The organism is Pseudomonas sp. 22189, from assembly GCF_052045635.1.
Classification (GTDB): Bacteria; Pseudomonadota; Gammaproteobacteria; order Pseudomonadales; family Pseudomonadaceae; genus Aquipseudomonas; species Aquipseudomonas parakoreensis.
The window spans coordinates 1-54,766 of the sequence record NZ_JBQEPG010000030.1 but is presented as its reverse complement, the minus strand read 5'-3'; the positions used below and the strand labels follow the sequence as shown (position 1 = coordinate 54,766).

56 protein-coding genes and 3 pseudogenes (1 of these 59 cut by a window edge) are annotated in these 54,766 nt (G+C 57.9%); 28 read left to right on the top strand and 31 right to left on the bottom strand.

Going from position 1 to position 54,766, the window contains the following annotated elements:
* Window positions 1-234: the beginning of a glycosyltransferase family 4 protein gene (locus ACTJKS_RS24390; protein WP_262948022.1), read on the bottom strand. It extends 966 nt beyond the left edge of the window; 234 of the gene's 1,200 nt are visible here — the first part of the coding sequence; the start codon lies at window positions 232-234; the stop codon falls past the left edge of the window.
* A 54-nt stretch (window positions 235-288) separates the two neighbouring features.
* Window positions 289-1,041: a sulfate transporter CysZ gene (gene cysZ, locus ACTJKS_RS24385; protein WP_262948020.1), complete on the bottom strand. Its 753-nt coding sequence runs from the start codon at window positions 1,039-1,041 to the stop codon at window positions 289-291.
* Between the two features lie 311 nt (window positions 1,042-1,352).
* Here cysZ and trxB point away from each other — a divergent pair, with 311 nt between their 5' ends.
* Window positions 1,353-2,315 (top strand): thioredoxin-disulfide reductase, encoded by a 963-nt coding sequence (gene trxB, locus ACTJKS_RS24380; protein WP_003221727.1) that lies wholly within the window; start codon window positions 1,353-1,355, stop codon window positions 2,313-2,315.
* 117 nt (window positions 2,316-2,432) lie between these two features.
* Here trxB and ACTJKS_RS24375 read toward each other — a convergent pair whose 3' ends face one another.
* The 6 genes from ACTJKS_RS24375 to ACTJKS_RS24350 all read right to left on the bottom strand — a co-directional run bounded on the left by ACTJKS_RS24375 (window position 2,433) and on the right by ACTJKS_RS24350 (window position 5,492).
* The gene (locus ACTJKS_RS24375; protein WP_108181697.1) at window positions 2,433-2,771 is read right to left on the bottom strand and encodes a HopJ type III effector protein; all 339 of its coding nucleotides are present in this window, start codon (window positions 2,769-2,771) and stop codon (window positions 2,433-2,435) included.
* Entirely contained in the window at window positions 2,764-3,060 is a 297-nt protein-coding gene (locus tag ACTJKS_RS24370) for a DUF1244 domain-containing protein (RefSeq protein ID WP_007968038.1), read from the bottom strand. Before ACTJKS_RS24370 ends, ACTJKS_RS24375 begins: the two co-directional genes overlap by 8 nt.
* 68 nt (window positions 3,061-3,128) lie before the next feature.
* Entirely contained in the window at window positions 3,129-3,500 is a 372-nt protein-coding gene (gene folX / locus ACTJKS_RS24365) for a dihydroneopterin triphosphate 2'-epimerase (protein ID WP_041073935.1), read from the bottom strand.
* On the bottom strand, window positions 3,501-4,061 hold the full coding sequence (gene folE, locus ACTJKS_RS24360) for a GTP cyclohydrolase I FolE (protein WP_262948016.1): 561 nt from the start codon (window positions 4,059-4,061) through the stop codon (window positions 3,501-3,503).
* Window positions 4,062-4,082: 21 nt separating this feature from the next.
* On the bottom strand, window positions 4,083-4,793 hold the full coding sequence (gene folM, locus ACTJKS_RS24355; RefSeq protein ID WP_108181699.1) for a dihydromonapterin reductase: 711 nt from the start codon (window positions 4,791-4,793) through the stop codon (window positions 4,083-4,085).
* Window positions 4,794-4,922: 129 nt separating this feature from the next.
* Entirely contained in the window at window positions 4,923-5,492 is a 570-nt protein-coding gene (locus ACTJKS_RS24350; RefSeq protein WP_108181700.1) for an antibiotic biosynthesis monooxygenase, read from the bottom strand.
* Between the two features lie 210 nt (window positions 5,493-5,702).
* Here ACTJKS_RS24350 and ACTJKS_RS24345 point away from each other — a divergent pair, with 210 nt between their 5' ends.
* Window positions 5,703-6,662 carry a MerR family transcriptional regulator gene (locus tag ACTJKS_RS24345; protein WP_142579860.1) on the top strand — a complete coding sequence of 320 codons (960 nt, stop codon included), beginning with the start codon at window positions 5,703-5,705 and terminating at the stop codon, window positions 6,660-6,662.
* 3 nt (window positions 6,663-6,665) lie between these two features.
* Here ACTJKS_RS24345 and ACTJKS_RS24340 read toward each other — a convergent pair whose 3' ends face one another.
* Together ACTJKS_RS24340 and ACTJKS_RS24335 are read right to left on the bottom strand one after the other, a co-directional pair.
* The gene (locus ACTJKS_RS24340) at window positions 6,666-7,271 is read right to left on the bottom strand and encodes a hypothetical protein (RefSeq protein ID WP_025109427.1); all 606 of its coding nucleotides are present in this window, start codon (window positions 7,269-7,271) and stop codon (window positions 6,666-6,668) included.
* A 55-nt stretch (window positions 7,272-7,326) separates the two neighbouring features.
* Window positions 7,327-7,803, bottom strand: coding sequence for a PAS domain-containing protein (locus ACTJKS_RS24335; RefSeq protein ID WP_108181702.1), 477 nt, complete (start codon window positions 7,801-7,803; stop codon window positions 7,327-7,329).
* A 152-nt stretch (window positions 7,804-7,955) separates the two neighbouring features.
* Here ACTJKS_RS24335 and ACTJKS_RS24330 point away from each other — a divergent pair, with 152 nt between their 5' ends.
* Complete coding sequence (locus ACTJKS_RS24330; RefSeq protein ID WP_262948012.1) at window positions 7,956-8,411, top strand: flavodoxin; 456 nt, start codon at window positions 7,956-7,958, stop codon at window positions 8,409-8,411.
* Here the strand turns inward: ACTJKS_RS24330 and ACTJKS_RS24325 are convergent.
* On the bottom strand, window positions 8,401-9,288 hold the full coding sequence (locus ACTJKS_RS24325; protein ID WP_262948011.1) for a LysR family transcriptional regulator: 888 nt from the start codon (window positions 9,286-9,288) through the stop codon (window positions 8,401-8,403). The two genes, ACTJKS_RS24330 and ACTJKS_RS24325, sit on opposite strands and share 11 nt — an antisense overlap.
* Before the next feature lie 94 nt (window positions 9,289-9,382).
* Between ACTJKS_RS24325 and ACTJKS_RS24320 the strand changes: the two genes are divergently transcribed.
* The 5 genes from ACTJKS_RS24320 to ACTJKS_RS24300 all read left to right on the top strand — a co-directional run bounded on the left by ACTJKS_RS24320 (window position 9,383) and on the right by ACTJKS_RS24300 (window position 13,376).
* Window positions 9,383-9,769: a CidA/LrgA family protein gene (locus tag ACTJKS_RS24320; RefSeq protein ID WP_041073952.1), complete on the top strand. Its 387-nt coding sequence runs from the start codon at window positions 9,383-9,385 to the stop codon at window positions 9,767-9,769.
* Window positions 9,759-10,445, top strand: a complete 687-nt coding sequence (locus tag ACTJKS_RS24315) for an LrgB family protein (protein ID WP_108181704.1) — start codon at window positions 9,759-9,761, stop codon at window positions 10,443-10,445. The genes ACTJKS_RS24320 and ACTJKS_RS24315 overlap by 11 nt, the downstream gene beginning before the upstream one ends.
* 131 nt (window positions 10,446-10,576) lie before the next feature.
* Entirely contained in the window at window positions 10,577-11,359 is a 783-nt protein-coding gene (locus ACTJKS_RS24310; protein ID WP_108181705.1) for a class II aldolase/adducin family protein, read from the top strand.
* Complete coding sequence (locus tag ACTJKS_RS24305; RefSeq protein ID WP_108181706.1) at window positions 11,359-12,261, top strand: alpha/beta fold hydrolase; 903 nt, start codon at window positions 11,359-11,361, stop codon at window positions 12,259-12,261. Before ACTJKS_RS24310 ends, ACTJKS_RS24305 begins: the two co-directional genes overlap by 1 nt.
* Before the next feature lie 203 nt (window positions 12,262-12,464).
* Window positions 12,465-13,376 carry an SDR family oxidoreductase gene (locus tag ACTJKS_RS24300; RefSeq protein WP_086793807.1) on the top strand — a complete coding sequence of 304 codons (912 nt, stop codon included), beginning with the start codon at window positions 12,465-12,467 and terminating at the stop codon, window positions 13,374-13,376.
* 355 nt (window positions 13,377-13,731) lie between these two features.
* Here ACTJKS_RS24300 and ACTJKS_RS24295 read toward each other — a convergent pair whose 3' ends face one another.
* A complete protein-coding gene (locus ACTJKS_RS24295; RefSeq protein ID WP_047291777.1) occupies window positions 13,732-14,526 on the bottom strand; it encodes an IclR family transcriptional regulator in 795 nt (264 codons plus the stop codon).
* A gap of 165 nt (window positions 14,527-14,691) precedes the next feature.
* Here ACTJKS_RS24295 and hmgA point away from each other — a divergent pair, with 165 nt between their 5' ends.
* The 4 genes from hmgA to ACTJKS_RS24275 all read left to right on the top strand — a co-directional run bounded on the left by hmgA (window position 14,692) and on the right by ACTJKS_RS24275 (window position 19,469).
* Window positions 14,692-15,996, top strand: a complete 1,305-nt coding sequence (gene hmgA / locus ACTJKS_RS24290) for a homogentisate 1,2-dioxygenase (RefSeq protein ID WP_108181708.1) — start codon at window positions 14,692-14,694, stop codon at window positions 15,994-15,996.
* 3 nt (window positions 15,997-15,999) lie between these two features.
* Complete coding sequence (gene fahA, locus ACTJKS_RS24285; protein WP_262948010.1) at window positions 16,000-17,304, top strand: fumarylacetoacetase; 1,305 nt, start codon at window positions 16,000-16,002, stop codon at window positions 17,302-17,304.
* 12 nt (window positions 17,305-17,316) lie between these two features.
* Window positions 17,317-17,952 (top strand): maleylacetoacetate isomerase, encoded by a 636-nt coding sequence (maiA, locus tag ACTJKS_RS24280; protein ID WP_047291784.1) that lies wholly within the window; start codon window positions 17,317-17,319, stop codon window positions 17,950-17,952.
* Between the two features lie 146 nt (window positions 17,953-18,098).
* Window positions 18,099-19,469 (top strand): MFS transporter, encoded by a 1,371-nt coding sequence (locus ACTJKS_RS24275; protein WP_108181711.1) that lies wholly within the window; start codon window positions 18,099-18,101, stop codon window positions 19,467-19,469.
* Window positions 19,470-19,520: 51 nt separating this feature from the next.
* On the opposite strand, the gene ACTJKS_RS24270 is transcribed toward ACTJKS_RS24275, so the two are convergent.
* Complete coding sequence (locus ACTJKS_RS24270; RefSeq protein WP_041073965.1) at window positions 19,521-20,324, bottom strand: SirB1 family protein; 804 nt, start codon at window positions 20,322-20,324, stop codon at window positions 19,521-19,523.
* A gap of 172 nt (window positions 20,325-20,496) precedes the next feature.
* Here ACTJKS_RS24270 and ACTJKS_RS24265 point away from each other — a divergent pair, with 172 nt between their 5' ends.
* A complete protein-coding gene (locus tag ACTJKS_RS24265) occupies window positions 20,497-21,516 on the top strand; it encodes a Glu/Leu/Phe/Val dehydrogenase family protein (protein WP_108181712.1) in 1,020 nt (339 codons plus the stop codon).
* A 178-nt stretch (window positions 21,517-21,694) separates the two neighbouring features.
* Here the strand turns inward: ACTJKS_RS24265 and ACTJKS_RS24260 are convergent.
* The 5 genes and pseudogenes from ACTJKS_RS24260 to ACTJKS_RS24240 all read right to left on the bottom strand — a co-directional run.
* Window positions 21,695-21,949, bottom strand: a pseudogene (locus ACTJKS_RS24260) (YebG family protein); the annotation flags it as partial.
* A 188-nt stretch (window positions 21,950-22,137) separates the two neighbouring features.
* Window positions 22,138-22,908, bottom strand: coding sequence for an SDR family NAD(P)-dependent oxidoreductase (locus tag ACTJKS_RS24255; RefSeq protein WP_108181714.1), 771 nt, complete (start codon window positions 22,906-22,908; stop codon window positions 22,138-22,140).
* Window positions 22,909-22,921: 13 nt separating this feature from the next.
* Window positions 22,922-24,070, bottom strand: coding sequence for an NADH:flavin oxidoreductase (locus ACTJKS_RS24250; RefSeq protein WP_262948009.1), 1,149 nt, complete (start codon window positions 24,068-24,070; stop codon window positions 22,922-22,924).
* The gene (locus ACTJKS_RS24245; RefSeq protein WP_108181716.1) at window positions 24,067-25,311 is read right to left on the bottom strand and encodes an AfsA-related hotdog domain-containing protein; all 1,245 of its coding nucleotides are present in this window, start codon (window positions 25,309-25,311) and stop codon (window positions 24,067-24,069) included. Before ACTJKS_RS24245 ends, ACTJKS_RS24250 begins: the two co-directional genes overlap by 4 nt.
* A gap of 139 nt (window positions 25,312-25,450) precedes the next feature.
* Entirely contained in the window at window positions 25,451-26,005 is a 555-nt protein-coding gene (locus tag ACTJKS_RS24240) for an acyl-homoserine-lactone synthase (RefSeq protein ID WP_108181717.1), read from the bottom strand.
* Between the two features lie 155 nt (window positions 26,006-26,160).
* Here ACTJKS_RS24240 and ACTJKS_RS24235 point away from each other — a divergent pair, with 155 nt between their 5' ends.
* From ACTJKS_RS24235 to ACTJKS_RS24215, 5 genes and pseudogenes are all read left to right on the top strand, one after another.
* A complete protein-coding gene (locus ACTJKS_RS24235) occupies window positions 26,161-26,880 on the top strand; it encodes an autoinducer binding domain-containing protein (RefSeq protein WP_108181718.1) in 720 nt (239 codons plus the stop codon).
* Window positions 26,881-27,202: 322 nt separating this feature from the next.
* Window positions 27,203-27,445: pseudogene (locus ACTJKS_RS24230) on the top strand (phosphate-starvation-inducible PsiE family protein); the annotation flags it as partial.
* A 134-nt stretch (window positions 27,446-27,579) separates the two neighbouring features.
* Window positions 27,580-28,029, top strand: coding sequence for a phosphate-starvation-inducible protein PsiE (locus ACTJKS_RS24225; RefSeq protein ID WP_262948007.1), 450 nt, complete (start codon window positions 27,580-27,582; stop codon window positions 28,027-28,029).
* Window positions 28,030-28,229: 200 nt separating this feature from the next.
* Window positions 28,230-29,711 (top strand): ATP-binding protein, encoded by a 1,482-nt coding sequence (locus ACTJKS_RS24220; protein ID WP_262948006.1) that lies wholly within the window; start codon window positions 28,230-28,232, stop codon window positions 29,709-29,711.
* Complete coding sequence (locus ACTJKS_RS24215) at window positions 29,711-30,604, top strand: HNH endonuclease (protein WP_262948004.1); 894 nt, start codon at window positions 29,711-29,713, stop codon at window positions 30,602-30,604. The genes ACTJKS_RS24220 and ACTJKS_RS24215 overlap by 1 nt, the downstream gene beginning before the upstream one ends.
* Window positions 30,605-30,910: 306 nt before the next feature.
* Here ACTJKS_RS24215 and ACTJKS_RS24210 read toward each other — a convergent pair whose 3' ends face one another.
* Genes ACTJKS_RS24210 through ACTJKS_RS24200 form a run of 3 tightly spaced genes read right to left on the bottom strand, consistent with a single transcriptional unit; the run spans window position 30,911 to window position 33,796 of the window.
* On the bottom strand, window positions 30,911-31,597 hold the full coding sequence (locus tag ACTJKS_RS24210) for a hypothetical protein (RefSeq protein ID WP_262948003.1): 687 nt from the start codon (window positions 31,595-31,597) through the stop codon (window positions 30,911-30,913).
* On the bottom strand, window positions 31,590-32,723 hold the full coding sequence (locus ACTJKS_RS24205; RefSeq protein WP_262948001.1) for a hypothetical protein: 1,134 nt from the start codon (window positions 32,721-32,723) through the stop codon (window positions 31,590-31,592). Before ACTJKS_RS24205 ends, ACTJKS_RS24210 begins: the two co-directional genes overlap by 8 nt.
* On the bottom strand, window positions 32,720-33,796 hold the full coding sequence (locus tag ACTJKS_RS24200; RefSeq protein ID WP_262948000.1) for a hypothetical protein: 1,077 nt from the start codon (window positions 33,794-33,796) through the stop codon (window positions 32,720-32,722). Before ACTJKS_RS24200 ends, ACTJKS_RS24205 begins: the two co-directional genes overlap by 4 nt.
* A 415-nt stretch (window positions 33,797-34,211) precedes the next feature.
* Between ACTJKS_RS24200 and ACTJKS_RS24195 the strand changes: the two are divergent.
* Window positions 34,212-34,472, top strand: a pseudogene (locus ACTJKS_RS24195) (phosphate-starvation-inducible PsiE family protein); the annotation flags it as partial.
* Here ACTJKS_RS24195 and ACTJKS_RS24190 read toward each other — a convergent pair.
* From ACTJKS_RS24190 to ACTJKS_RS24180, 3 genes are all read right to left on the bottom strand, one after another.
* A complete protein-coding gene (locus ACTJKS_RS24190; RefSeq protein WP_108181719.1) occupies window positions 34,469-34,786 on the bottom strand; it encodes a DUF3509 domain-containing protein in 318 nt (105 codons plus the stop codon). The pseudogene ACTJKS_RS24195 and the gene ACTJKS_RS24190 overlap by 4 nt on opposite strands.
* Window positions 34,787-35,081: 295 nt before the next feature.
* Window positions 35,082-36,383 carry an HAAAP family serine/threonine permease gene (locus ACTJKS_RS24185; RefSeq protein ID WP_108181721.1) on the bottom strand — a complete coding sequence of 434 codons (1,302 nt, stop codon included), beginning with the start codon at window positions 36,381-36,383 and terminating at the stop codon, window positions 35,082-35,084.
* A gap of 86 nt (window positions 36,384-36,469) precedes the next feature.
* Window positions 36,470-37,846, bottom strand: a complete 1,377-nt coding sequence (locus tag ACTJKS_RS24180) for an L-serine ammonia-lyase (RefSeq protein ID WP_262947999.1) — start codon at window positions 37,844-37,846, stop codon at window positions 36,470-36,472.
* A 135-nt stretch (window positions 37,847-37,981) separates the two neighbouring features.
* Here ACTJKS_RS24180 and ACTJKS_RS24175 point away from each other — a divergent pair, with 135 nt between their 5' ends.
* Entirely contained in the window at window positions 37,982-38,929 is a 948-nt protein-coding gene (locus ACTJKS_RS24175) for a LysR substrate-binding domain-containing protein (RefSeq protein WP_047291811.1), read from the top strand.
* Window positions 38,930-39,129: 200 nt separating this feature from the next.
* Window positions 39,130-39,534, top strand: a complete 405-nt coding sequence (locus tag ACTJKS_RS24170; protein ID WP_007968091.1) for an HPF/RaiA family ribosome-associated protein — start codon at window positions 39,130-39,132, stop codon at window positions 39,532-39,534.
* A gap of 214 nt (window positions 39,535-39,748) precedes the next feature.
* Here the strand turns inward: ACTJKS_RS24170 and fecA are convergent, their stop codons facing one another.
* The 3 genes from fecA to ACTJKS_RS24155 all read right to left on the bottom strand — a co-directional run bounded on the left by fecA (window position 39,749) and on the right by ACTJKS_RS24155 (window position 43,676).
* Window positions 39,749-42,082 carry a TonB-dependent Fe(3+) dicitrate receptor FecA gene (fecA, locus tag ACTJKS_RS24165; protein WP_108181723.1) on the bottom strand — a complete coding sequence of 778 codons (2,334 nt, stop codon included), beginning with the start codon at window positions 42,080-42,082 and terminating at the stop codon, window positions 39,749-39,751.
* A 176-nt stretch (window positions 42,083-42,258) separates the two neighbouring features.
* Window positions 42,259-43,191, bottom strand: coding sequence for a FecR domain-containing protein (locus ACTJKS_RS24160; RefSeq protein ID WP_222016473.1), 933 nt, complete (start codon window positions 43,189-43,191; stop codon window positions 42,259-42,261).
* Window positions 43,188-43,676: a sigma-70 family RNA polymerase sigma factor gene (locus ACTJKS_RS24155; protein WP_262947998.1), complete on the bottom strand. Its 489-nt coding sequence runs from the start codon at window positions 43,674-43,676 to the stop codon at window positions 43,188-43,190. Before ACTJKS_RS24155 ends, ACTJKS_RS24160 begins: the two co-directional genes overlap by 4 nt.
* Window positions 43,677-43,855: 179 nt before the next feature.
* On the opposite strand from ACTJKS_RS24155, the gene ACTJKS_RS24150 reads away from it, so the two are divergent.
* The 6 genes from ACTJKS_RS24150 to ACTJKS_RS24125 all read left to right on the top strand — a co-directional run bounded on the left by ACTJKS_RS24150 (window position 43,856) and on the right by ACTJKS_RS24125 (window position 50,253).
* Window positions 43,856-44,161: a DUF3649 domain-containing protein gene (locus ACTJKS_RS24150; RefSeq protein WP_108181726.1), complete on the top strand. Its 306-nt coding sequence runs from the start codon at window positions 43,856-43,858 to the stop codon at window positions 44,159-44,161.
* Window positions 44,158-45,744 carry a PepSY-associated TM helix domain-containing protein gene (locus ACTJKS_RS24145; RefSeq protein ID WP_262947997.1) on the top strand — a complete coding sequence of 529 codons (1,587 nt, stop codon included), beginning with the start codon at window positions 44,158-44,160 and terminating at the stop codon, window positions 45,742-45,744. Before ACTJKS_RS24150 ends, ACTJKS_RS24145 begins: the two co-directional genes overlap by 4 nt.
* Window positions 45,744-46,070 carry a DUF3325 domain-containing protein gene (locus ACTJKS_RS24140; RefSeq protein WP_108181728.1) on the top strand — a complete coding sequence of 109 codons (327 nt, stop codon included), beginning with the start codon at window positions 45,744-45,746 and terminating at the stop codon, window positions 46,068-46,070. Before ACTJKS_RS24145 ends, ACTJKS_RS24140 begins: the two co-directional genes overlap by 1 nt.
* A 1-nt stretch (window position 46,071) precedes the next feature.
* Window positions 46,072-46,638 carry an RNA polymerase sigma factor gene (locus ACTJKS_RS24135; protein ID WP_003221797.1) on the top strand — a complete coding sequence of 189 codons (567 nt, stop codon included), beginning with the start codon at window positions 46,072-46,074 and terminating at the stop codon, window positions 46,636-46,638.
* Window positions 46,635-47,624 (top strand): FecR family protein, encoded by a 990-nt coding sequence (locus tag ACTJKS_RS24130; protein ID WP_108181729.1) that lies wholly within the window; start codon window positions 46,635-46,637, stop codon window positions 47,622-47,624. The genes ACTJKS_RS24135 and ACTJKS_RS24130 overlap by 4 nt, the downstream gene beginning before the upstream one ends.
* A 199-nt stretch (window positions 47,625-47,823) precedes the next feature.
* Window positions 47,824-50,253, top strand: a complete 2,430-nt coding sequence (locus ACTJKS_RS24125; RefSeq protein WP_108181730.1) for a TonB-dependent siderophore receptor — start codon at window positions 47,824-47,826, stop codon at window positions 50,251-50,253.
* A gap of 99 nt (window positions 50,254-50,352) precedes the next feature.
* Here ACTJKS_RS24125 and ACTJKS_RS24120 read toward each other — a convergent pair whose 3' ends face one another.
* Window positions 50,353-51,228 (bottom strand): AraC family transcriptional regulator, encoded by an 876-nt coding sequence (locus tag ACTJKS_RS24120; RefSeq protein WP_198759494.1) that lies wholly within the window; start codon window positions 51,226-51,228, stop codon window positions 50,353-50,355.
* A 252-nt stretch (window positions 51,229-51,480) separates the two neighbouring features.
* On the opposite strand from ACTJKS_RS24120, the gene ACTJKS_RS24115 reads away from it, so the two are divergent.
* Window positions 51,481-52,383 carry a DMT family transporter gene (locus ACTJKS_RS24115; RefSeq protein WP_108181732.1) on the top strand — a complete coding sequence of 301 codons (903 nt, stop codon included), beginning with the start codon at window positions 51,481-51,483 and terminating at the stop codon, window positions 52,381-52,383.
* A 26-nt stretch (window positions 52,384-52,409) separates the two neighbouring features.
* Here ACTJKS_RS24115 and ACTJKS_RS24110 read toward each other — a convergent pair whose 3' ends face one another.
* The 3 genes from ACTJKS_RS24110 to ACTJKS_RS24100 form a co-directional block, all read right to left on the bottom strand.
* A complete protein-coding gene (locus ACTJKS_RS24110; RefSeq protein WP_108181733.1) occupies window positions 52,410-52,919 on the bottom strand; it encodes a DUF2165 family protein in 510 nt (169 codons plus the stop codon).
* Window positions 52,920-53,067: 148 nt separating this feature from the next.
* Complete coding sequence (locus tag ACTJKS_RS24105; protein WP_041073989.1) at window positions 53,068-54,042, bottom strand: 2-hydroxyacid dehydrogenase; 975 nt, start codon at window positions 54,040-54,042, stop codon at window positions 53,068-53,070.
* Between the two features lie 523 nt (window positions 54,043-54,565).
* A partial coding sequence (locus ACTJKS_RS24100; protein WP_440829014.1) for a hypothetical protein occupies window positions 54,566-54,766 on the bottom strand: 201 nt, incomplete at its 5' end.

Genomic DNA, 54,766 nt, shown 5'->3' with positions numbered 1-54,766 from the left:
CGGATAACCCGGCAACGGCCAGCCCCGGCACAACAGCAAGGCATCGTCCTCGACACGCTGCGGATCGCCCGTTTGTCGCGGTCGCACCAGTTCCACTCGATGCCCGCGCGCGCGCAAGCCATCGCACAAGCGACCAAGGGTATTGGCCACCCCGTTGATTTCCGGTGGGAAGGTTTCGCTGATCAGAGTGATATGCAGAGCTGTCGTCATGACCTCAGTGTCGGCTGAGGCCATGTCGTGCCTGTGACGTTCGGATGATGGATTTGTGACTGGCGGTCCGTGAACGGCTCAGCGCTGTGCGACAAGGTTCTCCGCGCCGCGCTCACGTACCCAGAACAAGGTTGCGCCGGCAACCGCGGCCGGCATCATCAGGATGTTGACCACCGGAATCAGCAGCACCAGATAGACGATGCCGCCGAAGCTCATGCTCTGCCAGCGCTTCTGGCGCAGCCAGGCGAGCATTTCGTTCCAGCCCAGTTTGTGGTTGTCCGCGGGGTAGTCGATGTACTGGATCGCCATCATCCACACGCCGAACAGCAGCCACAGCGGTGCGGCGACGATATTGACCACCGGAATGAACGAGAGAATGAACAGGCCAATTGCCCGCGGCAGGAAGTAGCCGAGTTTGCGCATTTCCCGGGCGAGGGTGCGCGGGATCATCGCGATCAGTTCGCCCCAGCTGAAGGCCGGGAAATCATCGGTGCCGCGCACCACCACTTCGACTTTTTCCGCGAGGAAGCCGTTGAACGGCGCCGCGATCACGTTGGCCAGCATGGTAAAGGTGAAGAACACCATCAACGCCACCAGCACCACGAACAGCGGCCACAGGATGTAGCTGAGAAAACTCAGCCAGTCGGGCAGCGACGGCATCAGGCTGTCGACCCACAGGCTGAACTGATGGCCGGCCAGATAGATCAATCCGACGAACAGCACCAGATTGATCGCCAGCGGCAGCAGCACGAACAGGCGCAGGCCCGGGCTGAGAACCAGTTTGAGGCCTTCGCGCAGGTATTGCGGGCCGGACAGAACGGGGGCGGGCATAAGGGGCTCCGAGCAAGGGAAAACGCGCCGACCTTACCGACTTTGCAACGGGTGCGAAAGCGCGGCAGAGCGATCGACATTCACTGTAACAAAGACGTCGATCCGGTCGGAGTCTGCGCATAGAGACCACCTATGAGCTGGATTGTTAATCCGTATTTCCTTAATCTTGCCCCCCTCGATACGCTGCACCCAACTTTTTACAGGACTGTCGAGCTCATGCCTTCCCCAAGGTTATCCACAGTCCTTTTTTATTCCCGCCGGCAGTCCGGCGTTCCGCGCCAGTGTTTCGGCCCGGTCAACAGGAGCAGGTCATGTCTGAAGTCCGTCATTCGCGAGTGATTATTCTCGGTTCCGGCCCTGCCGGTTACAGCGCTGCGGTCTACGCCGCCCGTGCCAACCTCAAGCCACTGCTGATCACCGGCATGCAGGCTGGCGGTCAGCTGACCACCACCACTGAAGTCGACAACTGGCCGGGCGACGTGCACGGCTTGACCGGTCCGGCGCTGATGGAGCGCATGCGCGAGCACGCCGAGCGGTTTGAAACCGAGATCGTTTTCGATCACATCAACGCCGTGGACTTCGCCGCCAAGCCGTACACCCTGACCGGTGACAGCGCGACCTACACCTGCGACGCGCTGATCATCGCTACCGGTGCCAGCGCGCGTTACCTGGGCCTGCCGTCGGAAGAGGCGTTCATGGGCAAAGGCGTCTCGGCCTGCGCGACCTGCGACGGTTTCTTCTACCGCAACAAGCCAGTGGCTGTGGTCGGCGGCGGCAACACCGCTGTTGAAGAAGCACTGTACCTGGCGAACATCGCCAGCACCGTGACCCTGATCCACCGTCGCGAAACCTTCCGCGCCGAGAAGATCCTGATCGACAAGCTCAACGCCCGTGTGGCCGAAGGCAAGATCATCCTCAAGTTGAACGCCAACCTCGACGAAGTGCTGGGCGACAACATGGGTGTGACCGGTGCGCGCCTGAAAAACAACGACGGCAGCTTCGACGAAATCAAGGTCGACGGCGTGTTTATCGCGATCGGCCACACTCCGAACACTTCGCTGTTCGAAGGCCAGTTGACCCTCAAGGACGGTTACCTGGTGGTGCAGGGCGGCCGTGACGGCAACGCCACTGCCACCAGCGTCGAAGGTATCTTCGCTGCCGGTGACGTCGCTGACCACGTTTACCGTCAGGCCATCACCTCGGCCGGCGCCGGCTGCATGGCGGCACTGGACACCGAGCGTTACCTGGACGGTCTGCAGAACGCTTCGTTCTAAGACCGCAGGCACAAAAAAACCGGCTTCGGCCGGTTTTTTTATGAGAGTCAAAAGATCGCAGCCTGCGGCAGCTCCTACAGGGATNGCTGCCGCAGGCTGCGATCTTTTGATCTTGAATCAGCGACGTGTCAGCGGCTGTGCTTCGAACTTCACACCGGCCAGCCCGTGCTTGATCAGCGCACGGATATTGCCGTGGTCACTGCCTTCAGGCGTCGCCAGCACCGAGCGGTAATGCTCGCCGAATGCCAGCAGCGCTTCTTCATCGCTCAAGCCTTCCAGCAGTGCCAGACCCAGGGTCTTGCACGAACCTTCGTTCTGCCCGGCAGCGTTTTCCACGCCACCATTGTTGAACGCTTGCGGCTGGTAGTCATAACCGGCAGCGATGAACGCCAGGGTATCGGCGAAAGCGTGTTCGCCGCTGTTGAGGCTGGCGCGCAGGGTGTTCAGATCACTCATTGGGTTTTCCTTTGGCGAACGCCGCCTGTTGTTCGGCGCTGGCCTCTTGCTGGTATTGGGCTTTCCACTCGGCGTACGGCATGCCGTAAACCACTTCGCGGGCGTCATCGAGGCTGACCTCGATCTGACGGTCATCGGCGGCGGCCTTGTACCATTTGGACAGGCAGTTGCGGCAGAACCCGGCAAGGTTCATCAGGTCGATGTTCTGCACGTCCTTGCGGCTGTCCAGATGGGCGACCAGCCGGCGGAAGGCGGCGGCTTCGAGTTCGAGGCGTTGTTGCTCGGTCATGATGGGCTCTGTGCAGTCTATTCGTGGCGCGGATGATAAAAGTCTGGCGAGCAATGCGCCAGACGCGCTCAGCGGCTTGCCGCGAGGGTGATCGACACCGACTCGGCAAATCGCAGGGCATGCGGCTTGTCGACTTCGACTTCGGCGTAAAGCACGGCGGTATTGCTCATCACCAGATCCAGCAGCTCCTGGGTCAGGCGTTCGAGCAGCGCAAAGCGATTGCCCTCGACGTGGGCGATGATCGCCTTGGTGATGGTGCGGTAGTTGAGCGCGTGATCGATGTCGTTGTCGCGCACCGCTTCCTGCGCGGCGTACTGGATGGTCAGGTTGATCAGCACATCCTGTTTGTTGAGGATCTCGTCCTCGTTGATCCCGATAAAGGTGCGCAAGCGCAGATCCTTGACCCGGATGCGCGCCATTCCCGGTTGAAGTTGTGACATTTACTTGCTCCGTCCAATCAATTGCAGGAACTCCTGGCGGGTGTTGCTCGAGTCGCGAAAGGCGCCGAGCATGACCGAGGTGTTCATGGTCGAATTCTGTTTCTCGACACCGCGCATCATCATGCACATGTGCCGGGCCTCGATGACCACCGCGACGCCAGCGGCATCGGTGACCTGTTGCACCGCTTCGGCAATCTGCCGGGTAAGGTTTTCCTGAATCTGCAGGCGCCGGGCGAACATGTCCACCAGCCGCGCAATCTTCGACAGTCCCAGCACCTTGCCGGTCGGAATATATGCCACATGGGCCTTGCCGATGAAGGGCAGCAGGTGATGTTCGCACAACGAGTAGAGCTCGATGTCGGCGACGATAATCATCTCGTCGCTGTCGGAAGCAAACAGCGCGCCGTTGACGATCTCCTCCACACGCTGTTCGTAGCCGTGACACAGGTATTGCATGGCCTTGGCCGCGCGCTGCGGAGTGTCGAGCAGACCTTCGCGGTCGGGGTCTTCGCCGAGGCCGATGAGGATCTCGCGGTAATGCTCGGGCAGGGTACGGCTCATGGGAGATCCTCGCGCAGCAGCTTATTTGACGTGCCGTCCGCCGTTGACGGTCAGGGTCGTGCCGGTGACATAGGGGTTGTCGAGCAGATAGCGCAGGCTCTGGTAGATCACTTCGCTGCCGGGTTCGATGCCCAGCGCGGATTTGGCCAGCGCCTTGGCGCGGTACGCCGCGTCGTCGTCGGGATTGAACAATAGCAGGGCTGGCGCGATGCCGTTGACCTTGATTGCCGGCGCATAGCGCGCGGCGAAGGACAGGGTCAGGCTGTCGAGCCCGGCCTTGCTGGCGCAATAGCCGATGTGTTTGCTGCTGCCCTTGCGCGTGACGTCGTCACTGATGTGGATGATGTCGGCCGGTGTCGAGCGCTTGAGCAGGTCGGCGCAGTGCAGGTTGATCAGGTACGGCGCGAGCAGGTGCACGTTGAGCATGCGTTCGAAGGCTTCGGCTTCGTTGCCCGGGGTTTCCGCCAGCCATTCGGAGGCGTTGTGGACGATGGCGCGCAGGCGGTCGGTATGGGCTTTCAGTTCATCGATGAAGGCGAGAATGGCGGCTTCGCTGGAGAAGTCGGCGAACACTCCGATCGCGCCCAGATCCCGCAGCGCTTGCACGCCGGGACGTTCGCTGCGGTAGGTGAAAATGACCTGATGGCCGTCTTCAAGCAAACGCTGCGCGCAGTGCAGACCGACACGCTGGCCGGCACCGGTGATGAGAATCGGGGCGGAGGAAATGGTCATGAACGGCTCGCGTCGCGGCTGGAGCAAAAACTATAACAGCGACGCTGTCGAAAAGATCGCAGCCTTCGGCAGCTCCTACAGGGGCGCCTTCATCTGTAGGAGCTGACGAGTGCAACGAGGCTGCGATCTTTAGCGATTCTGCGTAGAGGGTGTTGCAGGCAAAGGTCGCGCCGGCACAGCGTTCAACCAGTTGGACAGCAACCGCGTCGACAGCGGAATAAAGAAATACACCATCAACGGCGTCAGGCACGCCGTGCTGATCAACACCCGCGGCAGCAGGCTCATGTCGCCGAGCAACGGCCCGAGAACAAAGTTGAACAGCAGCGACACCGGAAAGAACGCCAGCCAGATGGCCACGGCCTGTTTCCAGCGCGGTGGCCGCTGACCGGCCGCGCCGAACCAGCCTTCGATACCACTGACCCGATGTTCTTTGGGATGCGCGAACAGATCGCTGCCTCGCGCGAGCCACGCGGTACGCGAGACCGAGTGCTCCCAGGCATGCAGGGTCTGTTCGTTGACAAAGCGGAAAATGATCTGGAATTCGTTGTCACCGGGTGGCGGAGCGAGCACGCCGGAGCCCAGATAACCGGGAAAGTCAGTGGCCAGTTGTTCGCCTTCGCGTAGCCAGGCAATCAGGTCCTGATAGCGGCCGTCGGCGACGCGACGCGCAACCATCAGCGTGACGGGGGAAGTAGACATTATGTATCTCCGTATTCCGAGTGCGTCGCTCCGGGTAGGAGTTTCGCAATACGCAGGCGGGGGTAGGAGCCTGCGCTTTTTGACAAGCAAGGATTATTCCTGATTTTAATGACAGTTTCAGAGACTTTCGTCTCTATTCATGGGTTGAACCGATAGAGGGCATCGGAGGTAGAATGGGATCCAAATCTACCGAGTGGATGCACCTGCACAATGGCTGTTATCACGGACGCTGACCCTGCTTCGCAGGCCTCTGTCGCACTTGAGCGCGAAGAGTTGTTCCCTATTCGTGAGGTGTCGCGCCTGACCGGCGTCAACCCGGTAACGCTGCGTGCATGGGAGCGTCGCTACGGTTTGATTCAGCCGACTCGCACCGAAAGCGGGCATCGGCTGTATTCGATGACCGAAATCGAGCGCGTGCGCAGCATCGTCGACTGGATCGACCGCGGCGTGGCGGTGAGCAAGGTCGGCAAGATCCTCGCCAAGACCGAGCCGCTGAAAGTGCTGGCGCATATCATTCCTGATGATCTGGTGCAGGCTGATTACGCGCAGTGGCAACAACAGGTGCAGGTTGCAGTCAGCGCATTCGATGACCGCGCGCTGGACCAGGTCTACAACCAGATTTTCTCTTCATATTCGCTGTCAGTGGTGTTCCAGGACATTCTCATGCCGTTGTGGCTGCAGATGCTGCAGCGTCAGGATGCCTTCGGCCAGACCAGCGAATGGTTGTTTTTCGACGGGTTCCTGCGGGCGCGAGTCCTGCAGCGGATTGTCGCGCTGCGCGGCGCGCAACCGCGCAAAGTGATTGTCAGTGCGCTCGCCGGTCAGTGTCGTGAACTCGAATTGCTGGTTGCCGCGTTGTTTCTGAGTGGCAATGACGCCGGAGTGCGGGTGCTCACCACCGGTCAGCCATTCGATGAGTTGGCGCTGGTGTGCGAGCGGATCAAGCCGCAGGCGCTGGTGCTGTTTTCCAATCACGCCCCGACAGCCGATTTGCCGCGACGGTTGAACCGTCTGGCGTTAAGTCTGGACTGTCAGGTGATGCTGGCCGGCGATACCGCCGATCTGGCACAGGACAGCCTGGCGGGATCGTCGATCGGCTGTCTGGGCAATGAAGGGGCGACGATGCGTCAACGCATGACGCAGTTTCTCGCGGGGACGCTGGATACCTGAATATCAGGTGTGCAGGGCGGGGTGGGTCAGACGGTGTTGTTGCAGGATGAACTGGCGCAGGCGTTCGGTTTCATCGGCATCGGTCTGGCTCAGCTCGTAGGCGTAGAAGCCATGCTCGGTTTCGCGCTCGAAATTGCCGCGCAGGGAAATCCGCTCATACCCTGAAGGGCTGAACCACAGCGCGAAATGCTTGGGCGGTTTGGTCTTGTTGCGCATTTCCAGCAGCACGCCTTTGTGCGACACCTCGTGCACCCACATCATCCCCGGTTGGCCCTTGGCATTTTCCAGCGCGACCGGCTCTTCGAGGGTCAGACGCCATGGGCGAACCATCGGCCCGTCTTCGTAAATGCTTGGTACGCCCAGACGCAGGTGCAAGGCGTGGAATTCGTCTTCCACCAGGTGCAACGGGAAGGTCATCTGCTGATTTTCAAAGTTGGCCTGGATGGTCACTTGCTCATGAGCCGCCAGGCGCGTGAGCAGGTCACGGATCTGCGAGCCACCATTGACCAACAGGCTCGACGTCGCATCCCGCACATTGAGTTGCGGGTTGTGCTGCATGGTCTGGATGAAATCCAGCTCATCCTGGGTCAGGAGGGCGTCGCGTTGCATGGCCTGGCTCGAAAGAATTAGTTACAAAGTCATTGGTGATTGTAGTTACTGACACTTAGTTCGCAGTTTTGTTTGCGCCGTTCGTCGCTTTCAGGGCAGAGAGTTCGGCTTGCAAGGCGGCAACCTGTGCTTCCAGTTGCGCGACGCGTTGCTGCGCCTTGACCTGAACCGTGACGTCCTTCTGCACGCCGACGAAATAAGTCTGGCCGTCCTTGTCGTTTTTCACTGTCGACAGCGACAATTCGTTCCAGAATGGCGTGCCGTCCTTTCGGTAGTTACGCAGGATTTCCCGGCACGCCCCGCCATTGCGCAAGGTGTCACGAATCCGCGTCAGATTGGCCTGATCGCGGTCGCCGGACTGCAGAAAACGGCAATCCTGGTAGAGAATTTCTTCGCTGGTGTAACCGGTCAGGCGCTCGAAGGCCGGGTTTACGTAAATCAGGATGTTGTCCTGTTCGCCTTCCTTTTCTGCAACCACGATCCCGTCGTTGGAAGCGTTGATCACCATTTGCAGCAGATTGGCGTTGATCATCAATGAATCCTTTCAGTGTCGATATTGGCTGGCATTCTAGAAGTTCCAGCCAGTCTGTCTACTGGCCATCACGGCTATTCGGGCCTGGATCGCGGCTTTTACGTCGGACTGCTACTATCGCCGCTCTTTTTTTCAGCTTCAGGATCAGATTGATGAAAGTCGCCATCCTCTCCGGCTCGGTTTACGGCGCGGCCGAAGAAGTCGCCCGTCACGCGCAGAACCTGCTGAAAGACGCCGGTTTTGAAACCTTCTACAACTCGCGCGCCAGCCTGGAGGATATACAGGCGTTCGGCCCTGAAGCGATTCTCGCGGTGACCTCGACCACCGGCATGGGCGAGTTGCCGGATAACCTGCAGCCGCTGTATTTCAGCCTTCGCGATCAATTGCCAATGGCCTGGCGCGGCTTGCCCGGCGCGGTGATCGGTTTGGGCGATGCCAGTTACGGCGATACTTTCTGCGGTGGCGGCGAGCTGATGCGTGAGTTGTTCGCCGAGCTGGGCCTGCGCGAAGTACAAGAGATGCTGCGTCTGGACGCCAGCGAAAGCGTGACCCCGGAAACCGATGCCGAGCCTTGGCTGGCGCAATTGATCGCCACGCTCAAGGGCTGATCGCGCGCTCGCGCAGCAGGGCCAGCCAGGCCTGCGCGGCTTTCGACAGATAGGCGCCGCGACGCCAGATGAAGGCGATATCCCAACGCAGATAATCTGGCGCGCGCAAGGTCAGGCGCACCACGCCCGGACGCTCCAGTGCCCGGGCGACCACGCTCGGCAACAGCACCACGCCTTGCCCGGCCGCCACCAGCGCCACGAGAAAATCCGCCTGGCCACTGCGCCCGCCTTCTTTCGGGGTAAAGCCCAGTTGCTGGCACGCCTGCAATAACCGGTCATTGAGCACGAAGCTGCGCTGATACAGCAGGAACGGTGTCTCGGCCAACTCCTCCAGAGCAATTTCACCGCGCGCCGCCAGCGGATGATCCACCGGCAGCAACGCGTCGAGCTTCTCATCGCAGAACGGCTGAAAATCGAACTGCGGATCCTTGGGCAGCAAGCTGCCACCCAACTCCAGTTCACCGCTGAGCACCGCCTGCTCGACGTTACGGCTGCCGCCCTCAAGCAATTGAATGCTGATGTTCGGATAGCGCCGTCGATACTCGGCGAACAACCCGGCGAACAGCGCATCGCTGCCCAGCAACGGCAGACCGAGGCGCAATTCGCCGCGCGCCAGTTGGCTCAGATCATCCAGTTCGCTGAGCAACTCCTGACGCAAGCGCAGCATGCCCTCGGCGTGTGACAGCACCACGCTGCCCGCAGCGGTCAGGTGCAACTGGGAGCCGAGCCGTTCGAGCAATGGCGTGCCGAGACTCTGCTCCAGTTGCGCGACTTGTTTGCTCACCGCCGACTGACTGACGTGCAGGGTTTTCGCCGCCTGGGTAAAGCCGCCTTGACGCATGACTTCGAGAAAACTGCGCAGCTGTTTGAATTCCATGTTCCGATTCCGTTTTGGAATAGCCATGAGTCTAACAATTCGCTTCTGGTATGGCAGGCCGCTTCGTAAAATAGCCCCCTGTAAGGAGCCCATCATGAACGCTGCATCCCTCACGTATGTTTCCCGTCTGATAGCAGAACTGGCCGTGTTGCTCGGTCTCTATCTGCTCGGCTGTCAGATCGCCGCGTGGCTGGCCTGGCCAATTCCCGGTGGCGTCATCGGCATGGCCCTGTTGCTGCTGGCGTTCGCGTTTGGCTGGGTCAAACCGGCGGCGCTGCAATTGGGTGCCGGATTGCTGATGGCCGAGATGCTGCTGTTCTTTATTCCGGCACTGATGAGTCTGCTCGACTACGGCGCACTGCTGCGTGATGACGGTTGGCGGATTTTGCTGGTGATTGGCGCCAGCACCCTGATGGTGATGCTGGTGACGGCCTTTACCGTGGAGTTGGCTGTGCGTCTGAGGCGGTCCCATGAAGCTTGAATGGATGCCGATGTTCTGGCTCGCTTTCACCCTGTTGGCGTACCTGTTCAGTCGCTGGATTTACCGGCGTACCGGGCGCTATCTGCTGTCGCCGCTGATTCTGGTGCCGGCGCTGCTGCTGGCGCTCGCCATACCGTTGCACACGGCCTATGCCGAATATTCAAGCAACACCCATTGGCTGATGCTGGTGCTCGGGCCGGTGACCGTCGCTTTCGCGGTGCCGATCTGGCAGCAGCGACGTCTGCTGGTGCGGCACTGGTCAGCGCTGTTGCTGGGCATGCTCGCCGGCAGCGCGGCATCGATCGCTACCTCGTTTGGTCTGGCCAGGGCGCTGGCGCTGGATACCTCAGTCACGATGTCGCTGGTGCCGCGTTCGATCACCACGCCGTTCGCCATGCCGCTGGCGCAGAATCTGGGTGGCGTACCGGAACTGACGGCCGTGTTCGTGATGTTCACCGGCGTGTTCGGTGCGATGCTCGGCGGCGTGCTGCTCAAGTGGCTGCCGCTGCGCAGTGCCTTGGCGCGCGGTGCGTTGTTTGGGGTTGGCGCGCACGGTGCCGGCGTCAGTCGGGCGCATGAAGTGGGCGGTGAAGAAGGCTCGGTGGCCGGGCTGGTGATGGTGCTGACAGGACTGCTCAATCTGTTCGCTGCGCCTTTGTTGGCGTCGTTGCTTTGACATGGATCCAAGCTGTTTGCATGGCTGACCCGCTCAGTCATCAAGCTGGCTGGCAATGCAACTACGTGAGCCCCGGGAGCTGACTAGACTGCTGACACGTGCAAAACAATAAGAACGCAGAGGTGCATACAGTGAGCGTAGCCCCCGTCCAGTCGCCCGTTAATGTCAAAGACCAGGTCAGTGCTGCGGAGTGGCAGACCCGGGTCGATCTCGCCGCCTGTTATCGACTGGTCGCCCTGCATGGCTGGGACGACCTGATCTTCACCCACATTTCCGCCAAGGTCCCGGGCACCGAAGACTTCCTGATCAACCCGTTCGGGTTGATGTTCCATGAGATCACCGCGTCCAGCCTGGTCAAAGTCGACCAGGCCGGCAACAAGCTCATGGACAGTCCCTACGAAATCAATCCCGCCGGTTACACCATCCACAGCGCCGTGCACGAAGTGCGGCACGACGTGGTGTGTGTACTGCACACGCACACTGCGTCCGGCGTGGCCGTTTCAGCGCAGAAGCAGGGCGTGTTGCCGATCAGCCAGCAGTCGCTGTTCGTGCTGTCGAGCCTGGCCTATCACGCCTACGAAGGCGTGGCGCTGAATCACGAAGAGAAAGCGCGCTTGCAGGCCGACCTGGGCGAGAACAATTTCCTGATGCTGCACAACCACGGTCTGCTGACCTGTGGCGGCACCATCGCCGACACCTTTCTGATGATGTTCACCTTCCAGCGTGCCTGCGACATTCAGGTCATGGCGCAGACCGGCGGTACTGAACTGATCGCCATCGAACCGCAAATTCTGGCGGGCGCCAAGGCGATGATCGCCGGCGTGACCAAAAGCGCTCAAGGCATGGGCGGCGCGCTGGCCTGGCCAGCGTTGCTGCGCAAACTCGATAAACAAGACCCCGGATATAAACTCTGATGCCTCTTGCCGAGATTCCTCTGTGTGTCTGGCGCAAACGCAGCCGGACATTTGTCTTTCGCGGCCAGTCGATCCGTTATTGGACGGCGGGGCAGGGTGAGCCGCTGTTGCTGATCCATGGCTTTCCGACGGCCAGTTGGGACTGGCACTACTTGTGGCAGCCGCTGGCCCAGCGTTATCGGGTGATCGCCTGTGACATGCTCGGTTTCGGTGATTCGGCCAAACCGTTGCATCACAGCTACAGCTTGCTGGAACAGGCTGATTTGCAACAGGCGCTGCTGGCCCATCTGCAGGTCGAGCAACCTCTGCATATTCTGGCTCACGATTACGGCGACAGCGTCGCCCAGGAACTGCTCGCGCGGCATTACGAAAACCGGCTCGCCGTCGCCAGTTGCGTGTTCCTCAACGGCGGGCTGTTCCCGGAAACCCATCGCCCGGTGCTGATGCAAAAGTTGTTGCTCAGCCCCTTGGGCTGGATGATTGGCCGAGCCTTCAGCCGTGATGCATTGGTGAAAAGCTTTCGGCAGATTTTCGGCCCGCAAACCGGCCCCAGCGAAAGCGAACTGGATGATTTCTGGAGCCTGATCGAGACCCACCGCGGTCCGCGCATCCTGCACAAACTGATTGGCTACATCCCCGAGCGCCGAGCGCAACGCGACCGCTGGGTAGCGGCCATGCAGCGTGATGACATCCCGTTGCGGGTGATCGATGGCGAAGTCGATCCGGTCTCCGGTGCGCACATGGTCGAGCGTTACCGCCAGTTGATCGCCGACGCCGACACGGTGTTGTTGCCGGGCATCGGCCACTATCCACAGATCGAGGCGCCGGTGCAGGTGCTCAAACATTATCTGGCGTTTCGTGACCGCCTGGAGTTGCCGCCGCGCAAGGTCGCGTGCTCCTGAGAGATCAAAAGATCGCAGCCTGCGGCAGCTCCTGCACAAATNATTAATGCAGGAGCTGCCGCAGGCTGCGATCTTTTGATCTTTTGACGCCCTCATCATCCCCCACCCTTATCGCGCACCATTCAGCCTCAGCCGTATTTGTTGTGACCCAAAGCCCTGTGCCTGACACTCGGACTCAATACTGGCCTGCTGGAGTTTCTGCGATGAATGAGTCCGTACGTTTCGAAGATAAAGTCGTGATCGTCACCGGAGCCGGTGGTGGCCTGGGCCGGGCGCATGCTTTGCTGTTCGCCCGGCACGGCGCCAGAGTGCTGGTCAACGACCTCGGCGGCTCGACCCAGGGCGAGGGCGCCAATGCCTCCGCCGCCGACCGTGTGGTGGCGGAAATTCGCGAAGCCGGCGGCATTGCCGAGGCCAACCACGACTCGGTCACCGACGGCGACAAACTGGTGCAGAACGCCCTCGACGCCTTTGGCCGTGTCGACGTGGTGGTGAACAACGCCGGGATCCTGCGCGACAAGACCTTTCACAAAATGGACGACGCCGACTGGGATCTGGTCTATCGCGTTCACGTCGAAGGCGCCTACAAAGTCACCCGCGCCGCCTGGCCGCACCTGCGCGAGCAAAACTACGGCCGGGTGATCTTTACCGCATCCACTTCGGGCATCTACGGCAACTTCGGTCAGTCCAACTACGGCATGGCCAAACTCGGCCTCTACGGATTGACCCGTACCCTGGCCATCGAAGGGCGCAAGAACAACATTCTGGTCAACGCCATCGCGCCCACTGGCGGTACGCGCATGACCGAGGGGCTGATCCCGCCGCAAGTGTTCGAACAGCTGAAACCGGAACTGGTCAGCCCGCTGGTGGTGTACCTGGCCAGTGAGCAGTGCCAGGAAACGTCCGGTCTGTTTGAAGTCGGTGGTGGCTGGATGGGCAAAGTGCGCTGGGAGCGCAGCCTCGGCGCCGGATTCGATCCACGCAGCGGTTTCTCCCCGCAAGACGTCGCGGCGCATTGGCAGCAGATCTGCGATTTCGAAGGGGCGGCGCATCCCAAGGACAACATTGAAGCGCTGAAGGAAATGATGGCGAATCTGCAGAAGTATTCGCTTTGACATCTGCCATGACCGTCAAGCGACCTGTCCCACCGGCATGAATCTCGCCCATAAAAAAGGCCGCTGCAAACGCAGCGGCCAAGGTAAGACGTTGGATCAAGGAGCTACAAATCAACGTCAGTGAACACCGGGGCGATCAATCGAAGCATCGATTCATCTGAAATCGGTCAGCGCAGGCGCGAGTTGCTCGGCAGCCAAGGCTGGTTGCTTTGCGGCGTGTGCCGTGAAAGCCCGCTCAGAATAAGCACTTGAGATCGAAGGAAACAGAGCGATTCCGGACATGCACTGTTACGGGGCATGCAACAGTCGTGTCCGGCTACGCTATTGGGTCACTGAAGGGATTGTGGCTGTTGTTTCAAGGGCGCAGGTCGTCGGCCTGATAGCCCATGCGCCAACTGACTGCGCGTGCCGCCGCCAGCAATCGCCGGGCGGCCGGACCGTTTTCATCCGCATGAAACAATGAAGTCGGGCCGACAATCGTCAGTACCGCTGCGATCTGCCCGACGGCGTTGAACACTGGCGCCGACAACGCATCCACGCCCGGCATCAACAAACCGTGCACATGATGCAGACCGCGTTCGCGGATCTGTTCACACAGGCTGACGTAGTTTTTTTCATCGGCCAGCGGATGGTCGGCGATGGCGGTTTCCAGCACGCGCAGTTCATCGGTTTCGCGATGCGGCAGATAGGCACTGAACACCAGGCCAGTGGATGAACTGAGCAGCGGCAATACCGAACCCAATTGCGTGACCACCGTCACCGCGCGCACCGCCGGCTCGATGTGCACCACGGTCGCGCCCTGATTGCCCCACACCGCCAGAAAACAGGTTTCATTCAGTTCGTCGCGCAACTCGGACAGCGGCAGGGCGGCGACTTTCAGCACGTCCATACTGTTCAGGGCTGCCAGGCCCACGCGCAACGCTTCACGGCCGAGTCCGTAATGGTTGGTGGCGGCGTTCTGCTCGGCGAAACCACTGGCGATCAGGGCCTGGAGATAACGGTGCACCTTGCTCGCCGGCATCTGCACATGTTCAGCCAGCCGCGACAACGACGTGGAGGGCGACAACTCGGCCAACGCCTTGAGGATGTCGGTGCCGACCTCGGCGGAGCGGACTTTCTGTTTGCCATTGCTGTCGCTGGTTTTTTCCATGGTGCGGCCGGGATCCGAAAACGAATGGGCGTCTTTATAGCTTGACGCTGGATAGCGAGCAAATTACGTTATGCGTAATCGAATTACGATAATAACAACCCCGGCGTGCGCAAACCTCTGAGCCAGAGCGATGGGCCACTGCCGACTCCCTGTTCAGGAGGCTCCATGAACCTCGATTCAAACGCGTCGGCGCTGGCGTACCAGTCCGGTTTCGGCAACGAATTCAGCAGTGAAGCGTTGCCCGGCGCCTTGCCCATCGGCCAGAACTCCCCGCAAAAAGCCCCGTACGGTCTCTACACCGAATTGCTCTCCGGCACGGCGTTCACCATGACCCGCAGTGAAGCCCGGCGTACGTGGCTGTACCGGATTCAACCGTCGGCCAATCACCCGGCGTTCGTCAAACTGGAGCGGCAACTGGCCGGCGGCCCGCTGGGTGACGTAACCCCGAATCGTCTGCGCTGGAATCCACTGCAGATGCCCGCCGAGCCAACCGACTTCATCGACGGCCTGGTTGGCATGGTCGCCAACTCGGCGGCGGAGAAGCCTGCCGGCATCAGCATCTATAACTATTGCGCCAACCGCTCGATGGAGCGGGTGTTCTACAACGCCGACGGCGAGCTGCTGCTGGTGCCGCAACTCGGGCGACTGCGGATTGCCACCGAACTCGGTGAGCTCGAAGTCGCGCCGCTGGAAATCGCCGTGTTGCCACGCGGTCTGAAATTCCGCGTCGAACTGCTTGATCCGCAGGCGCGCGGTTACGTTGCCGAGAACCACGGCGCGCCGTTGCGCCTGCCGGATCTGGGGCCGATCGGCAGCAACGGTCTGGCTAATCCACGGGACTTCCTCGCGCCGGTCGCTGCCTACGAAAACCTGCAGCAGCCGACGACGCTGGTGCAGAAATTCCTCGGCCAGTTGTGGGGCACCCAACTCGATCATTCGCCGCTGAACGTGGTCGCCTGGCACGGCAACAACGTGCCGTACAAATACGATCTGCGCCGTTTCAACACCATTGGCACCGTGAGTTTCGATCATCCTGATCCGTCGATTTTCACTGTGCTGACCTCGCCGACCAGCGTGCATGGCATGGCCAACCTCGACTTCGTGATCTTCCCGCCACGCTGGATGGTCGCCGAGAACACCTTCCGTCCACCGTGGTTCCACCGCAACCTGATGAACGAATTCATGGGCCTGATCCACGGCGAATACGACGCCAAGGCTGAGGGTTTCGTGCCCGGCGGAGCTTCGCTGCACAGTTGCATGAGCGCCCACGGCCCGGACGGCGAAACCTGCACCAAAGCAATCAACGCCGAGCTCAAGCCGGCGAAGATCGACAACACCATGGCTTTCATGTTCGAGACCAGTCAGGTGCTGCGTCCAAGCCGTTTTGCCCTCGACTGTCCGCAACTGCAATCCAATTACGACGCCTGCTGGGCCACGCTGCCCGCCACGTTCGACCCGACCCGGAGATAATCCATGACTCAGACTTCCATCACCCGCAGCTGGGTTGCTTCGGCCAACGGCCACGCGGATTTCCCGTTGCAGAACCTGCCGCTGGGCGTATTCAGCATCAACGGCTCGGCGCCGCGCGCGGGCGTGGCGATTGGTGAGCACATTTTCGATCTGCAAGTGGCGCTTGAAGCCGGTCTGTTTGACGGCGCCGCACGCAGTGCGGTCGAGGCCATGCACGGCGGCCTGTTGAACGCCTTCTTCGACCTCGGTCGCGAAGCCCGTGTCGCCTTGCGTACGCGCTTGCTGGAACTGTTCAGCGAGGGCAGCAGCCATCGCGGCGCCATCGAAGCCCAAGGCGCAAAACTGCTGCCCTTGGCTGCCGATTGCCAGATGCACCTGCCGGCCCGCATCAGCGATTACACCGACTTCTACGTCGGCATCGAACACGCGCAAAACGTCGGCAAACTGTTCCGCCCGGACAACCCGTTGTTGCCGAACTACAAGCACGTGCCGATCGGTTATCACGGTCGCGCCTCCACCGTGCGCGCCTCCGGCACCGACGTGCGCCGCCCGAAAGGCCAGACCCTGCCGGCCGGTGCCAGCGAGCCGACCTTCGGCCCTTGCGCCCGACTGGACTACGAGCTGGAGCTGGGCATCTGGATCGGTCAGGGCAACGACATGGGCGAGCCGATTGCGATTGGTGACGCCGCCGAGCACATCGCCGGTTTCTGCCTGCTCAACGACTGGTCGGCCCGCGATATCCAGGCCTGGGAATACCAGCCACTGGGCCCGTTCCTGTCCAAGAGTTTTATCACCAGCGTCTCACCGTGGGTGGTGACAGCCGAAGCGCTGGAGCCGTTCCGCACGGCACAGCCGGCGCGTCCGGAAGGTGATCCGCAGCCGCTGCCTTACCTGTTCGACAAGCGCGATCAGGAGGCCGGTGCCTTTGACATCGAACTGGAAGTGCTGCTGCTCACCGAAGCCATGCGCGAGCAGAATCTGCCCGCCCATCGCCTGACCCTGAGCAACACGCGTTACATGTACTGGACCGTCGCACAAATGGTCACGCACCACAGCGTCAACGGTTGCCAGTTGCAGGCCGGCGACCTGTTCGGTTCGGGCACCTTGTCAGGTCCGGAAAACGGTCAGTTCGGCAGCCTGCTGGAAATCACCGAGGGCGGTAAAAAGCCGATCGAACTGGCCTCCGGCGAAGTGCGCAAATTCCTCGAAGACGGCGACGAAATCATCCTGCGCGCGCGTTGCGCCCGAGAGGGTTTTGCCTCGATCGGCTTCGGCGAATGCCGCGGCACAGTGCTGGCGGCGCGCTGACAGGAGCGGCTCATGGATCTCTACACCTATTACCGTTCCACCTCGTCGTACCGGGTGCGTATCGCTCTGGCGCTGAAGGGGCTCGACTACAACGCGCTACCGGTCAACCTGATTGCGCCGTCCGGGGGCGAGCATCGGCAGGCGGCGTATCTGGCGATCAATCCGCAGGGCCGGGTGCCGGCTTTGCGTACTGATGACGGCGAGTTGCTGATTCAATCGCCGGCGATCATCGAGTACCTGGAAGAGCGTTATCCACAGCAGCCGCTGCTGCCGGAAGACCTCGCCGCCCGCGCCCATGTGCGTGGCGTCGCGGCGGTGATTGGCTGCGACGTGCATCCGCTGCACAACGTCAGCGTGCTCAATCGTCTGCGCCAGCTGGGCCACGAAGAGCCGCAGGTGGTGGAGTGGATTGCGCACTGGATCAGTCAGGGGCTGGCGACCGTCGAGCAGTTGATCGGCGACAGCGGTTTCTGTTTCGGCGAGTGGCCGTGTGTGGCTGACGTTTATCTGATTCCACAGTTGTACGCGGCGGAGCGCTTCGGTGTTTCGCTGGAGGCTTATCCACGGATTTGTCGCGTAGCCGCGTTGGCGGCTGAGCATCCGGCGTTCATCAAGGCGCATCCGGCCAACCAGCCCGATACACCGTAAGACCCTGTGGGCGCGAGCCCGCTCGCGAAGAGGTCGTATCAGCGGACATTCTTTTAGCTGGCACACCGCTTTCGCGAGCAGGCTCGCTCTCACATGAGGTCCGTGTTGCCCCTAAAAAATCATAAAAACAAAACAGGTACCTTGCGATGCACAACCAGATTGCCAGCTTCCGGGCGGCACTCGACGCCCGTCCTGTGTCCCGCTATCAGTGGTTGCTCTTGATCCTGCTCGCCTTGTTGCTGGTCACCGACGGCTATGACGCCCAGGTGCTCGGTTACGTGGTGCCGGCCCTGGCGCAGGACTGGGGCCTGGAGAAAGCCGCCTTCGGGCCGGTTTTCAGTGCCAACCTGTTGGGCCTGACCCTTGGTTCGCTCGCGGTGACGCCGCTGGCCGACCGCTTCGGCGTGCGGCGGATTCTGCTGGCGTGCGTGCTGATCTACGCCACCCTCACGGTGCTGATGGTGTTCGCCGATTCCCTGAATACCCTGATGATCGCGCGCTTTATCTGCGGCATCGGCATGGGCGGGGCGATGCCCAGTGCCATGGCCCTGATGTCGGAGTATTCGCCGCCGCGCCTGCGCACCTTGATGGTCACGCTGGCCGCTTGTGGGTTTTCGTTTGGCGGTGCGGCGGGTGGTTTCGTTGCGGCGGGCTTCATTGATCGCTTTGGCTGGCAAGCGGTGTTCCTCGCCGGTGGTGTCACGCCGTTGCTGCTGTTCCCGTTCCTGTGGTGGATGCTTCCGGAATCGCTGCCGCGTCTGCTGCGTGACGCACCGCCTTATGCGCGCTTGCGCCAAGTCACCGCGCGAATGCTGCCGGACTGGCAGCCACCGGCTGCCTCGGTCGAGCAGAACGAGCGCGAGCAGGGCAGCAAACTGACCGTGGTCGAGCTGTTCCGCAACGGTTATGCACGACCGACCCTGCTGATCTGGGCGACGTTTTTTGTCAGCCTGATTCTGCTGTATTTCATGATCAGCTGGCTGCCGACGCTGTTGCTGGAAAGCGGTCTGCAACTCAATGAAGCTAATCTGGTGACCTCGATGTTCCTGTTCGCCGGCACCTTGGGCGCGGTGTGCATGGCGTGGTTCGCCGACCGGCTCAAGCGCAAGGTGCGCCTGCTCTGCGCGGTATTGGCCGGGGCGGCTGTGTGCACGGTTCTGCTGGGCCTGAATCACGACAATCCGCGCTATCTGGTGGCCTGCGTGTTTGCTGCCGGGTTTTGCATCATTGGTGGGCAACTGACGTTGAACGCCTTCGCCAGTAACTTCTATCCGGCGCAGGTGCGCGCCACGGGCACTGGCTGGGCGTTGGGGGTAGGGCGCTTCGGTTCGATCCTCGGGCCGCTGTTTGGCAGCCTGCTGCTGGCGATGCACATTCCGGTGGCGCAGATATTTTTCTTCTGCGCGATTCCGGCGGTTATTGCGGCACTGCTGATCATCCAGGTGCGTTCGCCCTCAGAAATCCCGCAATCCAATGTAGGGGCGAGCCTGCTCGCGAAGAACGATAACGCGGTCTAAAGGATAAACCGAGGCGCCTGCTTCGCGAGCAGGCTCGCTCCCACACAGGGATTAGTGGACCACGGAATTCGGAGGCAGGTGCCCGAGCCGTTCGGTCAGGCGCAGGCGCTGGATCGGATCGTCACTGAGCAGCAGCGCATGTTCCAGATCGAAGCGTTCGGCGTTGGGGCAGTCGAGGCGCTGATACAGGCTGGCGCGGGCCAGATAATCGGCAGCGCTGGCACCGCCCAGTTCCAGCACGCGTTCGGCATCGATCAACGCAGCGATGTAATCCTCGTGCGCCAGATGCAACTGGCGCAGGTTGCGTGACAGGCGCTGCAGCATTTGGATCGGGGTGGCGACCAATAGATGCTCGGCATTGAGTTTCATGTGCGCGCCGTACTGACGCTGCAACAACTCGCGACAATCATTCGGGTAAAGCCGCCGACCGCCGCAGGGATCCAGCAAGTGATCAGCGCCGGGCACCCGCAGCAGGAAATGCCCGGGAAAGTTCACGCCGACCAGCGGAATCTCCAGACTGCGTGCCAGTTCCAGGGCTATCAGGGACAGGCTCAGTGGCTGGCCGCGACGGGTCTGCAACACCTTGTGCAACAACGCGACCTGTGGGCGCAGCGGCAGAAAATCGTCCTGAGAAAAGCCCAGATCATTCATCCGCCGCAGCAACGGTTGCGCCAGTTCGCTGACTGGCAGCATCGGCAAGCCGTAGCTGACGCGCTGTTGCAGCTCCTTGAAGTCCTGTTGCAGTGCTTCGACATCCAGGCCTTTTTCGTGCTCGGCAGCCATCCACAACGCCGCTTCGAACAGTGCGGGCGGTGAACGGTGCAGACACTCGAAAAAACGTTGGCGCGGACTCATCGAAATCTCCGGGGCATGCCTCGTTTTAGCCCCGTCCGTGCCATTCGTCCAGTACCGGCCGGGTTATGCCGCAAAGTCGCCGTCGGCGCCGACGCTTATTCCGGTGCGCTTCAGCAATTTTTGGGCGCAAGCCTATACTGGCGACTACCAGAAGTGATTCGGGAGCCTGCCGATGTTCGCTCTCATGCAAAGCACTCGCCTGGAATCGCTGCACCTCAGCGTTGACCCGGTCACCGGGTTGAAGGCGGTCATTGCCATTCATAACAGTCGCCTCGGGCCTGCCCTGGGCGGTTGCCGTTATCTTGCCTATCCCAACGACGAATCCGCAGTCGAGGACGCCATTCGCCTCGCGCAGGGCATGAGCTACAAAGCGGCGCTGGCCGGACTGGCCCAGGGTGGCGGGGTGGCAGTGATCGTACGCCCGGCGCATGTGGAAAACCGCGGTGCGCTGTTCGAGGCTTTCGGGCGCTGCATCAAGCAGCTCGACGGTCGCTACATCACCGCCATCGACAGTGGCACGTCGGTGGCGGACATGGATTGCATCGCCCAGCAGACCCGGCATGTCACCAGCACCACCTCGGCCGGTGACCCGGCACCGCACGCGGCGATGGGGGTGTTTACCGGAATTCGCGCCACCGCCATGGCGCGGCTGGGCAGCGACAATCTCGAAGGATTGCGCATAGCGATTCAGGGGCTGGGGAATGTGGGTTATGCACTGGCGGAACAACTGCATGCGGCGGGCGCCGAATTGCTGGTCAGCGACATCGATCACGGCAAGGTGCAACTGGCGATGGAGCAACTCAACGCGCATCCGATCGCCAACGATGCGTTGCTCAGCACACCGTGCGACATCCTTGCGCCGTGTGGCCTCGGCGGGGTACTCAACAGTCACACAGTGACGCAACTGCGTTGCTCGGCGGTGGCGGGTTCGGCGAACAATCAACTGACGCATCTGGACGTGGCCGATCAACTGGAGCGTCGGGGGATTCTGTATGCGCCGGATTACGTGATCAACGCGGGCGGGTTGATTTATGTTTCGCTCAAGCATCGCGGTGAAGAGCTGGGGACGATCACTGCGCATCTGTCGAAGATTTCCTCGCGACTGACCGAAGTGTTTGCCCATGCGCAGGCCGAGAAACGCTCGCCGGCGCGGGTGGCGGATGAGTTGGCGGAGAAAGTCCTGTATCGCTGAAAAGCAAAAGATCGCAGCCTGCGCCAGCTCCTACATATGGAATGCGTATTCCCTGTAGGAGCTGCCGCAGGCTGCGATCTTTTCGATTCAAACGTGGTTACTTGGCAGCTTTCGCCGCTTTAACCGGCTTCACTGGAGCTTCTTCCGGCTCAGCTGCTTCGTTTTTTTCGACTACTTCTGCCGGTGCATTGATCAGCTCCGACAGCGCATCAGGCTGGCTCTTGAACGCCTTGGCGAACACATCGCGGTTCTTCGCCATGTAGATCCCGACTTCTTCAACCTGTTGCTCGTTCAGCGACGGCACGGCTTTTTGCAACACTTCGGACAGCATCTCGGCCAGTTCGAGCATTTTGTCATGACGGTCAGCTTCGGCTTTATCCATGAACAAGCGCTCCAGATCTCGGCTGCTGCGGTATACCACTTCGACGGCCATTCACCACCTCACATGCCTTCACATTTAGTTGTCTTAGCGACTACTGTATTTATATACAGCGAAAGGATAAGCGAATCCCTGCGCTTTGGGTAGTGGCTTTTCAATGTAGACCGGATTCGGCGATTTTCCTGATTTACGCCCCTCAAACAAAACGACCCGCACACGGCGGGTCGTTGGTTTATTTGATGTCAGAACTTGCCGCTGGCGTAACCCCCATCGATGGGCATGATCACACCCGTGACGTATGCGGATTGATCGCTGAGCAGCCAGAGCACCGCGTTGGCCACTTCGTCCGCCGTGCCGAAGCGTTTCATCGACGTCACGTTGATTTTGCGCTGGGTGTTTTCCGGTGCGGCTTTCAGGCGTGCCTCGCTGTTCATGCCGCCGAGGATCGGCCCCGGGGCGACCGCATTGACGCGAATGCAGCCACCGTCTTCCAGCCGCGCATTTTCGATCGACGCCACCTGGGTCATGCCATTGATCGCCTGCTTGCTGGCGACATAGGCCACCTGGCCGCCAATCGGCACCACGCCGGCGCAGGACGAGGTGTTGACGATGGCCCCGGTGCCGCGGTCGAGCATCAGTTGCAGTTCATGACGCATGCAGTGGTAGGTGCCGTTGACGTTGATGTTCATCACCTTCATCCAGTCATCCGGGCACGATTGCGCGAGCGCTCCGTACTTGGCGGTCACGCCGGCATTGTTGAACGCGCAATCGAGGCGGCCGTAGACCGAACGAATGGTCGCGAACGCCTGCTCGACCTGCGCCGGATCACCGACATCGCAGGCGATGAAGCGGCAGTGTTCACCCAGCCGATCGGCCAGCGCCGCGCCTTTTTCCTCGTCCCGGCCGAACACGATCACATCGGCGCCGGCCTTGATCAGGCGTTCGCTGACGGTCTCGCCAATGCCGCTGGTGCCGCCGGTGACCAGGCATACTTTTCCCAGAAAATCGTACATATGTCGCATCTCCTTATGCCAACGCGGGGCGTAAATATTTCGGGTTCACGCAGCAATACACCCGATCCAGTCGCGGATTGCTCTTGTCGCTGAAGCACTGGCTGTCCCACCGGCATTTGTGGATATCGGCGGAGCGGCCCTGCAGGGTTTTGTTGATCAGGTCGTTGTCGGCAAACAGCGCCCGCGACATGCCCACCCAATCGCATACGCCGTCGGCCAGCAACTGCTCGGCCTTGTCCAGACCGTCGATGAAACCGGCGTACCCCACCGGCACTGTCGCCACGGACTTGATCGCCCGCACGCCGGCTTGCAGGTAGTGGTCCATGGTCTCGAAGTGCACGATCAACTGGCCGAAGGTCGCGCCCATGCACATCGAACATTCCAGCGCGGCAACGCCGGCCTGACAGAGCGCTTGAACGGTTTCCTTGAGGTCCGGATATTGCAGCCCTTCCGCGCCCAGGCGGTCGTCGATGCCCAGACGAATGGTGACGATCAATTGGCCCTGGGTGCGCTCGCGGATGGCCCTGACCACGTCGAGCAACAGCCGCGCGCGGTTCTCTTCGCTGCCGCCATAGCGGTCGGTGCGCTTGTTGGTGTGCGGTGAAAGAAAGCTGCTCAGCAGGTAGCCGTTGGACGCCTGCAACTGCACCAGGCGTGCGCCGTTGGTCCAGGCCAGCCAGGCGGAGTGGGCGAACTGCTCGATCACCAGGGCGATGTCGGTTTCGTCCATGATCCGCACGCGATAATCCGGATCAAGTTTCGACACGCGCGGGCAGGGCACGCCGCTTGGGGTCAGCACGGCAACCCCGGTGTGCGTGGTGGTGCCCTGGCCGCCGTAATGTTGCAGTTGCACACCCACCGGCGTGTTGACCTGCTCGGCCATGGCGAACATCGCCCTGAGCGATTCGCCCTGATGCGCCTCGAACAGGCCGAGCCCGGTGCTCTGTAGACGCGACTGCGGCGAGACCGTGGCGTTGCACAGAAACGCCATGGAGCAGCCGCCCTCCATGATGCCCTGATAAAACTCGATCATGGCGGGCGTCACGCACCCGCTGTGATCGGCCAGGTCCACGCCCATCGACGCGAAGAACAGCCGATTGCGCAACTCCAGCCCGCCGGCCAGCCGCAGCGGCTCCAGCACGTGGGGATAGCGCGTCATCATGCTTCCTTCCTGTGTTCGGGCATTGCGGTGGTCTGATCGAAGGTTATCCACACCGGTTGTCCGAGAGCGGGCGCCGGGGCCGGGGCGGTTTCTTCGTGGGAGAAGTAAGCGAATTGTTTGAGCACCTCGCGCCACTTGAAGCGCAACGGCGAATCCAGCTCTGCCAGGTGCAGTTTGAGCGTGCCGGCCTTTGTCGCGTCGCTGGCGTGCAGCGATTGCAATGGCAGGCTGAGCATCCCTTCGTTTTCCAGGTACAGGTAGACGTGTCCGCGCTCGGAGGCGTCAAGCGGACTGTCGCATTGCACTTGCAGCCCGGCCATCGACAGCAGCTCCAGACGGGCGGAGAGGTGACGACCGGAATCCAGGCGCACCAGCACTTCATGGCGTATGCCCTTGAGCGGGCGGAACCAGCAGGCCGGGTCGATGTTGATATTCCGCATTCGCTTGAACACCGGCATCTTGATCACTTCGCCATGCAGGCGAATGTCGGCCACCAGTTCGCCGCGCTGAAAGAAGCGCGCACGCTTGTCGACCTTGCGCGCCCGTGGCTGGGCCATGCCCTCGTAGTCGCCGACCAGCACATCCACCTGAAACGAAGACTCGGTGTAACGGGGAAAACTCGACAGCAGATCAACGATGGAAATCGACACCTCGCCGCGGGCGTAACCGCTGTGCTCGTAGAACTGCGCGTACATGGCCTGGCGTGCCGCTTCGATCAGCATCAGGCCCGGGACGTGCTCGTGGTGCTTGCGGTAGAAAAAGTAATTGGCGGTGTCGTTGAACAGGGTGAAATACAGCAGGCCCTGTTGCGGGCAACCGTCCAGGGTTTTCAGGACGTCATGCACCTGTCGGCGCTGATCGAGGCTCAGGCCATTGCCGCAACCGGGCAGTCGCGCCAGTTTGGCTTCGGTGCTTTCCAACACCCAGACGCCGCTGAGGATCAGGTGGTCGGTGGTCTTTTCGTAATTCGTCAGCAGCTCCGGCAGACAGTCCGACAGGCCCGCCTCTTCGAGCGCCTGCAGGTCGATGATGGTTGGCAGTGAACGCAGCACCAGTCGCTCGCTGTCCAACCGATAGGCCTGATTGATAACCTCCAGATCCATCGGATCAAGGTTCGCCCGTTGCACGATGGCCGCAGGCAGCCAGGCCGGCAGCAAGTGGTGAGCGTCGTAAATCAGCACATCGTCATCGTGGCCCTTGTGGACGATGTCTTTGGCAACTTTCCTGTGCATGTCGATCATGATCATCCCTCTGTGTTGAACGTTGGTTTAAGGCAGTTGCTATCCATGGCGTGAAATCGACCCACACCGAAAGGTGCTGCTCGACGCGTGTCAGCAGCTTCAGTTGATGTGTTTTTTTGTTATCGCGTGTCGGGCAGTTTTACTGCACCGTGATGTAGCAGGCGCCGAGGGTTCGGTTGTCCAGGACCTGAGGCGGCGCCAGCCATTTGTAGTCAATACCGCCGCGTTTGAGCAGGCGGCCGATGGCAACCGGGGACACCGACACCAGATGTGAAACGCCGCAGGTTCGGGCGTACTCGAGCGTGGCCATGAACAGGCCGACGGTATTTTCGTCGGACATCACTTGTTCGTTTTTGCCGCCCTCGGCATCGAGGTCCAGTGAGGTGAAGCGTGACAGCTCCCAGATGTCATCGCCGCACGGTGCAGGCTGGTCACCGAGCAACGCGGTGAACACCTCACTCAGCAAATACGGCTGGGTGGTCGGCAACAGGCGTGCGCAACCTTTGATGTTGCCGTCTTCTTCTTGCGCAACAATGTAATGGGTGCCGCTGTGGTCGAACTGATCAAACTCGAAATCGTCCGGTGTTGATAATTGCCAGCCGAGGCGTTCGACAAAGACCTGATAGCGATATTGAGCCAAGCGTTGACGCTTTACTGTCGTCAACTGGTCATAACGTCCTGACAAATAATCCATCACAGATTCCGTTTAGTGATTGGTTGGGTGGCGATTAAAGTGCACACTGCGCTCGCAGACTACCTGTCACCCTTGACAGCTAGCGGAAACATTTGGAAATATGCTAGGCATGTTGGCAAGAGGCCGACAGCAATAACTGTGGGAAAGGAATCTCTATGTCATATTGGCAGGCTGAACTGTTGGAAAACGCCATGTCTGCAACGGATGTCGAGTTGTTGTTCGACAATATCAAGACCGTTGCCAGGCAGTTGGAGTTTGATTATGTGGCCTATGGTTCACGCAGGCTTTTCCCCATCACCAAACCTTGCCTGTTTCTCGCCAATAACTATTCGCCGGCCTGGCAAGCTGCCTATTCCGCCAATCGTTACCTGGACATCGACCCTTACGTGATGCGCGCAATGCGCAGCGTGAAACCGGTGCTGTGGGATGCTGAACTCAAGGCTCAGGCGCCCGAATTCTGGCAGGAAGCGCATGCTCATGGCATCTGCGAAGGTTGGGGGCAGACGCTGCTGAACAGCGAAACTCAAGGGCTGGTGACGTTTGCCCGGGGCAGCGAAGCGATCACCGCACTGGAACTCGAAACCAAGCAGGCAGCGCTTTCATGGCTGGCCCAGATCACCCATCTGGGCCTGACGCGCCTGCAGATGCGCGGCGCCGATTCGGTAATCCCGGTACCCATAGAACTGTCGCAAAGGGAAAAGGAAATTCTGCAATGGACCGCTGACGGAAAGTCATCGGACGATGTTTCGGTGATCCTCGGCATCAGCAAAAGGACCGTAAACTTCCATATAAACCATTGCCTGAAGAAACTCGGTTGCCAAAACAAAATCGCCGCTGCCGTTAAAGCTTCGCTGATGGGCCTGCTCTGGAAATAATTACACGAATAATTTATTCGATAACTAACTGGTGAATTACCGGGGAGTGTGCGCGAGTTCACAGAATGACCCGGTTAATAATATTTCATTTATAAGCTAATGCTTTTTCAGCGTAACGAACTTATCAAGAAACTTTAGTTGGATCGTCACAATCATTCCTGTCGACGGTGTCTGTTCAACGGTGCGACCAAACGCCACGGCGCAGGTTTCATCCCGGCTCGCCATGATGCGTGGCCTCGTTTCTGCATGGCGCACAGCGCATACGGAAAACCGTCACGTCCAACCGGCATCATCCGCTCGCATCGGGCTAAGGAACATCATCGTGAAAATCAACTGGGCCGAGAAATTGCGGCAAAACGTGCATCAACTGGCCGAGTCCCTGGGCAACCTGTTTGTCGAGACCTTCCACTACCTGGCGTTGTTCGCCATCGGTGCGGTGACCGCGTGGGCGGCGGTGATGGAATTTCTCGGCATGCTCGAAGAAGGCCACATCAAGATCGATGACATTCTGTTGCTGTTCATCTATCTGGAACTGGGCGCAATGGTCGGGATTTACTTCAAGACGAAGGTGTACGTTACTAACATTCCTCGCGGTAGCTACCAGATGCTTGCAAGTCCTGATAATGCTGGGGCAGGACCCGCTTCTGATACGCGTGTGATTGGCTTGATTCGCTCAATTTCTAAACAGTGGTGTGTACGATGACGCAAGAAGTGAAATGGGCTGAAAGCCTGCGTAAAAAGCTGCATGGTGGTGCTGATTCGATTGGCAATTTATTCGTAGAAACGTTTCATTACCTCGCCCTTTTCGCAATTGGATTAATCACCGTTTGGGCTGGAGTCTCTACATTTATAGGTATGCTTCAACAGCCGAAAATATCGATTGATGATATTTTGCTGCTCTTTATCTATCTAGAGTTGCTAGCCATGGCGGGCATTTATTTTAAAACTAATCACATGCCCCTGAGATTTTTGTTGTACATCGGCGTAACCGCACTGATTCGATTGTTGATAAGTGATGTTTCTCATCACAATGCGCCGGATACGGGGATTCTTTACGTGTGTGGTGGTGTGTTGCTGCTGGCGATTTCGATTTTGGTGGTTAGGTATTCGTCTTATAAATATCCATCAGTAAAAGAAAAAGCAGAATAACCTTGTTATCAGGCATGATCAGGTTTCAAAATGGTAGTAAACGATCGATATTTTAATCAAGGCGGAAATAACGGGGATTTGATTAACTATCATAAATGGTCTTGGCTCGCGGAAAGCACAAAAATTTTGGTGATTAGCCCTAGCGATAAGTGAGGATTGTTCCGATTCACTAAGCGTTGGGCATTTTTAGGGAGGAACTTATGCGTTTTATAGTTGGACAGCCTGTTCAGTACTCTGGTGAGTCAATTGTCTATCTGACACCAAATACGAGATGGAACGACTACTCCTTTGTTACGGGGTTTCATGCCTACGTTTCTCGCGATGATGGTATTAAGGATGTAGGGGAAGTTAAAATTGGTTTTTTTGGTCAAAGTACACAGGACGCTACTTATAGCGTTATTGACAAAGATTTCGGCCTGCTCTCTGATAAATTCTTCTCTCTAGGCCAAAACCCTGACTATTATTCAAATTTATTACGTTTATTTGAGCATGAAACCGTAGGTGACTGCCTCTCTGCTCTAAAAGATGTTGTTTATAATGACAATATATTTGAGAGGTCATATAGAGAAAGAGTTTTTATTGAGTCGCTGTCTCGATTTGTCAGTATTTCAACAATTAAAGGTCAATTTAGAGAGATTTTGTCAACAGGCGTTTCGTTGGAAAAATATGGTTTCTTGTACTGTCACGAGTCTGGAGGGTCTCTTGATTTTCAAGTTGTACCAGATTCTAAGCCGCCAACGAATGTGCATGCTTTGATTGGGAGGAATGGGGTAGGCAAAAGTTATATACTTCAGACGATTGCGTCATCTATTGATAAAAGAGATGGTAGAGTCCTGAAAGTAAATGGGGATAATGTAACTGCATTTGATTTTGGGCAGTTGCTTTATTTTTCTCTCGGCGTGTTTGGTAGTCCTCTTGAATGTGTTGATTTTAATGACTCTAAGATAAGAATTGAGAGAACTAAAAAGAAATATATAGGAATATATAATCAAGAAACGAAAAAATTGAAAGACATAGCTACAGAAATGTCTGAAGAGTTTTCTGTTTCGATTTATAATTGCCTACTCGGGTCAGAGGTAAAAAGAGATCGCTGGTTAAACGCGGTGAGGGTGCTAGAAGCGGATGTTAATTTTAAAAATTTAAATTTGAGTACATTGGCTTTCTATGAGACCGAAAGCGAGCTAAAAAAAGAGGCGTCCTCAGCGTTTTCATCTCTGAGTTCGGGGCATGCAGCCGTTCTTTATTACGTTACAAGCGTGGTTGAGTTAGTTGAAGATAAGACCATATGCTTGTTTGATGAGCCTGAAAACCATCTTCATCCACCGCTGCTTGCCGCGTTTATAAGAGTTCTTTCTGAAGTCTTGTCTACTAATAACGGTATTGCAATAGTTGCCACTCACTCTCCTGTAGTTCTTCAAGAAATTCCACGTTCTTGCGTTTGGCGCGTTAACGGAGGGGGTGAATTTGCTAGGCCAAATATTGAAACGTTTGGTGAAGGGGTTGGCGAGATTACATCTGATGTTTTTAATCTGGATATGAGGAATTCTGGCTTTTACTCTCTTATTGAAGCGGATGCTAAGACTTTAAAAAGCTACAAGGAGGTTATGAGCTTATATAAGGGGCAGGTCGGTTCAGAGGGCAGGGCGGTTGTAATAGCTTCTATTCCTCGGGGTGATGGCTGATGAAAAAAATCGTATATAAATTCGATGAAGTCTTTGCTGCTTGTGTTAAGGGAAAAAGATATAAGAATAGAGAACTTTCTAGGGAGGAAATAAAGTTAAACAAGTTTCTCCGAGGGGCTCATAAAGTTTTTCGCATTCATGGATTTTATAATATTTTTTATTTGTATAGAGACGAGTCCATATCTTATGGCTGGAATAAAGATTTTTTGATTTCTCTGTATGAGAAAAAACTTGTACCTAAGAAGGTTGCAGGAAGGTTTTATTATGATAAATTAAAGTTGTTGGCTCCAGATAATAAATGCCAGATATGTTTGTATGGAGGGGCGGATAGTCTTGATCACTATCTTCCTAAAGAGTTTTTTCCGTCTCTGTCAATTTCTTCTTATAATTTAATTCCAAGTTGTCTGTCGTGCAACGGTAAGAAGTCCACATATGTACCTAAAGCTGAGTCGGAACAGACAATTCACTCCAGGTTCGACAAGTTTTTTCAATCTGATTGGCTGGACGCTTTTTATTCTGATTCAGAAGGAAAGGTTGTGTTTAGTCCAAATAAGAGAAATTATCCGAAGGGAACTGTCGCCTATTCTCGTATTTCTAATCATATAAAAGTTCATAATCTTGACGCCTTATATGAAGCGCTTGCTTTGAAAAAGTTAAAAGGCTTGGTTGCTCTTGCTAAGAAAACTGGGCAGGAGTTAAGAGATATCGTAACTTTGGAGATTGACAAGATTAAGGATAACTCAGTCAGTTATTCATGTGCGCAGTTTACGTTTGATCAATGGAAGTTAGCAGCTTGCAAAGCACTTCTTGACTCCGAATATTTTCTAGCTAATGGGGTAAGAATTTTTGGCGCTTTGGACAGATACTATGTACCAGATTATGATTTTGAATAAACTTTCCTAGGTGATTTGTCGAGGAGATCCATCATAATTGAATGGCTGCTTTAGAGAAAAAAAGCGCACATCAAAAAACGGAATTAATGCACATGAAATAGAGCCCAGCGTATCTTGCCGAGGGTGATGGAATTTTTAACATATTGCGTTTGTGCTTCTTATGCTTCATGGATTCTTGATATGGGGCATTCCCGTGGATGGCGGGTGAATTTTCAAAGCAAAACTGTTAAGTATTCTAAATTTACTTCCGATAGAAAGCTCTTCATCTAAGGGTTCTTAACTGAATATCCATCTACTTCATGGTGATTAATCACCTACCTCTGTTTTAATCACGAAATCTACGAGTGATTTTTCTAGCTCAGAGTTTGGGATGGAAATACTATAAAGACAGTTTGACTTGATGTCCAAAATTACCGGGATCCCATCTTGGTAAGACTCTATCTTCACTCTTTCAAACTCCACTGGGACACCTTGTATTAATCTTTGAGCCGATAGAATCGCATTTTCATCGCTGTAAATTGAAAATGATATTTTGTCGTGTCTTGTAATGATCTGATTGGAAGAGTAGGAGTGTGTGATTCTTACTCGTGAATTGTCAGAATCTTGAATGTGTTTGGACAGGTCGAGTAGGGATATCTTAATCTGCGAAATAAAGATTTTTGAGCTAATTACCTCTTCTAGATTTTTTAAAAATGGTTTTATAGATTTTGATGACGAGTCAATAGTTAGTAATAGAGATTTTCTCGTGATGCTCTGAATGCTAAATATGCATCTACTAACTTTGAAGAAGGTAACTGGTTCTCCAGATTCGTATATATTTAATTCGTTAAAAACAACTATTTTCTCTCTTATCCAAAATGCTCCAGTTAAAAATTTTCCTGTCGTGATTATGTCGTAGATTCCATGGTCAGATTGTTTGTTTTTATGATTGCTTATCCTTTCAAATATTGTTGGTTGATCAAGATCAATTTTTATGCTGAAAAGTTTACGCACTTTCAGCCTCCGCTTCTTTTGTCGTTGGAAGAGTTGATTGCATGAATTTTGAAATCAAAGTTCTCGCGGTGGTTTCTATTTTTGTGTGAATGTCTCGCTCTATGGTTCCTGAAGGTGGAAACCTGTTCGTGGAATACTTTTCCAGTGACATGTATCTGTAAAAACCTTTTACTTTTTGAGAGAATCTACTGCAATTTTCAGCATCTTCAAATTTTATCTCGATTTCATAAATATCCGGTGTCGCTGAATCTTCACTACATGTCCATACTACGTGGGACGTGTAAAATCCTTTTTCATGTAATGAGTCTACTTCTTTTGAATTTAGTACTCCTTTCCCATTCAATGACGCACGAAATACATGAGTGCCAGAGTCGATATCGTCATTTTCAGCTTCTAGTTCATCTGAGCTTCCCGAGGATTTATTGACTTTTTCCGGGTTGAAAACTGAAACTTTTGAAACATCTTTTAATGAGTATCCCTTGATTGCTTTGATCAGTTCCTCTAGGAATTGTGACCTAATCTTTGGGTTGTCTAAGAACTCTAGCGAAATCGTTTCTATCTTTGGCGGTGTTTCTTTGTCGTTACTGAGGATTTCGATAAGATGGTTTACCCATTTTTCAGAGTCTTCATTATAAGGGGAGCGAAGTGTAAGCTCTCCTTTTTCTTCCGTGATTACGATGGTGGATTCTTTTGTGACTGTCTGTTGAAGTTGACTTTTGTTGGGGTTTATATCTGTGTAGGTTATTGTTAGCCTGATTTCGTTTTGATGTTTGGTAATGGTGGCAGATGCGTCTTTCGGATAGTCTTTAGAGTTTATTATGCTTTTTAATTCGTTTGCAGCTTGTAGCACTTCTCCAGAACTTGTGTTGGTGATAAATCTTGAGGTGGTTTTCTCTCGTTGAGTGATTGACTGAAGATTCGACGTTAATTCGTCATAGTCTCTATAACCAGTGAACATTCGGGAGTAATAGAATGAAAGGTTTTTTCTTTCTGTTTTGGGGGAGATAATAATGCCACGCTTAAAGAATATTTCTGCGAGGCTTTGATTGCTGACTTTTGAACTGTTTACGGCATCACAAATTGCTTTGTCATTTGGCATATATATGCTTTGTTTTTCTATACTCACCAGTCCAACTCCTCTTTACTGAAGAAATCACTCACGGTAGGAATGAGCTCAAATTCTATTTTTTCTATAGTTTCCGATTTGCCCCATTTCTTTATATATTCTTGCGAGGCTGTCCTAAAATAATTTTTTGCCATGTCGCCTTGGTCAGATGCAATCGCGCGTATTGATATCTTTTTGTTACTATTTAAAATCTGGTAGTTAGACAGGGAGTCAAGCAAGAAGAACATATCTTTCCAATCATCTATTCTCGCTTTGTAGTAAATTTTGTACCCAGCATCGATAGATTTGATTGTCTCTTGCTTTGCGTTAAATAAATGTTCTTCTTGATACTCAATGATCATGAAAGGAGCAGATATCAGCTCAAGGGTCGCTGGTCTGGAACTTGGAAGGTTTTTGGCTTTGTGAAGGTTTAGGTCAGGGTAGAAGAATTGATAGTTTGCTCTATTGAACTCTCCTCTAGAATCGAGTTTTTCCAAGTCATCTATAACAGTTTTTATATATTTTATGCTGTTTGGTTCTAGTATGTGTATTTGCTGGTCTTTCTGGAGGTCTATGTTCAGGATGTTGATGTCTTGTTCGCTTTCCGCGCTAGTACTAGATTTTTTTGAGCTTTTTTTTCCATAGAAAATATCGTAGAAAGTGCTGTCCCATCCGCCGTCGTGATTGTATACGAATAGCATGCCTCTAATTTCAAGATCTTCCTGGGTTAATGAGTACCGGGTTTTCCATTCATCGCTATAACGAGCACAATCTATTGAATGTGCCAATGACTTTAATGCTTTTCGAATAGCAAATTGTTTAATTGTTCCGGTCGCGTAGCTTTTAAGATCTGTGTTAAGAGCGATTGTTTTTTCTGTGTACGGATCTATATAAGAATAAACTACGTCTGTAGGATGATTATGTGCTTTCTGCTCTGAGTCGGGCTCGGCTTTAGGTGGGTTATGTTTCTGGGGTAATACGCATTCGAAATTTTGGTCTGATGGAGGATGTATGTTCCATTTCAACCAAGGAATAATTTCGTTCGCAACTTTACCGGCAATTGCGGCAATACCAGCTCTTTCTCCTCCAGCCATTTTATTTCCTTATTCCTGAGTTGATCTGCTGTCCATGCGCGAGCTTTAGCTCCATAAGTCATTTTGACAAATGGCATGATGGCAGGCTAAATGCCAGCATAGATCAAAAACTATTGGTGTCAATAACCTCTGTGACCGGATTCCGTGGAAGCTTTCCAGTCCACATCGAGCTCTTTTCCTGTGCGATGTGAGTTATTGCGCCGAGTTCGTAAAAACAAAGAATGACGCCTAGGGCGCGAAGGATCTGCTCTAGGACATCTCAAGATGTCGTAAGGGAGAAAAACTCTACAAGCTTGGCGATTGAGGTTTGAGCGTGTTGAAGGTGAGGTCCAGGAACATCATCTGCATCTCAGTTTTGGAAAGTTAATATGAGCAAAAATATTAAATTTATTTTCAGAAAACTCCCGGCAATTTCGTCAACCACATGCCAGTGCGCTTCCTGATCTACGTGGCGATCACTGCGCTGACCCGCCTGCTGATCTCCAACGTCTCGCACCACAACCCGCCGGACATGGGCATCATCTACCTGTGCGGCGGCATTCTGTTGCTGGCGTTCTCGATTCTGGTGGTGCGTTACGCCTCGTCGCAATTCCCGTCGGTGAAGATCGAAAAACCGCAACGCAAACTCGGCGCCGGCTCCGGTGAACACCCCGAGATCGAGAAGGGCGAGCTTTAAAGGCCCATCGACGGCCGAGGCTGACCGTTGTTCTGCTGCGGTGGCGGGGGCAGCCCGTCGCCGCTGGTCATCGCTTCGAGGATCGCCATAGCACTGTGGCCCTGTTCGATGGCAATGCCGAATTGAATGCTTTGCACCAGCCGCTTAAGCCGTACCGGGTCGTTGCGCTGTTCGGCGCTGATCATCCGTTTGGCGACGATCCGGCCGCTGTTGGACAGGGTCAGCATGATGCTGCCGTCCAGCCCCTGAATGCTCAGGTTGATCTGATAGTCCGGCGCGAAGGCATCGGTAATGATCTGAAAAGGGTTGTCCATGATGCGTCACCGCCTGATTGAACGTGCAGTTGTTGACCGGCCGTGATCGGGTTGGTTCGCAATACCTGATCATCGGCGATTCCGTGGCCTGTGTTGTTGCGTTTTGTAGGAGCTGCCGAAGGCTGCGATCTTTTGATCTGCGCTGTTTTGACTTCGGTCACAAAGATCAAAAGATCGCAGCCTGCGGCAGCTCCTACATAGGAATTGCAAGGGCTGTGCCGGGAAAATTGTTGGACAATGGATACTGCATAAAAAAGGCGAGCTCATGGCTCGCCTTTGTCATTTGTGGCCCGTTTCAGGGCAGAACCGAGTAGATGATCGCCGACAGTGCAATCAGGCCGATCAGCACCACGAACACGTTGGACGCCTGTCCCGAGTACTGGCGCAAGGCTGGCACGCGGCGGATGGCGTACATCGGCATCAGGAACAACAGGCAGGCGATCACCGGCCCGCCAAGGGTTTCGATCATGCCGAGGATGCTCGGGTTGAAGGTGGCCACGGCCCAGCAACTGAGGATCATGAACAGCGCGGTCGCACGGTTCAGCCAGCTCGCCGACATCACCTTGCCACGGCCACGCAAACTCTTGACGATCATGCCCTGAAAGCCTTCGCTGGCGCCGATGTAGTGGCCGAGGAAGGATTTGGTGATCGCCACCAGCGCAATCAGCGGTGCGGCGTAGGCGATGACCGGGGTCTGGAAGTGGTTGGCCAGGTACGACAGGATCGATATGTTCTGCGCCTTCGCTGCTGCAAGATCCGCCGGCGACAGCGCCAGTACGCAACTGAAGCAGAAGAACATCACCGTCACCACCATCATGCCGTGGGCCATGGCGAGGATGCCGCTGCTCTTGCGTTCGGCTTCCGCGCCGTAACGCTGTTTCTGATCGACCGCGAAGGCGGAGATGATCGGCGAATGGTTGAACGAGAACACCATCACCGGGATCGCCAGCCACAGGGTCTTGAGGAACGTCGACAGCGGCATTGGCTCTTGAGCGCTGGCGAAGAACGCGCCGTTCCAGTTCGGAATCAAACTGAGGCCGAGTAACAGCAGCGCGGCGACGAACGGGTAAACCAGCACGCTCATGGCTTTGACGATCACGTTCTGGCCGCAGCGCACGATCGCCATCAGGCCGAGGATCAGCACCAGCGACAGGATTGCCCGTGGTGGCGGGGCGATGTGCAACTGGTGTTCGAGAAAACTGCTCAGGGTGTTGGTCAGCGCCACGCTGTACACCAGCAGGATCGGAAAAATCGCGAAGAAATACAGCAAGGTAATCAGCTTGCCGGCGCCGATACCGAAGTGTTCTTCGACGACTTCGGTGATGTCGCCGGAACGCCCGGACAGCACGAAGCGGGTCAGGCCTCGGTGGGCGAAGAAGGTCATCGGGAAGGCCAGCAGCGCCAGAATCAGCAACGGCCAGAAACCGCCGACGCCGGCATTGATAGGCAGGAACAATGTGCCGGCACCAATCGCGGTGCCGTACAGACCGAGCATCCAGGTGGTGTCGGATTTGCTCCAGCCCTTGTGAGCAGTTTCGGTGTTGCGCGTGCGATCTACAGCGGGATTTTCGGCAGCAGGTGTACGTACATCGGTCATCGTTTTTGCCTCGTTATTATTTTTGCTCGGGCTCACGTTTGGCAGGCCGCTGTCTGCGGCCTGCCGGGGCGCTCAGGGAATGCGCGTCAGCACTCCACCCAGCTCACGGCCAGGCCGCCCCGTGAAGTCTCTTTGTATTTGTCGTGCATGTCGGCGCCCGTGTCGCGCATGGTGCGGATCACCCGGTCGAGGGAAATGAAGTGTTTGCCGTCGCCGCGCAGGGCCATTTGTGTGGCATTGATCGCCTTCACGGCGGCGATGGCATTGCGCTCGATGCACGGCACCTGTACCAGGCCGCCGACCGGGTCGCAGGTCAGGCCGAGGTTGTGTTCCAGGCCGATTTCAGCGGCGTTCTCCAATTGTTCCGGGGTTGCACCCAGCACTTCAGCGAGGCCCGCCGCGGCCATCGCGCAGGCCGAACCGACTTCGCCCTGGCAGCCGACTTCAGCGCCGGAGATCGAGGCATTTTTCTTACACAGAATGCCGACAGCGGCGGCGCCCATGAAGAACGCGACCACGTCATCGTCAGAAGCGTCCGGGTTGAATTTCATGTAGTAGTGCAGCACCGCCGGAATGATCCCGGCCGCGCCATTGGTCGGCGCGGTCACCATGCGCCCGCCGGCAGCGTTCTCTTCGTTAACGGCGAGGGCGAAAAGATTGACCCACTCCATCGCCGACAGCGTCGAACTGATCACGTTCGGCTTGCCGATTTCCAGCAGGCTGCGGTGCAATTTCGCCGCGCGGCGCGGCACGTTCAGCCCACCGGGCAGGATGCCTTCGTGGCGCAGGCCCTGTTCGACACACTCGCGCATCACCGACCAGATGTGCAGCAGGCCGTTACGGATTTCAGCGTCGCTGCGCCAGGCCCGTTCGTTGGCCATCATCAGCTCCGACACGCGCAAGTTGTGCTGCTTGCACAGGCTCAGCAGTTCGGCGGCGCTGGAAAAATCGTACGGCAACACCACGTCGCCGGCCGGCGCCACACCGGACTCGGCTTGCGCCGCTTCGATGATGAAACCGCCGCCAATCGAGTAGTACGTTTGCGTGAACAGCTCGGCGCTTTCGCCAAAGGCTGTCAGCGACATGGCGTTGGGGTGGTAGGGCAGGCTTTCGTCCAGTAGCAGGAGATCGTGCTGCCAGTTGAAGGAAATTTCTCTCTGACCCGCCAGAAGCAACTGGCCGCTTTCGCGCAGTTGCTGAATGCGTGGGTCGATGGTCGCCGGATCAATGCTGTCCGGCCATTCGCCCATCAGGCCCATGACGGTGGCGCGGTCGGTGGCGTGGCCGACGCCGGTGGCCGACAACGAGCCGTATAAACGGATTTCCACGCGGCGCACATCGTTGAGCAGGCGGTGCTCGATCAGCGCCTGGGCGAAGGTCGCAGCAGCGCGCATCGGGCCGACGGTGTGGGAACTGGACGGACCGATGCCGACTTTGAATAGATCAAAAACACTGATAGCCATGCTAAACCCTTACAAGCAATGGAGTAGGAATCGCTGCCATTTTTTGTAGGACAAGCGCAATGTCGGCGATACTGCCTACCTCGGTCCTACGTGACCAACGAAACTTCCTAAGAAAGCCTTTAGCAGGACTAAACGATGAGTCGTCAATTGCACGCCCAGACCTACGTCTGGCTGCAGGTGTTTTCCTGTGCCGCGCGGCACCTGTCGTTCACCCGTTGCGCGGAAGAGCTGCACATCACCCCGGGGGCGGTCAGTCAGCAGATTCGCCAACTGGAAGAGCGTCTGGGCTTTCGCCTGTTTCATCGCCGGGCGCGGGGTGTCGAGTTGAGTGCGGAAGGCCAGCGGCTGGCCATCACCGTCAATGAGGCCTATGGCAACATCGATGCTGAATTGCGTCGTCTGGATGCCGGGATGATCAGCGGGATTTTGCGGGTGCGTTCGATTCCGTCGTTCCTGAGCAAATGGCTGACCCCGCGTCTGCCGCGCCTGCAACAGCGCTATCCGGACATCCAGTTACGGCTGGTGGCCGAAGACAGCAGCGTGCCGTTGCACGAGGGTGACTTCGATTTGGCGATCGATCTGAACGACGGCAGCTATCCGGGGCTGTTATCCACAGCCTTGCTCGATGAGCAGATTTTTCCGGTGTGTGCGCCGAGCCTGTTGCGCGGGCGCCCGCCGCTGCATGGGCCGGCGGATCTGGTGCATTTCCCGTTGTTGCACGACATCACCGCCTGGCGCGGCAGTTATGAATACGCGGAGTGGGAGTTCTATCTGAATGCGATTGGCTTTGAAGGCGCCGACGTACGGCGGGGGCACACGTTCAATCGCAATCACCTGACCATCGAAGCGGCGATCGCCGGCATGGGCGTGGCGATTGCCCGGCGCACGTTGCTCAACGATGAGCTGGAGCGTGGGACGTTGATTGTTCCATTCGGCCTGTCGGTGCCCAACCACAAACGCTACGTGCTGCTGTATGCGCCGGGGGCGTTGAGCCATCCGGGCGTGCGTGCGGTGCATGACTGGCTAGTGGAGGAAGCGGGGATTTTCCGCAGTTTGCATCCGTTGAACGACGGGCAATTGTGAGCAGATTTTGCAGGGTTGCGAGGCAACCCAACTCCCGACCTTACCAGTGACTTGCTCGGTTGTCCGGCTTTTTTTGCGAATGAATATTTATCTTTTTTCAGGGGTTGAAATGTTCGTCAGTCGGGCCGATTGTTGTAACCAAGGGGTCAGGAAATTCAATTCAAGGCCTCTCGCGAGCTAGCTGAAATAAGGGATGAACTATGCAAATCCAAGTCAACAGCGATAACCATATTCAAAGCAGTAAACGACTGGAGGAGTGGGTACGTACAACCATTGAGAGCACGCTCGACCGTTATGAAGAAGACCTGACCCGTGTCGAAGTCCACCTGAGCGACGAGAACGGCGACAAACCAGGTCCCCATGACTTGCGCTGCCAACTGGAAGCGCGGCCAAAAGGCCATCAACCGATTTCCGTCACCCATAAAGCCGATTCGCTGGAACAGGCGATCGACGGTGCAGCCGAAAAACTGGAACATGCGCTGGAGCACCTGTTTGGCAAACTGCGGGGTAAACCGCGCGCTGCCATCGTGCCATTCAGCAAGGCGAACGACGCACTGCTGGAAGAAGAGTTTCTGGAGAACGAACAGGCAGCGATCAACAGTTGATGCGCTGATTTTTCAAGCCACCCCATGAGAACGGGCCTGCGCAAGCAGGCCCGTTTTTGTTTGTGTTGCTGAGCAGTGTGGCGAGGGAGCTTGCTCCCGCTGGGCTGCGAAGCGGCCCCAAAACCTGCAAAGGCGTTCAACAGCCAGACCGCATTAGCAGGATTTACGGCTGCTTCGCAGCCGAGCGGGAGCAAACTCCCTCGCCACAGTTTTTTTAGAAAGCTACAGACGTTTGTACATACACCGTGCGCGGCTCACCGACGTACTTGCCCTTGTTGTTGTCGTCAAACGAGCGGGTGAAATACTGCGTGTTGAAGATGTTCTTCACCCCCACTGCCACGTTCAGATCCGACAGTTGCGGGCCGAAGTCGTAACCGGCGCGGCTGCTGAACAGCATGTAGCCGGGGATCTTGCCGGTGCTGCCGTCAGCACTTTCCTTGGAGGTGTTGGCGTTGTCGGCGAACTGGTCGCTCTGGAAGCTACTGTCAAAGTTGAGCTTCCACGGCCCTTCGGTGTAGCCGACGCCAATTGTGCCTTTGTGTTTCGAGGAGAACGGCACGCGGTTGCCCTTGTTCGGCCCGTCTTCGCGGATGGTCGCGTCGACATAGGCATAAGTGGCGTACACATCGAAACCGGCCAGTGCCGGGCTCAAGTCATCCAGCGCGTAATTGACGCTGGTCTCGATGCCCTGATGACGGGTCTCGCCACGGGCGATCACTGAATCATTGGTCTGGTTGCTTTCGTATTGGTTGTCGAAGTTGATCAGAAATGCGCCGATCTCCGCGCGCAATGCACCGTTGTCGTAACGGGTACCGAGTTCCCAGGTGCGAGCCTTCTCCGGTTTCACTTCGCCGCTGCTCACGCGGTTAGGCATCTGGCTGTACTGCACGCTGCCGAACGAGCCTTCGGTGTTGGCGTACAGATTCCAGCTGTCGGTCAGGTGATACAGCACGTTCAGTGCCGGCAGCGCGGTGTTGTAGTCGCCTTGGTATTTGACGTTGGTCAGATTGTTGGTCTGCTGCGACTCGATCATCTCGTAGCGCACGCCCGGGGTGATGGTCCATTTGCCGATGTCGATGCGATCGTCGACGAACAACGCATTGGCTTCAGTGCCACCTCGGGTGTCGCGGTCGTTGCGGCTGTTGGTGGTCGGGTATTGGTTGCTGCTGATCGGCGTGCGATAGCGCAACTCGTGGCCGGCCTCGTTGATGTAGCGGTAGCCGACGCCGACTTCATGGCTGGTCGGGCCGAGATCAAAACCTTGGGCGAAGCGCGTTTCGAAACCGCGTACCCAATACTCACGCGGCGACAGCGAGAGAAAGCTGCCCTGGTCCAGATAACCGCTACGCAGGGTTTTGGTGAAGAAGGTGTTGGCGGTGAATTCGCGGCGATCTTCCTGATAGCGATAGCCAAAGTTGAACATCGTCCGGCGACCCCAGAACTGGTCTTTCAAGCGCGTCGACTGGTACGGGTCGGCGTCGTAATCGGCGACGCTCAGGCCACCGGGCATGTCGGCCTTGCCTTCGTAATACTGGGCCATGGCGTTGAAGCTGTTGGCCTCGTCGAGCTGGTATTTGCCCTTGAGAATCAGGTCGTCGATCTCGCTGTCGCTGTGTTCACGCCAGTCGCCACCGCGAGTGCCAGAGTACAGCAACGCGCCGCCCAGACCGTTGGCATGGGTGCCGCCGGCCAGCAGATTGGCGCTGGTCTTGAAGCCGTCATGGCTCGACGACGGACTGGTTTCTGTCTGGAACCCACCCTTGACCGTCGGCTCATCGGGGATGGCACGGGTGACGAAGTTGACCACACCGCCGACGTTTTGCGGGCCGTAACGTACCGCGCCGCCGCCACGCACCACATCCACCGCGTCCATGTTGCCCATGCTGATCGGCGCAAACGACAACTGTGGCTGGCCGTAAGGGGCGAACGGCACGGGAATGCCGTCCATCAGTACCGTCGAACGTGCAGCCAGGCGCGGGTTAAGACCGCGAATGCCAAAGTTCAGCGCCATGTCGTGGCTCCCGGTGCCGTTGTTTTCCGGCGCGTTGACCCCGGGGATGCGGTTGAGCACATCGCGCGCCTGGGTCGCGCCTTGGCGTTCGAAGTCTTCACGGCGGATCACGTCGCGGGCGCCCGGATGCTCGAACACGTTGACCTGCGCCGCGTCACCGAGCCAGTCACCGACGACTTTCGAGGCGTCCAGCTCCAGCGCGGTGTCGCCGACCGGTTGCAGGCTGAACGCGTTGTTACCTTCGGCGCGGGCTTGCAGGCCGGTGCCTTCGAGCAGTGCCTCGAGACCTTGGGCGGCGGTGTAGCTGCCTTCCAGGCCACGACTTTGCACGCCGCTGGTGATCTGCGAGCCGAAGGAAATCAGGACGCCGGCTTCACGACCAAACTGGTTGAGGGCATTTTCCAGCGACGCCGGGGCGATGTGGTAAACCTTGGTTTCGGCGGCCATCGCGGCGGGCAGGACGCTGAAACTCAGGCTGGCGCCCAGTACGAGGTTGCGCAGGCGGCGGGCCAGTGGCGTGAGGCGGGTGGGGTGCATGAAGGTTGATCCTGAGAAGGTTGAATCAAGGGGGCTTTCCTTCTCTGTCACGCCAGATCTGAAAAACGGCTCATTTATTTTCGAGAGCAAAAGATCGCAGCCTTCGGCAGCTCCTTCAGGATGTACACCGAGCCAATGTAGGAGCTGCCGCAGGCTGCGATCTTTTGATCTTGCTGCTAAACCCGAGCCTCGACGCTCACCCAATAGCGGGTAAACCGCCGTACGTTCACCGGCAGACTGATTTGCAGCAGATCCAGAATCCGCTCGCTGTCGTCCAGTGGATAAGTCCCGGAGATCAGCAAGTCGGCCACTTTCGCATCGCAATGCAACTGGCCGCGACGGTAGCGCCCAAGCTCTTCAAGGAAGTCGCCCAGGCGCATGTGCGCGGCGATCAACATGCCGTCCGCCCAGGCGCCGCTGTTGGCGTCCAGTGGCCTGGCTTCGCTGATCGAGGTGGCGCTGAAGCTCAGCTGACGGGCGATGGGCAATAACATCGGCGCACGCCCTTGGGCATTCAACTCCACTTGACCCTCAAACACTGCCACCTGCGTGCGATCGGCGAACTGCCTCACGTTGAGGCGTGCCGCCCGGGTTTGCAGAGTGCCTTGCGCCGTGCGCACTTCGAACGCTTGCGTGGTGCTCAGGAGGATCTCGCCTTCCAGCAGACGGATCAGTCGTTGCGTGCTGTCCACGTCCGCTGCACTGGCGGTATTGAGCTGCAACTGGCTGCCCGTGCCCAGCGCCACCTTGCGGCGCTGACCCAACGGGCTGCGGTAATCGGCGAGCAGCGTCGGCAGCGGATTGTGCTCGCGCATGCCCCAGGTGACGGCGGAACCGGCACCGAGAAGCAGGAGCAATTTGAGCGCCTGACGGCGGCTGGAGGACTTCGGCCCGTTCAACGCGGCATGGGCCAATGGCGAAGATACACCGCGCAAGCGCTGGTTGACCCGCTGCATGTGCTCCCACGCGCGACGGTGTTCGCTGTGGGCGTCCAGCCATTGCTGCCAGGCTTGTTGCTGGCGCGGGGAGAGCGTCCCCTGCTGCATTTCCATCAGCCAGTGCACGGCCTGTTCGGCCACTTGCGCAGAGAAATCCGGGACGCGGTTCATAGGGCGAAATAGCAGCGCAGGGCGGCTTTTTGCAAATGACGCTTGACCGTGGCTACGGAGATGCCCAGCTCGGCGGCGATTTGCGGATAAGTCAGGCCATCGACCTGCGCCAGCAAAAAGGCGCGTTTGACCAAGCGCGGCAAGCCATCGAGCAACTGGTCCAGCTCGATCAGGGTTTGCAGGATGATCGCTTTGTCTTCTTCCGATGGCGCAACCATTTCCGGCATCTGCGCCAGGGACTTGAGATAGGCGCGTTCCAGGTCCTGGCGACGGTAATGATTGAACAGCACGCGTTTGGCGAGGGTAGTGAGAAAGGCGCGCGGTTCGATGATCGCTGCAGGTTCGCGGGCGCTGAGCACGCGAATGAAGGTGTCCTGGGCCAGATCTGCGGCGCTGTCCGGGCAGCCGAGTCTGCGCCGCAACCAGCCGGTGAGCCAGCTGTGGTGGTCGTGGTAAAGCGATTCGACGGGATGGGCGGACGACAAGGGTATTACTCCGGGCGCATGATCGATGCGTTAGAGAACAAGAACTGTTCGCATTGTAGGGGTGTGTAGCGCTGCCCGGCAATCAGATGCTTTTGCGTATGAGAATATTTATCATTAATATTGTTCGCCTGTTGGTTCGGCTTTATCGGCTGGACGTTTTTTCGTTTCAGGGTCGAAACATGAAAGGCAAACTCGCCTCACTTTCCATGTCCTATCGTCTGGCCATCACCTCGCGGGTGCTGGCGGCGGTGTTCGGCGGCTATCTGGTTGCGGCGCTGGCCAGTGTCGCCCTGACGCTGTGGCTACCGTTAAGTCGTGCAGAAGCGGTGGTGACCGGCATGACCATTTCCTTTCTGGTTTATCTGGTCGCGGCGCTCTGGTGTTTCGCCTGTCGCACGGCGTGGTCGGCGTGGGTCGGTCTGCTGGTGCCCAGCGTGATTCTGGCGACAGTGTCCGGCGCCGCGCGGGGCTTGGGCTACGCATGAAGGAGGGCTTTCGTCAGTCGATGGCCTGGCTGCATACCTGGACGGGACTGGTGTTTGGCTGGCTGCTGTTTGCGATTTTCCTGACCGGAACGCTGGCCTATTTCAAGGCTGAAATCAGCCACTGGATGCAGCCGGAAATTCCCGTGCACGCCATCGATTCAGCGAACAGCCTGAGCCTGGCGCAAGGCTATCTGCAGCAGCACGCGCCGGCTGCTTCGCGTTGGTTGATTGATTTGCCGAATGCCCGTGATCCTGCGTTGACTGTGCGTTGGCAAGACACACCGGCCGAAGCCGGCAAGCGTGGAAGCTTCACGCAAAAAACACTCGATGCGCAGACCGGTGCGGAAATACAGGCCCGGGACAGCCGGGGCGGCGAGTTCTTCTACCGCTTCCATTTCCAGCTGCAAATGCCTTATCCGTGGGGCCGCTGGCTGGCGACGACGGCCGCGATGGTAATGTTCATTGCGCTGATCACCGGCATCATCACCCACATGAAAATCTTCAAGGACTTCTTCACCTTTCGCCCGCGCAAAGGCCAGCGTTCATGGCTCGACGGGCATAACGCGGTCGGCGTGCTGGTGCTGCCGTTTCATCTGATGATCACTTACAGCAGCCTGGTGATTTTCATGGCGATGGTCATGCCGGCCAGCATTCTGGCGTCCTACGGCACTGATCGCGAAGCGTTTTACCAAGACATGTTTCCCGAAACGCCAACCCCGCAACGCGCCGCTCAAGCGAGTTCGCTGCCACCGCTGGCACCCTTTTTGGTACGGGCGAGCGAGCAGTGGGCGGGGGGGCATACGGCGCGAGTCAGCGTCATCAACCCCGGCGACGCCAATGTCACGGTGCAGCTGTCGCGCGCGAGTTCCGACCGGATCGCCTATGAGTACGCCAGCAACCTGACCTTCAACGGCGTCACCCGGCAGATGCTCGGCGCCACGCCCGACAAGCCGCTGCCGATGACGATCGCCAGTGGTTTCTACGGTTTGCACATCGGTCATTTCGCCGGTCCGATCCTGCGTTGGCTGTACTTCATCTGCGGTCTGGCGAGTACCGCTATGATCGGCACCGGGCTGGTGATCTGGCTCGGCAAGCGCCAGCTCAAACATGCCAAAAGCGGCGTGATGCCGTTCGAATTGCGCGTGGTGGAGGTGCTGAACATTGCCAGCATGGCCGGGCTGACAGCGGCGGTGGCGGTGTTCTTTTTGGCCAATCGCCTGTTGCCGGCGGATCTGGCCGGGCGCGCCGATCAAGAAGTGAATGCGTTTTTTATCGCCTGGGCCTTGAGCGTGGTGCATGCGCTGCTGCGCAAGGGGCGAACGGCCTGGGTCGAACAGCTGGGGCTGGCTGGCGTGCTGTTTATCGCGGTGCCACTGATCAATCTGGCCACGCCATGGAGTCTCGGCGTAACGCTGGCGCAAGGCGACTGGACGCTGGCGGGTTTCGATCTGACTTGTTTGGGCGCAGGCCTGTTCCTCGGTTGGGCCGCCTGGAAAATGCAGCGTGCCGGCAGCGCCGTCAGCGTGAAAAAAACTCCCCGCGAAAAGCCGCGGCCGATCACGCTTGAACAGGAGGTGAGCTGATGTTGCTGGCGTTATTGCTGTGCTATGCCGGGTTCAGCGCGTTGTGTCTGTCGATGCCACGGCACCACGATGAGCTGCTTGGCAACAAACCCTCGGCCCGACGTGCACGGGTTCTGAAACTCGCCGGGTGGCTGTTGCTCGGGCTGTCGCTTTGGGCAGCTGTCGGGGCGAACGGCTGGAGTTTCGGTCTGGTCGACTGGTTTGCGGTCCTCATGCTCAGCGCCTTGGCGTTGGTGTTGTTGCTGCCCTATCGCCCACGTCTGGCCCTCGCACTGGCCGGGTTGAGCCTGCTGGCCGGTCCGGTCGCTGCTTGGGCGCAGGGCTGACATGCTGATCGGTCATCCTCCGGAGTCCCGCGACGACGAGCCGCACGGCGCGCGTGCGCATTTTCTCCAGGTGTTCCTGTCGCAGCGCTCGCAAATGGAAGCGCTGGTCAACCGACGCGTTGGTTGCCGGGCCACGGCGGCGGATCTGGTGCAGGACCTGTTCCTGCGGTTCTGGCGCAGGCCGCTGGTGCAGGTCGAAGAGCTCAGCACCTACCTGTTGCGATGCGCCGGCAACATCGCCATCGATCATTTGCGCAGCGAAGGCACGCGGGTGCGGGTCAACGAGGGCTGGCAACCGGATGCGCCGGACAGCCACGGCAGCGAACCGCAGGCCGCGCTTGAAGCGGGCAATGATCTGCGCCATGTCGAGGCAGCGTTGCGCGCCTTGCCCGAGCGCACCCGGCAGATTTTTTTGCTCAATCGCATTCACGGTCGCAAGTACGCAGACATCGCCAAGGCGATGGGCCTGTCTCAAAGTGCCGTGGAAAAACATATGATGCGCGCCCTTGAGGCCTGCAAGGCCAGCCTGCGCGAACCCGCGCCACGCCTGCCAGGGAAAGCACCGTGAAAGCCACCGACCGCATCATCCCTACACCCGCTCAGGAACAGGCCGCACTCGCCTGGCTGAGCCTGTTGCACGACCGCCCGAGCACTGGCGATCAACTGACCTTCAGCCAGTGGCTGCGCGCCGACCCGGCCCACGCCGAGGCCTACGCCCAGGCGCAAGTCGTGTGGGAGTTGAGCGAAAGTCCGGCGCGCACCCTGGCCGATGAGGACGCGTTTGCGTTGCAGGGCTACCTCAATGCAATGGAGCGTCCGCGTCGTTCAACGCTGCTGCGCTGGTCGGGCGCGCTGGCGATGGCCGCGTGTCTGATGCTGATGCTCAGCCTTGGCACGGGTTGGCAGCCGCAGCGCTGGATCGATGATCTGGGCGCCGATTACGTTTCGGCACCGGGGGAAGTCCGCACGGTGACCCTGGCCGATAATTCGCAAGTCACGCTGGACGCTGACAGCGCTATTGCCGTGGATTTCAGTCGAGGTGAGCGGCATGTGCAGTTGCGGCGTGGCGCGGGTTTTTTCAATGTGACGCACACCGGTGATCCCTTTGTGGTCGAGGCCGAGAAAGGCCAGGCGCGGGTCCTCGGTACGCAGTTCGAAGTCCGTCTGCAACCGCAGGGCGCGCAGGTCACGGTGTTGTCCGGGCGCGTTGGCGTGACGGCGGATCGCAATGCGCAACAGCAGATTCTGACGGCTGGCCAGCAAGTGGCTTACGGACAAGGCCGCGCAGAAAAACTGCACGCCGTGGACAGCGAAGCACAACTGGCCTGGCGGCAGGGCTGGCTGACGTACTACAAGGCGTCGCTGGCCGATGTGGTGCAGGATTTGCGTCGCTATTACCCAGGGCGGATTGTTGTGCTCAACGATGAGTTGGCTGCGCGCAAGGTCAGCGGCAGTTTTCCGAGCGAGGATCCGCAGGCTGTTTTGAGTTCGCTGCAAGGGGTGATGGGGTTTGAGCAGCGTCAGGTGTTGGGGCATCTGATTATTTTGCGCTGATTCAACGTCAAAAGATCGCAGCCTGCGGCAGCTCCTACAGGTACACGCGATCACCTGTTGGAGCTGCCGCAGGCTGCGATCTTTTGATCTTCAGAAATATTTTCAGATTTGTGGTGAGGTAAACCACAGCCCCATCCGTGTAGTGACTGAAACTGCGAGTCATTCGCATCCGTAGCGGTTCTACACAGGTCATTGAGCAATGAAGTCCAGGGCAAAATCGGGTTCGGTCAAACAGTGGTTGGGCGTTTCGGCATTGAGTTTTTCAGCATTGGCGCTGTTGCCGATGAGCGTTGCACTCGCCGCTGAAGCCGTCAGCAGCCCCGCGCAGAAGCAGTTCAATTTTTCCCTGAGCGCCAAACCGCTGCCCCAGGCCCTGAGCGATTTCAGCCGCGTCACCGGGCAGAGCGTGGTTTACACCGATGAGGCGCCGTACGGCATTAACGCCCCGGCCGTCAGCGGCCAGATGAGCGCCGAACAAGCGCTGCAACGCCTGCTCAGTGGTTCGGGCATGACCTTCCGCCGTACCGACAGCCACACCCTGGCGCTGGAACCGCAGCCCACCGCCGGTGCGCTCAACCTCGGCGCCACCACCATCACCTCGTCCCGCGACGAGTCGATGAGCTACCAGCCGCCGCAGACCAGTTCGGTGATGCGCTCCTCGGCGTCGCTGCAGGAAATCCCGCAGACCGTCAACGTGATCCCGGCCCAGGTGATCCGCGATCAGGCCCCGCGCAATCTCGACGATGCGCTGGCCAATGTCAGCGGCATTACCCAGGGCAACACCTTGGGCAGCACTCAGGACTCGGTGATGACCCGCGGCTTCGGCGACAACCGCAATGGCTCGATCATGCGCGACGGCATGCCGATCGTGCAGGGCCGTGGCATGAACGCGACAGTCGATCGGGTCGAAGTGCTCAAGGGCCCGGCCTCGTTGCTCTACGGCATTCAGGACCCGGGCGGGGTGGTCAACCTGGTCAGCAAAAAGCCGGAATTGACCCAATACAACGCGCTGACCCTGCGCGGTTCGAGCTACGGCGACGGCAAGAATGGCAGCGGCGGCACCTTCGACAGCACCGGGGCACTGGGTGAATCCGGGCTGGCCTACCGGCTGGTGCTGGACCATGAAGACGAAGATTACTGGCGCAACTACGGCACCCATCGCGAGACGCTGATCGCGCCTTCGCTGGCCTGGTTTGGCGAGCGCACCCAGCTGTCGTTCGGCTACGAGCATCGCGAGTTCCTCACGCCGTTCGACCGGGGTACGGTGATCGATCCGCGCACCAACCACCCGCTGGACATCTCGCGAAACGAGCGTCTGGACGAGCCGTTCAACGACATGGAAGGCCGCTCGGACCTCTACCATTTCGAGGCCGACCACGAACTCAACGACGACTGGAAAGCCCACTTCGGTTACAGCTGGAACCGCGAAACCTACGACGCCAGCCAGGTCCGCGTGACCGCCATCGACACCAAAAAAGGCACGCTGACCCGCAGCATGGATGGCACGCGAGGCGCGATCAGCACCGACCGCTTCACCACCGCCAGCCTTGAGGGCAAGGTCAACCTGCTGGGCATGCAACATGATCTGGTGTTCGGCGTCGACGACGAGTACCGCAAGATTTACCGCGCCGACCTGATCCGCCAGAAAAGCCTGAGCACCTTCAGCTACGTCAATCCGGTGTATGGCCGTGAAGTCGAAGGCACCACGGTCAGCCCGGCGGACAGCGCGCAGACCGATCTGCTGCGCAGCGATTCGGTGTTTCTGCAGGACTCCATTCACCTCAATGACCAATGGATTCTGGTCGCCGGTGGACGCTTTCAGGAGTACGACCAGTACGCCGGCAAAGGCGTGCCGTTCAAGGCCAACACCGACAGCAACGGGCAGAAGTTCGTGCCGCGCGCCGGTCTGGTGTATCGCTACACCGACGAGTTGTCGTTCTACGGCAGCTACACCGAATCGTTCAAACCCAACTCGACCATCGCCCCGCTCAGCGGCAGCAGCACCGTGCTCGACGGCAGTATCGCGCCGGAAGAAGCCAAGTCGTGGGAGCTGGGGGCGCGGCTGGATATACCAGGACGCATCACCGGCAACATCGCACTGTTCGATATCAAGAAACGCAACGTGCTGGTCTCCAATTCTGAAGGCCCGACCACGATCTACAGCGCGGCTGGCGAAGTACGTTCCCGAGGTCTGGAACTGGACCTGACCGGTCAACTGACTGACCGTTGGAGCCTGATCGGCGCCTATGCCTACACCGATGCCGAGGTCACCGAAGACCCGGACTACAAAGGCAATCGCCTGCAGAACGTGGCGAAAAACAGCGGCTCATTGTCAGCGGTGTATGACTTCGGCAGCGTGATCGGTGGCGATCAGCTGCGGGTCGGCGCCGGGGCGCGGTATGTCGGTGAGCGCGCGGGCAACGCGGTGAATGATTTCGACCTGCCGAGCTACACCGTGGCCGATGCGTTCGCCACTTACGACACCCGACTCGAAGGGCAGAAGGTCAAGTTTCAGCTCAACGTGAAGAACCTGTTCGACCGCACCTACTACACCTCGGCGGCGAGCCGGTTCTTTGTATCGATGGGCGATTCGCGGCAGATTTCGCTCTCCAGCACGCTGGAGTTCTGATCCGAAAACAGCAAAAGATCGCAGCCTGCGGCAGCTCCTGCAGGGGAAACGCATTCCTACTGTAGGAGCTGCCGAAGGCTGCGATCTTTTGATCTGGCTCTAACGCAAAAACGCCTGCCGATATTCCCCCGGCGTCCCACCCAACACCTGGCGAAACCGGTTGGTGAAATGACTGGCGCTGGCAAACCCGCATGCCAGCGCAATCTCTCCCAGCGGCAACGCCGTGCAGCGCAACAACTCCCGCGCCCGGCTCATGCGTCGCGCCAGCACGTACTGATGCGGCGGCAAGCCGAAGCTCACGCGAAACATCCGCGCAAAGTGGTATTCCGACAACGCACACAGACCGGCCAGTTGCCCGAGGCTGATCGGTTCGGCCAATTGGCTGTCGATGAACTCCACCAGCTGCCGGCGCTGGTGGGGCGCCAGTCCGCCCTTGAGGCGCAAATCCTGGCGCGCGCCGACCTGGCTGAGCAGGGTGTGGCTGATCAATTCGTGAGCGAGGCTGCTGGTCAGCAAACGTTCGGCCGGCTCGTCCCAGTTCAGCGTGAGCAATTGCCGAAAGCGCTGTGCCTGTTGCGGATCTTCGAGAAAAGTCTGCTCGCGCAACTGCATTTCTCGCGGCTCGCGATCGAGCAAGGTGACGCAGCCCAACGCAAATTGCTCAGCACTGAAATACAGGTGAGCGAGGCGAATGTCACCGTTGATCACCCAGCCGGATTGGTGATCGGCGGGCAGGATGCACAGTTTGTCCGGCCCGCCCTTGTGCCCCGGCTGCCCGCGCCGAAAGGTGCCGGTGCCACCGGCGATGTAGCAGGACAGCGTGTGGTGGCTCGGCGCTTCGTATTCCTGGGCATCGTGGTGGTTGGTCCACAGGGCCGCAGACAAGCCGTCACCGAGCTCGGCGCTGTGCACAAGGCGTGCGTTCGGCGAGCGGTTGAGGGCTTGAAAGACTTGCAGGGTATCAATAGCGGCCATGTGCGGTTCTCTCCAACGCCTTGCATCCTACTCCGTAGACGTCGCGCTGCCAGCCTGCCGGGCGACAAAAGCGCAAGAATCTGCAAGCGCCCCGATCCTGGCTGCCGCACCCTGAATCTCCATACAACACAACCCTGTGGCGAGAGAGCTCGCTCCCGCCGAGTGCGCAGCACTCATGAACGGGGCTGCTGCGCAGCCCGGCGCGAGCAAGTCCGCTCGCCACAGAGGTCCGGTGTCCTCAGGAGTCTCGCCATGAACCTTTCGCTGTATCTGCTGACCGTGCTGATCTGGGGCACCACTTGGATTGCCCTGAAATGGCAATTGGGGGTGGTGGCGATTCCGGTGTCGATCGTCTATCGCTTCGGCCTCGCCGCGCTGGTGCTGTTCGTGCTGTTGCTGCTCAGTCGGCGCCTGCAACCGATGAATCGCCGTGGTCATTTGATCTGTGTGGCGCAGGGGTTGTGCCTGTTCTGTGTCAACTTCATGTGCTTTCTGACCGCCAGCCAGTGGATTCCCAGCGGTCTGGTGGCGGTGGTGTTTTCCACCGCCACCTTGTGGAACGCGCTCAATGCGCGGGTGTTCTTCGGCCAGCGCATTGCGCGCAATGTGTTGATGGGGGGCGCGCTCGGTTTGTTCGGTCTGGGAATGTTGTTCTGGCCGGAACTGTCCGGCCATCAAGCCAGTCCGCAGACCTTGCTCGGTCTGGCGTTGGCCCTGTGCGGCACGCTGTGTTTCTCGGCGGGCAACATGCTGTCGAGTCTGCAGCAGAAGGCCGGTCTGAAACCGTTGACCACCAATGCCTGGGGCATGGCCTACGGGGCGGCGATGTTGTCGGTGTGGTGCCTGGTCAAAGGTATTGCGTTCGACATGGACTGGTCGCCACGTTACGTCGGCGCGCTGTTGTATCTGGTGATCCCGGGTTCAGTGATTGGCTTCACTGCCTACCTGACGCTGGTCGGGCGCATGGGCCCGGAGCGCGCGGCCTATTGCACGGTGCTGTTCCCGGTGGTGGCGCTGAACGTTTCGGCGTTTGCCGAAGGCTACCAGTGGACTGCTCCGGCGCTGCTCGGCCTGGTGTTGGTCATGCTTGGCAACGTCTTGGTGTTTCGTAAACCTCGTGCCGTGGCATTGCCCCGTCAGGGCAAGTTGGCTTGAGCCTGTAACTGTACGAGCGATGATGTTCAGCGCTCGACTTTTATCACGATGTAAATCATCAGCGGCAAGATAAAGTCGACAATATGTCGGGCCCAATCCTTGGCGTTCCAGACTTTCGAAGTGTCCATGTCGAACCATTCGACACCGACAACTTGAAAGCATACGTAGTAAATGAAAACAGCGATTAAAAGACCAATGATCGAAAACTTCTTGGCTTCATGGAATTCCTCGCTGGAGCCGTTGATGTTCTTGAGTAATTGATAGACACCCAACATGCAAAATGCGCTGAAAGTGACTTCCAGGGTAATGATCAGCCAATATATACGGTGGTGCAGCATTGGCGAGGTGATGGCGCGGTAGCGCAGGTTGGCGTTGTGTTCGGTCGTGTCCATGCTCAGGACGTGCGCGACATATTCGTAGTTTGAACCGTAGTCGGTGAAATTGCTGAACATCATCAGCAAGCCAAAAAAACTGAAGTAACTCATCAGTATGACTTTGCTGTAGCGGATAATTTTATCCATGGTCAGAGCGTTCAAGTGTGTTCTCCATAACATTTGTCGAGGGTTCGATATGTCGGGAGAGTTTATAGCGGGGTCTATTGTTTTGGTGTCGGGTTGAATTGCAAAGTATGTGTGCGTGCATAACGTGTCGGGCAAGTGTCTTTTGGCACTTGCCCGATTTTGTTTAACCGCGCCAGACCTGCGGGTTCACCAGATCCTGTGGACGCTCGCCCATCAAGGCGCTGCGCAGGTTGGCCAGCGCGCGATTGGCCATGGCTTCGCGGGTTTCTCCGGTGGCCGAGCCGATGTGCGGTAATGTCACAGCATTTTTCAACTGGAACAGCGGGGACTCGGCCAGCGGTTCTTTTTCGTAGACGTCCAGACCGGCGCCACGGATGCGATTGTTCTGCAGCGCCTCGATCAGCGCCGGCTCGTCGACCACCGGGCCACGGGAGATGTTGACCAGGATCGCGCCCGGCTTCATCAGGCCCAGTTCGCGATGGCTGATCAGGTGGCGGGTCTTGTCGCTGAGCGGCACCACCAGGCAGACGAAATCGGCTTCGGCGAGCAACTGGTCGAGGCTGCGAAAATGTGCGCCGAGTTGTTGTTCCAGTTCGGGCTTGCGGCTGTTGCCGCTGTAGATAATCGGCATGTTGAAGCCGAAGTGGCCACGGCGGGCGACGGCGGCGCCGATGTTGCCCATGCCGACGATGCCCAGGGTCTTGCCGTGGACGTCGCAGCCGAACAATGGCGCGCCGACGCTGGCTTGCCACTGCCCGGCCTTGGTCCAGGCATCGAGTTCGGCGACGCGGCGGGCGCTGCTCATGATCAGGGCGAAGGCGAGGTCGGCGGTGCTTTCGGTGAGCACGTCCGGGGTGTTGGTGAGCATGATTCCGCGTTGGTTGAAGTAATCGAGGTCGTAGTTGTCGTAGCCGACGGAGACGCTGGAGACCACTTCGAGTTTTGTGGCGGTTTCGAGTTGGGCTTTGCCGAGTTTGCGGCCGACGCCGATCAGTCCGTGGGCGTGGGGCAGGGCTTCGTTGAATTGGGCGTTGATGTCACCGTTCTTCGGGTTGGGGACGATGACGTCGAACTCTTGCTGGAGGCGTTCGATCATGGGCGGGGTGATGCGGCTGAAGGCCAGGACTGTTTTTTTCATTGGGCTTGGGCTCGGCTGTCTTTATTACCAAGCACGCTAACATTTCTTTGTGGGGTTTGGCTTGTCTTGGCGGCCTCTGGGCCGACCATGCTCCTGGGGTTTTGGGTGTTTATCCGTTGCTTCGGGTGTTGCGGCTGGCGGTTTCGCCCTTACGGCGAGTCACTTTTGCAGACGCCCAAAAGTAACCAAAACGCTGGGCCCCGGCGTACGGCCCTCGCTCAGGCTCGGGTACCTTCGTTGCGGGGTTCATCCGGGGGCATCGCCTCCGGTTTGCTTCGCTGCACCTCCTCTCGATGTGTTCGACTGCGTCGAACGGTCGCTGCGCTCCCACCCCCGGATAACCCCCTCCACTCAGCCTGCCGAAGGGGCCGTCACGGCAAGATCAAGAGCTGCAGCCGAGCTAACGCTCATCCTGTTGAGTGGTGAAAAGCATGCGGTCTGCCTGAACTGCTTTGCTTTTCTGTAGGAGTGAGCTTGCTCGCGAAGGCGGCCTGGCAGCCGACCTGGATCTAACTGAATCCACTCAGTCCTTGTGGGAGCTGGCTTGCCAGCGAAGGCGGCCTGACAGCCGACCTGGATCTAACTGAATCCAGTCAATCCTTGTGGGAGCTGGCTTGCCAGCGATGGCGGCCTGACAGCCGACCAGGTTCTGGCTGAATGCACTCAATTTACCTGTGGGAGCGAGCCTGCTCGCGAAAGCGGTGGTGCAGGCACCATAAATATT

Excerpts from the sequence above, each read along its gene's own strand:
- ACTJKS_RS24150 (WP_108181726.1), top strand. The coding sequence starts at position 43,856 with ATGAAAGGCAAACTCGCCTCACTTTCCATGTCCTATCGTCTGGCCATC.
- ACTJKS_RS24325 (WP_262948011.1), bottom strand. The coding sequence starts at position 9,288 with ATGGAATTCAAACAGCTGCGCAGTTTTCTCGAAGTCATGCGTCAAGGC.
- ACTJKS_RS24295 (WP_047291777.1), bottom strand. The coding sequence starts at position 14,526 with ATGGAAAAAACCAGCGACAGCAATGGCAAACAGAAAGTCCGCTCCGCC.
- ACTJKS_RS24335 (WP_108181702.1), bottom strand. The coding sequence starts at position 7,803 with ATGATCAACGCCAATCTGCTGCAAATGGTGATCAACGCTTCCAACGAC.
- ACTJKS_RS24135 (WP_003221797.1), top strand. The coding sequence starts at position 46,072 with ATGCTGATCGGTCATCCTCCGGAGTCCCGCGACGACGAGCCGCACGGC.
- folM (WP_108181699.1), bottom strand. The coding sequence starts at position 4,793 with ATGACCATTTCCTCCGCCCCGATTCTCATCACCGGTGCCGGCCAGCGT.
- ACTJKS_RS24125 (WP_108181730.1), top strand. The coding sequence starts at position 47,824 with ATGAAGTCCAGGGCAAAATCGGGTTCGGTCAAACAGTGGTTGGGCGTT.
- ACTJKS_RS24305 (WP_108181706.1), top strand. The coding sequence starts at position 11,359 with ATGCCTCTTGCCGAGATTCCTCTGTGTGTCTGGCGCAAACGCAGCCGG.
- ACTJKS_RS24120 (WP_198759494.1), bottom strand. The coding sequence starts at position 51,228 with ATGGCCGCTATTGATACCCTGCAAGTCTTTCAAGCCCTCAACCGCTCG.
- ACTJKS_RS24320 (WP_041073952.1), top strand. The coding sequence starts at position 9,383 with ATGAACGCTGCATCCCTCACGTATGTTTCCCGTCTGATAGCAGAACTG.
- ACTJKS_RS24160 (WP_222016473.1), bottom strand. The coding sequence starts at position 43,191 with ATGAACCGCGTCCCGGATTTCTCTGCGCAAGTGGCCGAACAGGCCGTG.
- ACTJKS_RS24140 (WP_108181728.1), top strand. The coding sequence starts at position 45,744 with ATGTTGCTGGCGTTATTGCTGTGCTATGCCGGGTTCAGCGCGTTGTGT.
- ACTJKS_RS24170 (WP_007968091.1), top strand. The coding sequence starts at position 39,130 with ATGCAAATCCAAGTCAACAGCGATAACCATATTCAAAGCAGTAAACGA.
- cysZ (WP_262948020.1), bottom strand. The coding sequence starts at position 1,041 with ATGCCCGCCCCCGTTCTGTCCGGCCCGCAATACCTGCGCGAAGGCCTC.
- ACTJKS_RS24265 (WP_108181712.1), top strand. The coding sequence starts at position 20,497 with ATGTTCGCTCTCATGCAAAGCACTCGCCTGGAATCGCTGCACCTCAGC.
- ACTJKS_RS24370 (WP_007968038.1), bottom strand. The coding sequence starts at position 3,060 with ATGACCGAGCAACAACGCCTCGAACTCGAAGCCGCCGCCTTCCGCCGG.
- fecA (WP_108181723.1), bottom strand. The coding sequence starts at position 42,082 with ATGCACCCCACCCGCCTCACGCCACTGGCCCGCCGCCTGCGCAACCTC.
- ACTJKS_RS24200 (WP_262948000.1), bottom strand. The coding sequence starts at position 33,796 with ATGGCTGGAGGAGAAAGAGCTGGTATTGCCGCAATTGCCGGTAAAGTT.
- ACTJKS_RS24375 (WP_108181697.1), bottom strand. The coding sequence starts at position 2,771 with ATGAGTGATCTGAACACCCTGCGCGCCAGCCTCAACAGCGGCGAACAC.
- ACTJKS_RS24340 (WP_025109427.1), bottom strand. The coding sequence starts at position 7,271 with ATGCAACGCGACGCCCTCCTGACCCAGGATGAGCTGGATTTCATCCAG.
- ACTJKS_RS24270 (WP_041073965.1), bottom strand. The coding sequence starts at position 20,324 with ATGAGTCCGCGCCAACGTTTTTTCGAGTGTCTGCACCGTTCACCGCCC.
- ACTJKS_RS24105 (WP_041073989.1), bottom strand. The coding sequence starts at position 54,042 with ATGAAAAAAACAGTCCTGGCCTTCAGCCGCATCACCCCGCCCATGATC.
- ACTJKS_RS24240 (WP_108181717.1), bottom strand. The coding sequence starts at position 26,005 with ATGGATTATTTGTCAGGACGTTATGACCAGTTGACGACAGTAAAGCGT.
- maiA (WP_047291784.1), top strand. The coding sequence starts at position 17,317 with ATGGATCTCTACACCTATTACCGTTCCACCTCGTCGTACCGGGTGCGT.
- ACTJKS_RS24115 (WP_108181732.1), top strand. The coding sequence starts at position 51,481 with ATGAACCTTTCGCTGTATCTGCTGACCGTGCTGATCTGGGGCACCACT.
- ACTJKS_RS24300 (WP_086793807.1), top strand. The coding sequence starts at position 12,465 with ATGAATGAGTCCGTACGTTTCGAAGATAAAGTCGTGATCGTCACCGGA.
- ACTJKS_RS24345 (WP_142579860.1), top strand. The coding sequence starts at position 5,703 with ATGGCTGTTATCACGGACGCTGACCCTGCTTCGCAGGCCTCTGTCGCA.
- ACTJKS_RS24245 (WP_108181716.1), bottom strand. The coding sequence starts at position 25,311 with ATGATCGACATGCACAGGAAAGTTGCCAAAGACATCGTCCACAAGGGC.
- folX (WP_041073935.1), bottom strand. The coding sequence starts at position 3,500 with ATGTCACAACTTCAACCGGGAATGGCGCGCATCCGGGTCAAGGATCTG.
- ACTJKS_RS24350 (WP_108181700.1), bottom strand. The coding sequence starts at position 5,492 with ATGTCTACTTCCCCCGTCACGCTGATGGTTGCGCGTCGCGTCGCCGAC.
- hmgA (WP_108181708.1), top strand. The coding sequence starts at position 14,692 with ATGAACCTCGATTCAAACGCGTCGGCGCTGGCGTACCAGTCCGGTTTC.
- ACTJKS_RS24315 (WP_108181704.1), top strand. The coding sequence starts at position 9,759 with ATGAAGCTTGAATGGATGCCGATGTTCTGGCTCGCTTTCACCCTGTTG.
- ACTJKS_RS24275 (WP_108181711.1), top strand. The coding sequence starts at position 18,099 with ATGCACAACCAGATTGCCAGCTTCCGGGCGGCACTCGACGCCCGTCCT.
- ACTJKS_RS24220 (WP_262948006.1), top strand. The coding sequence starts at position 28,230 with ATGCGTTTTATAGTTGGACAGCCTGTTCAGTACTCTGGTGAGTCAATT.
- trxB (WP_003221727.1), top strand. The coding sequence starts at position 1,353 with ATGTCTGAAGTCCGTCATTCGCGAGTGATTATTCTCGGTTCCGGCCCT.
- ACTJKS_RS24190 (WP_108181719.1), bottom strand. The coding sequence starts at position 34,786 with ATGGACAACCCTTTTCAGATCATTACCGATGCCTTCGCGCCGGACTAT.
- ACTJKS_RS24215 (WP_262948004.1), top strand. The coding sequence starts at position 29,711 with ATGAAAAAAATCGTATATAAATTCGATGAAGTCTTTGCTGCTTGTGTT.
- ACTJKS_RS24250 (WP_262948009.1), bottom strand. The coding sequence starts at position 24,070 with ATGATGACGCGCTATCCCCACGTGCTGGAGCCGCTGCGGCTGGCCGGC.
- ACTJKS_RS24185 (WP_108181721.1), bottom strand. The coding sequence starts at position 36,383 with ATGACCGATGTACGTACACCTGCTGCCGAAAATCCCGCTGTAGATCGC.
- ACTJKS_RS24330 (WP_262948012.1), top strand. The coding sequence starts at position 7,956 with ATGAAAGTCGCCATCCTCTCCGGCTCGGTTTACGGCGCGGCCGAAGAA.
- folE (WP_262948016.1), bottom strand. The coding sequence starts at position 4,061 with ATGAGCCGTACCCTGCCCGAGCATTACCGCGAGATCCTCATCGGCCTC.
- fahA (WP_262948010.1), top strand. The coding sequence starts at position 16,000 with ATGACTCAGACTTCCATCACCCGCAGCTGGGTTGCTTCGGCCAACGGC.
- ACTJKS_RS24225 (WP_262948007.1), top strand. The coding sequence starts at position 27,580 with ATGACGCAAGAAGTGAAATGGGCTGAAAGCCTGCGTAAAAAGCTGCAT.
- ACTJKS_RS24145 (WP_262947997.1), top strand. The coding sequence starts at position 44,158 with ATGAAGGAGGGCTTTCGTCAGTCGATGGCCTGGCTGCATACCTGGACG.
- ACTJKS_RS24175 (WP_047291811.1), top strand. The coding sequence starts at position 37,982 with ATGAGTCGTCAATTGCACGCCCAGACCTACGTCTGGCTGCAGGTGTTT.
- ACTJKS_RS24180 (WP_262947999.1), bottom strand. The coding sequence starts at position 37,846 with ATGGCTATCAGTGTTTTTGATCTATTCAAAGTCGGCATCGGTCCGTCC.
- ACTJKS_RS24255 (WP_108181714.1), bottom strand. The coding sequence starts at position 22,908 with ATGTACGATTTTCTGGGAAAAGTATGCCTGGTCACCGGCGGCACCAGC.
- ACTJKS_RS24235 (WP_108181718.1), top strand. The coding sequence starts at position 26,161 with ATGTCATATTGGCAGGCTGAACTGTTGGAAAACGCCATGTCTGCAACG.